29 protein-coding genes (1 of these 29 running past the window's edge) are annotated in these 41,686 nt (G+C 46.3%); 19 read left to right on the top strand and 10 right to left on the bottom strand.

The genetic code is table 11. The annotated features are described in order from the left end of the window. Window positions 1-256: 256 nt before the first annotated feature. Entirely contained in the window at window positions 257-1,279 is a 1,023-nt protein-coding gene (locus tag ABDW33_RS25845) for a quinone-dependent dihydroorotate dehydrogenase (protein WP_343693000.1), read from the bottom strand. Between the two features lie 134 nt (window positions 1,280-1,413). On the opposite strand from ABDW33_RS25845, the gene ABDW33_RS25840 reads away from it, so the two are divergent. From ABDW33_RS25840 to ABDW33_RS25825, 4 genes are all read left to right on the top strand, one after another. Then, entirely contained in the window at window positions 1,414-1,923 is a 510-nt protein-coding gene (locus tag ABDW33_RS25840) for an RNA polymerase sigma-70 factor (protein ID WP_343692999.1), read from the top strand. Window positions 1,924-2,148: 225 nt separating this feature from the next. Continuing rightward, window positions 2,149-3,105, top strand: coding sequence for a FecR domain-containing protein (locus ABDW33_RS25835; RefSeq protein ID WP_343692998.1), 957 nt, complete (start codon window positions 2,149-2,151; stop codon window positions 3,103-3,105). A 45-nt stretch (window positions 3,106-3,150) separates the two neighbouring features. Further along, complete coding sequence (locus tag ABDW33_RS25830; protein WP_343692997.1) at window positions 3,151-5,757, top strand: carboxypeptidase-like regulatory domain-containing protein; 2,607 nt, start codon at window positions 3,151-3,153, stop codon at window positions 5,755-5,757. Between the two features lie 4 nt (window positions 5,758-5,761). Then, window positions 5,762-6,622 (top strand): DUF4249 domain-containing protein, encoded by an 861-nt coding sequence (locus ABDW33_RS25825; protein ID WP_343692996.1) that lies wholly within the window; start codon window positions 5,762-5,764, stop codon window positions 6,620-6,622. A 5-nt stretch (window positions 6,623-6,627) separates the two neighbouring features. On the opposite strand, the gene ABDW33_RS25820 is transcribed toward ABDW33_RS25825, so the two are convergent. Beyond that, window positions 6,628-6,879, bottom strand: coding sequence for a hypothetical protein (locus tag ABDW33_RS25820; protein WP_343692995.1), 252 nt, complete (start codon window positions 6,877-6,879; stop codon window positions 6,628-6,630). A 1,209-nt stretch (window positions 6,880-8,088) separates the two neighbouring features. Here ABDW33_RS25820 and ABDW33_RS25815 point away from each other — a divergent pair. From ABDW33_RS25815 to ABDW33_RS25755, 13 genes are all read left to right on the top strand, one after another. Next, window positions 8,089-8,904 carry an ABC transporter substrate-binding protein gene (locus tag ABDW33_RS25815; RefSeq protein WP_343692994.1) on the top strand — a complete coding sequence of 272 codons (816 nt, stop codon included), beginning with the start codon at window positions 8,089-8,091 and terminating at the stop codon, window positions 8,902-8,904. Between the two features lie 100 nt (window positions 8,905-9,004). Continuing rightward, complete coding sequence (locus ABDW33_RS25810) at window positions 9,005-10,060, top strand: iron ABC transporter permease (protein ID WP_343692993.1); 1,056 nt, start codon at window positions 9,005-9,007, stop codon at window positions 10,058-10,060. Beyond that, on the top strand, window positions 10,057-10,905 hold the full coding sequence (locus ABDW33_RS25805; protein ID WP_343692992.1) for an ATP-binding cassette domain-containing protein: 849 nt from the start codon (window positions 10,057-10,059) through the stop codon (window positions 10,903-10,905). The genes ABDW33_RS25810 and ABDW33_RS25805 overlap by 4 nt, the downstream gene beginning before the upstream one ends. 4 nt (window positions 10,906-10,909) lie before the next feature. Then, window positions 10,910-11,944, top strand: a complete 1,035-nt coding sequence (locus ABDW33_RS25800; protein ID WP_343692991.1) for a ChuX/HutX family heme-like substrate-binding protein — start codon at window positions 10,910-10,912, stop codon at window positions 11,942-11,944. Between the two features lie 252 nt (window positions 11,945-12,196). Beyond that, window positions 12,197-12,514, top strand: coding sequence for a DUF6686 family protein (locus ABDW33_RS25795; protein ID WP_343692990.1), 318 nt, complete (start codon window positions 12,197-12,199; stop codon window positions 12,512-12,514). Between the two features lie 245 nt (window positions 12,515-12,759). Further along, window positions 12,760-14,820, top strand: coding sequence for a TonB-dependent receptor (locus tag ABDW33_RS25790; RefSeq protein ID WP_343692989.1), 2,061 nt, complete (start codon window positions 12,760-12,762; stop codon window positions 14,818-14,820). Window positions 14,821-15,000: 180 nt separating this feature from the next. After that, window positions 15,001-16,017: an HmuY family protein gene (locus ABDW33_RS25785; RefSeq protein WP_343692988.1), complete on the top strand. Its 1,017-nt coding sequence runs from the start codon at window positions 15,001-15,003 to the stop codon at window positions 16,015-16,017. 213 nt (window positions 16,018-16,230) lie between these two features. Then, window positions 16,231-17,724 carry a S41 family peptidase gene (locus ABDW33_RS25780; RefSeq protein WP_343692987.1) on the top strand — a complete coding sequence of 498 codons (1,494 nt, stop codon included), beginning with the start codon at window positions 16,231-16,233 and terminating at the stop codon, window positions 17,722-17,724. A gap of 294 nt (window positions 17,725-18,018) precedes the next feature. Next, window positions 18,019-18,468, top strand: coding sequence for a response regulator (locus ABDW33_RS25775; protein ID WP_343692986.1), 450 nt, complete (start codon window positions 18,019-18,021; stop codon window positions 18,466-18,468). 65 nt (window positions 18,469-18,533) lie between these two features. After that, window positions 18,534-19,103 carry a biliverdin-producing heme oxygenase gene (locus ABDW33_RS25770; RefSeq protein WP_343692985.1) on the top strand — a complete coding sequence of 190 codons (570 nt, stop codon included), beginning with the start codon at window positions 18,534-18,536 and terminating at the stop codon, window positions 19,101-19,103. Between the two features lie 44 nt (window positions 19,104-19,147). Next, window positions 19,148-20,659, top strand: a complete 1,512-nt coding sequence (locus ABDW33_RS25765; RefSeq protein ID WP_343692984.1) for a GAF domain-containing protein — start codon at window positions 19,148-19,150, stop codon at window positions 20,657-20,659. 87 nt (window positions 20,660-20,746) lie between these two features. Further along, complete coding sequence (locus ABDW33_RS25760; protein ID WP_343692983.1) at window positions 20,747-25,249, top strand: chemotaxis protein CheB; 4,503 nt, start codon at window positions 20,747-20,749, stop codon at window positions 25,247-25,249. Window positions 25,250-25,295: 46 nt separating this feature from the next. Further along, window positions 25,296-26,105: a hypothetical protein gene (locus ABDW33_RS25755; RefSeq protein ID WP_343692982.1), complete on the top strand. Its 810-nt coding sequence runs from the start codon at window positions 25,296-25,298 to the stop codon at window positions 26,103-26,105. A 126-nt stretch (window positions 26,106-26,231) separates the two neighbouring features. Here ABDW33_RS25755 and ABDW33_RS25750 read toward each other — a convergent pair whose 3' ends face one another. From ABDW33_RS25750 to ABDW33_RS25715, 8 genes are all read right to left on the bottom strand, one after another. After that, window positions 26,232-29,381, bottom strand: a complete 3,150-nt coding sequence (locus ABDW33_RS25750; RefSeq protein ID WP_343692981.1) for a CusA/CzcA family heavy metal efflux RND transporter — start codon at window positions 29,379-29,381, stop codon at window positions 26,232-26,234. 16 nt (window positions 29,382-29,397) lie between these two features. After that, complete coding sequence (locus ABDW33_RS25745; protein ID WP_343692980.1) at window positions 29,398-29,703, bottom strand: DUF190 domain-containing protein; 306 nt, start codon at window positions 29,701-29,703, stop codon at window positions 29,398-29,400. An 18-nt stretch (window positions 29,704-29,721) separates the two neighbouring features. Next, the gene (locus ABDW33_RS25740) at window positions 29,722-30,744 is read right to left on the bottom strand and encodes an efflux RND transporter periplasmic adaptor subunit (protein WP_343692979.1); all 1,023 of its coding nucleotides are present in this window, start codon (window positions 30,742-30,744) and stop codon (window positions 29,722-29,724) included. Window positions 30,745-30,747: 3 nt separating this feature from the next. Then, window positions 30,748-32,004: a TolC family protein gene (locus ABDW33_RS25735; RefSeq protein ID WP_343692978.1), complete on the bottom strand. Its 1,257-nt coding sequence runs from the start codon at window positions 32,002-32,004 to the stop codon at window positions 30,748-30,750. A gap of 309 nt (window positions 32,005-32,313) precedes the next feature. Next, a complete protein-coding gene (gene xseB, locus ABDW33_RS25730; RefSeq protein WP_343692977.1) occupies window positions 32,314-32,517 on the bottom strand; it encodes an exodeoxyribonuclease VII small subunit in 204 nt (67 codons plus the stop codon). After that, entirely contained in the window at window positions 32,495-33,931 is a 1,437-nt protein-coding gene (xseA, locus tag ABDW33_RS25725) for an exodeoxyribonuclease VII large subunit (RefSeq protein ID WP_343692976.1), read from the bottom strand. The genes xseB and xseA overlap by 23 nt, the downstream gene beginning before the upstream one ends. Before the next feature lie 313 nt (window positions 33,932-34,244). Continuing rightward, the gene (locus tag ABDW33_RS25720; RefSeq protein ID WP_343692975.1) at window positions 34,245-36,110 is read right to left on the bottom strand and encodes a LuxR C-terminal-related transcriptional regulator; all 1,866 of its coding nucleotides are present in this window, start codon (window positions 36,108-36,110) and stop codon (window positions 34,245-34,247) included. 34 nt (window positions 36,111-36,144) lie between these two features. Then, the gene (locus ABDW33_RS25715) at window positions 36,145-37,950 is read right to left on the bottom strand and encodes an ABC transporter ATP-binding protein (RefSeq protein WP_343692974.1); all 1,806 of its coding nucleotides are present in this window, start codon (window positions 37,948-37,950) and stop codon (window positions 36,145-36,147) included. Window positions 37,951-38,289: 339 nt separating this feature from the next. On the opposite strand from ABDW33_RS25715, the gene ABDW33_RS25710 reads away from it, so the two are divergent. Together ABDW33_RS25710 and ABDW33_RS25705 are read left to right on the top strand one after the other, a co-directional pair. Further along, window positions 38,290-39,837 (top strand): glycosyl hydrolase, encoded by a 1,548-nt coding sequence (locus ABDW33_RS25710; RefSeq protein WP_343692973.1) that lies wholly within the window; start codon window positions 38,290-38,292, stop codon window positions 39,835-39,837. 121 nt (window positions 39,838-39,958) lie between these two features. Further along, on the top strand, window positions 39,959-41,686 hold the 5' portion of the coding sequence (locus ABDW33_RS25705) for a glycoside hydrolase family 95 protein (RefSeq protein ID WP_343692972.1). Its footprint extends 705 nt past the window's final position; only the first 1,728 of its 2,433 coding nucleotides appear in the window; it begins with the start codon at window positions 39,959-39,961; the stop codon falls past the right edge of the window.

Genomic DNA, 41,686 nt, shown 5'->3' with positions numbered 1-41,686 from the left:
TGGAGTTGATACCTTATTATAGTTGGGCGAATAGGGGAGAGGGGGAGATGAGTGTGTGGTTTTTGGTGAGGGTGAAAGTTTTGAGTTTGAGGTGATAATTTTGGGGATTGGATTAATATGGGTATTCTTCAATTTTTAAAAAATGGGTTAAGAATTGAAGAATATCTTTTTTTTAGTAAAAATACAACTGAAAATAAGGAAGGCTGTTCTGACAAGAACAGCCTTCCTTATTTTAAATAACTTTCAGCAACGCCCACTATTTCAACCCGTCACAAATTTTCTTTGCTATCGCTGGTCCTTCATAGATAAACCCTGTATACACCTGCACCAAACTCGCGCCCGCATCCAATTTCTCCTGTGCATCTGCTGCCGTAAAAATCCCGCCTACCGCAATAATCGGAATACTACCTTTTGTTTTTTGTGAAATATACCTGATCACCGCTGTCGCCTTGTCCTTTACAGGCAACCCACTTAAGCCACCTGCACCAATCGCTTCTACTTCACTTTGTGGTGTTACCAATCCTTCCCTGCTAATGGTTGTATTGGTGGCAACCAGCCCTGCCAGTTTGGTTTCTGTAACGATCTCTATAATGTCGTCCAGCTGACTATCGGTCAGATCTGGTGCTATCTTTAACAAGATTGGTTTGGGCTTTGCTTTTTGCTCATTCAGCATTTGCAAATGATGCAATAATTGTTTCAAGGGCTCCTTTTCCTGCAAAGCACGGAGATTAGGGGTATTCGGTGAGCTTACATTCACTACAAAATAATCCACCACATCAAAAAGCGCCTGGAAACACTTCTCATAATCATTGATCGCTTCCTCATTAGGTGTCATCTTGTTCTTCCCGATGTTGCCCCCGATAATGATATCCGACTTCCGCTTTTGCAGGCGTTTTGCAGCAGGTACGGCCCCGCCATTGTTAAATCCCATCCTGTTGATCAGCGCCTTATCTGCAGGCAAACGGAATAAACGCGGCTGGTCATTACCCGGCTGTGCCACGGGGGTCACGGTACCAATCTCCACAAAGCCAAATCCCAGGCTGGCCAATTCATCGGTATACTTCGCATCCTTGTCAAAACCGGCGGCGAGGCCTACGGGATTTTTGAAGGTCAGGCCCCATAAAGTCCGTTCCAGCCCGGTCTTTTTAGGCATACAAAATGAATGGAGGAGCTGCTTACCCATTGGTACGCCATGCAATATCTGCAGGCCTTTCATTACCTGATAGTGGATTTTTTCCGGCGGAAAACGGAAAAACACCTTTTTGATTAAATTATACATGCGGCACAAAGATAATGTTAAACCAGAAAAGCAAAAGAGAGATCCTCGTCATTTCCATGTTGTCACAGCGAAACTTTTATTATCTATAATTGCATTGATCTTCATTTCGGAATACTATTTTTGTAACCGATATCATGCTAGACCGCCAAACATTTGAAGCCATTTTTAAGGAGTACCATGCCCAGTGCGTGGCTTTTGCCGTGCATTATACCGGTGATGTGCACAACGGGGAAGAGGTGGTACAGCAGGTTTTTCTCAAGCTTTGGGAGAAACGGGCGCAGGTAGATATTACCGGCATGGTGAAATCTTATCTCTTTGCGGCGATCCGGAATACGGCGATCAGCAACTGGCGGAAAGATACTGTCAGGGCTGAAAAAGAGCAGGCTTCAGGGTATGAATTGTCCCCATCTGTGACGGCTTCGCAGGCGTGGGAGCTGGAAAAACTATACCACCAGGCGCTGGAGAAACTGCCTGAAAGGTGCCAGGAAGTGTTTAGACTAAGCAGGCAGCAGCAGTTGAAATATGCGGAAATAGCGGTACTGATGAATATCTCGGTGAAGACTGTCGAAAATCAAATGGGGAAAGCACTGAAACATATGCACAAAGAGTTGAAGGATTATTTGGGGATGTTCCTGGTGATATAGCACGGGGAGATAGCCGTTTGATTTTGTGGATATTTGGGAATGTTCCTGGTGCTATAGCAGGGGGAGATAGCCCTTTCATTTTGTGGATAAATGCCAGTTTTAAGGACCTATATTATAATTTTTTCCTTCCAATAGGGGACTTTTCCTCCCACGGGCGTCTTTTATCCAACCGGCCGTATTTATTTTTGCCCGGCAAATCTGTAAATCTACAAACTGTACATGACTATGCTTACACCAGATGAGGCATTATATGCCCTCCTATGCAAGTATCTGCTGAAAGAAGCAGACAGCAACGAGCAGCAATGGGTGAATACCTGGCTTCAGGCGAGTCCTGAACACCCGGTATTGCTCGCTTCTCTGGATAGATTGTTGCGTACAGCGCCTGAACAGGCCGTTCCAGGGGCGATGGATACGGAAATGGCGTGGAGACTGCTGAGTAGCAGGATAGTGGAAAGGGATGCTACATTTGATGGGCCAGCGGGTGCATCCTTAAAAAGCTACACCCGCTGGTTGGCGGCAGCCTCCATCCTCCTATTGCTTGGTATCGGTACCTGGTACCTTACCCATCAAAACGAAAGGCAAATCAACTATAGCGGCGCCCAGCTGGTTAAACTGGATGATGGCACCAGTATCCAGCTGGATACCGCCGCAACATTGCAGGTACTTCCTGGTTTTGGGCAAAAGAACCGGAAAGTTATCCTGACAGGAAAAGCGGAATTTGATGTAACTACGAACGCTGCCCATCCGTTTATTATAGATCTGGGTGGCCAGGCGATTACCGTATTAGGCACCCGGTTCAGTGTAGATAACAGGCGGCAGTTGCGTGTCTTTATTCATTCCGGGAAAATTAAACTTAGCAGAAAGCATGATAGTGTAATTTTGTCTGCCGGTATGTTGCTGGAAGAAGACACCAGCAGGCAGCATTACCAGGTAGGGGCACATATTACGGATGTGGCCACCCATGCTGTGGTGTTTAAGGATACCCCTTTGCGCGAAGTGCTGCAGACCATCCATGTGCTGTATCATGTAAATGTAACTGCTGATGTGGCATTGCTGGAATTGCCGGTTACAGCGACTTATACAGGGGAACCCCTGGAGCGTGTTTTGGAAGCCATCGCATATTTGTCGAATGCAAACGTCATCAATAAAGGTGCAGATTATGAGTTGAGGAAGCAGGAATAACTATTTCAATCAGAAAGGCGAACGCCATTTTTTTTAATTCATATTATGTCATTGCTCGGAAGAATGCTGCTGGGAATGTTGCTCATTCCCCTGCAGGTGTTAGGCTGGGACTGGCATACCCGGATCACTGTCACAGTAGATAATCAGCCGCTCTCCGTTATTTGCGGACAACTGGAAACCCAGTACGGCATACATTTCTCTTATAGCAGGGAAATCGTAGACCTTTCCCGCCGGGTAACAGTCAACTTGCAGAATAAGCCCCTGAAGAGAGTCCTTGACGAACTCTTTTCTCCGTTTGATATTCGCTTTGCCCGCATCGGCGAACAAATCGTCCTTACTGTAAAAAAAACGTCCACTATCACTATCAGTGGCTATGTGCAGGATGTGCGTAATGGAGAACGACTCATTGGTGCCACCATTTATTCCCCCAGTCAACAGGCTGGTGCTACCACGAACCAGTTCGGTTTTTTCAGTCTCACGATCGCCAAAGATACCGGTTGCCTGTGGGTAAGTTATATCGGTTATCAACCGCAACGACTTCCTGCCACAGCTAAGCCGTTTACGATTGTTGGGTTACAGCCTGCCAACAGTCTGAAGGAATTTACAGTGGCTGATACCGCACAATCACAGCGGCAGATGAGTGCGCTGCATATTTCGCCGGCGGATGTAAAGGCTATGCCGCGGTTACTGGGGGAGTCCGATGTGATGCGGACGATTGCTACGCTGCCCGGTGTTTCAGGGGGCGTAGACGGTGGTACGGTGACCAGCGTAAGAGGTGGCGGCTCTGATCAGAACCTGGTATTGCTGGATGGTTCGCCGGTTTTTAATGCCTCGCATCTCTTTGGATTATTCTCTGTGTTCAATCCGGACATTGTGAAAAGTGCTGACTTTTATAAAGGTGGATTTCCTGCGCGTTATGCGGGCCGGCTTTCTTCGGTGATTGATATTTCTACGAAGGATGGAGATATGAAAAGGTATCATGGAGAGGCTTCTGCGGGTGTGATAGCCATGCGTATGATGGTGGAGGGGCCTATTAAAAAAGATAAGACTTCCTTTGTGGTTTCTGCACGCAGATCGATCCTGGAACCTCTCCTGACCAATATTAATGAAGAAATTCAAAAGCAACAAGGTACAAAAGTCAACCTCGCCTTTTATGATGTAAACCTGAAGATCAATCACATCTTTTCACCGACGGACCGCCTGTACATCAGTAGTTATATGGGCAATGATAAAATCGGCCTCACGCTGCAGAATAATGCTGACAGTACTGCTGCCAATCCTTTCAAGGAGAATACGGTGACTCGGTTGAATTGGGGGAATCATACCAGTGCGGTGAGATGGAACCATGTTTTTAATCCGAAGTTGTTTGTCAATACAACTTTGAATTTTTCACAGTATTATTTCAACATTGATTACAATTATTACTACGAACCTAGCAAGAGCAACGATTCTATTCATTTGTACGGGAAGTACTATTCAATGGTGAAGGACCTGATGTTGCGAACGGATATAGAATTCATCCCGAATCCGAAACATATTTTCAAATTTGGTGCCGGCGGAATTGTTCACAGATTCAATCCAGGTGTATCCGCATTCCAGGATTATTCGCAGTCAAAGACCTTGTTGGACACGTCTTATAACCAGGCGACTTCTACAGGTGGGGAACTGTTGTTGTATGGTGAGGATGATTGGAGAGTGAGTGATGCCTTGCGGGTAAATATCGGTTTGCATGGTTCCGGATTCCTTGTAAAGGGAAAGTTTTTTTCTTCTTTGCAGCCGCGTGTGCAGGCAAGGTACCAGTTGCCGCATCGCTGGACACTGATGTTGGCGTATACACATATGAACCAGTACCTGCATGTGCTGAGTGAGACCAATGCCAGTTTGCCAATGGACCTGTGGGTACCTTCTACCAAAAAGGTAGGGCCGATGTTCTCCAGGCAATTTACGGTAGGTGTTAATAAAATGCTGAAGGAACAACGGTATGCGCTCTCACTGGAAGCTTATTACAAGAGCATGAAAAATGTAATTGAGTACAAAGATAATAGCAAGATCTTCAATTCGGCGAGTAAAGATTGGGATGATTATGTAGAGACGGGAACGGGAACAAGTTATGGTGGTGAGGTAATGCTGGAGAAGCGAAAGGGAAAGCTGAGAGGCTGGATAGGTTATACACTTTCATGGGCGTACAGGCAGTTTCCGAATGTAAATAAGGGGGCATCGTATCCGTATAATTATGACGGACGACATGATATAAAAGTAATGTTGATACAGCAGGTGGGTAAACGGTGGGAACTGGCGGCCAACTGGCACTTCAATTCCGGGCTGCCTTTGACATTGCCGGTAGCGAGTTATGAAGGTGTTTCTGATCCTTCCCCTTATGAAGGAGGAGGCAATTACCCGGTGTTGGACCAGTTGAGTAACAGGAATGAATATAGAACGCGTGTGATCCATAGATTGGATCTGAGTGCTACCCATACAAAGAAGAAGCCCTGGGGTAGCAGGAGCTGGACAATCAGTTTGTTTAATGCATATAACCAGGCGAATCCGTTTTTGTATTCCATCGTGACGGATAAGCAGAATCAGAAAAGGTACCTGCAGGAGATCAGTATTTTACCGATACTACCGAGTGTAACGTTTTCTATTAAATTTTAACGCTATGAAGCAACTCCTGATCTTTCTTACTATACTAACGACCTTCTCCTGTGTAAAGGAATCGCGCATTGAAATACCTTATGCCGGGGATAAAATCGTGTTGAACAGCCTGCTTCAGCCAGACAGCCTGATCTATATTCGTGTAACCAGTAGTAAGCGGGTAACGGAATACGAGTTTGATCCCCTGGATTCCGCTACAGTCGTGCTGGAAGAAGACGGCATAGTACTCCCTGCACCCATTTACAAGCTTATAAATGGGTATGGGTATTATGTATCACAGTCAACAGCAAAAACGGGCAGCCATTATTCCATTCGTGTAGCAAATGGTGGTTTTACATCGGTCAGTGCAGCAGACAGCACGCCAACCCGCCCCCTCATCAGCGATGCGTATGCACAGCATGCGCTCAACAGGGTAAGGTTTACCATGCATGAAAATGGCAACACTACTGATTACTACCGCCTGCGCATCTTTAATGCCAGGGAAGTGAATGGTCGGTGGGTGATTAACAGTGCAGATACTATTCATTTCAGGTTGGATCCCGCCTTAAATAATGATTTGCCTGATATGATCACCAATGATTACAAGCGTGAATACATCATGACTGATGCAAATTTCAATGGCAAAACCATACAGTTTGTACTACAAACCCAGAAGGAAGTCAACAGTTCACATATGATTATAGAATTAAGTGCATTGACTCCTGAAGCCTGGCGGTACCTGCGGTCTACTTCCTCTCAGCGATTGAGTGAAAGTGATTCGCAAAACTTTTCCCTGGATCCGGAAAACGCGTATTCCAATGTAGAAAACGGCTATGGCATTGTTGCTGGCATTAATGCGGCAAGGCTTCTGTTTACAGTAGATTAACTCCGTTACTTTTCAATCTGGTACTTCGAGACGATTTCGTTTAATCGGCACGATAGTTTTACACATTCTGAAATAATGGTACTATCCAGTTCGGTGTACCCGGCTGATTCCAATTCGTACAATTGAGGATAGAGTGAAGCCAGTAGACGTTTAGCAGCAGCAATCAATCCATCCTGTAGATTGACGATTTGTATTTGTTCGCGCATAGTATTCTGGTAGTGCGGCGACAGTGGATTTAATGTTTCTTCCCAATCCATGGGCTTAAGTTTTTCCGGTGACAGGTAATAAAATAGTAAAACACGCGATAGGTGGGTTTGGTTTAACGATTGCATAAATTGAGTAGTTGTTTTTTTATAGTTATTTATTTACGGGATAAATTGGAGTGATGATTATAATTATGTGTGAAAAGTGTAGGGTGTACAAGTTGTTGATATTCTTAAGCTTGTGTACGTGTAAATGCATTCGGAATGTATTGTAGCAGGTGTAAGTACGATAAATATATGATATGAAAAACTGGTACTGATGTGAGAGGTATCAATCCTGGAAAATGTTTCAAAGCAAAGACAGGAATTTCGAGCTGATACATGGAAAAGCAGGTTCAAACAATGATTACGCCGGACGCAAGCATATTGGAAGGGTGCAGCAATTTACTTACGTAATTCAAAAAAGAATAAGAAGACATTCAAAAGCAATAAAAAGACAATTTCAAAACGAATAAAAAGAAGTTTTGGTCGTGAAATGTGCGCTAACACTCATGAAAAATGAGTTGGTGATTCAACGCTAATTTTAGTACGCCTGAAAATAAATGGGTATCAAAATAAAAAGGGCACTGTGAGAAGTGCCCTTTTTATTTAATATTTATGAGGTATGTACTCATTTTCCACTCTTCCATCTGTCTACAAGGGAAGGCGTTACACCCAGGATCGGATAATGTGACATCATCAATACAGGGTATTTTTCGCGAGCCCATTCGATTCTTTTTCTAACCATGTGAATTGTTCCGCCTCAAGTGAGATATTTTCATTATTCCCATCGGGGATAATAAAATGCCATCCGCGTTTTGAAAAACTGCAATAACGTGCAAGGATATTTTATACAGATCATTTCTCATTATCATTTTTCTTTTTGCGTAAAGATTGTCATAAATTTTCCCGATTCGATTAGCCGCTTACATTTCTATGACATAGATTTGCATCACTCTAATACTCCGCCGCACATCATCAACCTATCTGGTATAATCTCCGCATACCATTCAGGCTGGTTGATAACAATAATTTTTGACTCGACTTACCGTCAGGGGGATATAAATATCCTCATGGATTTTCTATGTCCTGACGGTATTAAGCATACTAAAGAAACCTTGCCGGAGCATGGCGGAGTAAAGTGCTCCCGGTGAGCGATGGTTGGCCCGCAACCCGGGTAAGGGTCAACCATTTTTTTTCCTGTCAATTTATTTCAAAGATTTTATGAACCGTTTGATCGTCCTGACGGCTACCTTACTGGTGGCCATGCATACTTTTGCCCAGCAGAGAATAGTTTCTCTGAATGGTGCTGTTACTGAGATTGTTGTTGCATTGGGTTTTGAAAAAAATATAGTGGGTGTGGATGTCACCAGTACTTATCCTGCCAGTATGCAACAGGTTGCTAAGGTGGGCCACAATAGGAATATTTCTGCTGAACCAGTACTGGCACTGAACCCGGATATAATCCTGGGAACTGATAATTTTTTACAGCCGGCTGTGATAACGCAGTTTAAGCAGGTAGGTGTTAAGACACAGCTATTCAAACAGGAATTTTCTGTTGAAGGTACGAAGCGGCTGATCACTGAAGTGGCTGCGGCGCTGCAGGTGCCGGCTAAAGGGGCTGCGCTTGTTCAGCAAATAGAGCGGGAGCAGGCGGCATTGAAGATACCGCGAACGAATAAGAGAGTCCTTTTTATATATGCACGAGGGGCGGGTACGATGTTGGTAGCGGGTACGGGCACGCCTACGGAGAAAATGATCCTGCTGGCGGGTGCGCAGAATGCGGCGGTTGGTTTCAGTGATTTTAAGCCTTTGACACCGGAGGCGTTGGTGACGGCTAATCCGGATATTATTCTACTGTTTGATGATGGGTTGAAGAGTATAGGAGGTGTTGAAGGGTTGTTGAAAGTGCAGGGAGTGCAGCAGACAACTGCAGGTAAGAACAGGAAGGTGGTGGTGATGGATGGTGCATTGTTGACTGGTTTTGGGCCGAGGGTAATAATGGCGGTGAAGGAGTTGGCTGGCAAACTGAATAGTTAGCGTCGTGTTTTTATGGTTGATAAAATAAAGTGGGTGTTGATGAGGTGAAGTAGCTGACAAAGTACAGTCGCTAACAAACATTGGCAAATGATGATAAATAATGAGTAAGATTTTCAGGCGTATTTCTGCCATCGGTGGTTTAAGTATACTGTTGGTGTTGGTCATCCTTATTGCGACGGGTACGGGGGCGATGCATATATCGCCGATGCAGGTATTGGCGATTTTGCTGCATAAAGTGAAGATTGATCTGCCTGTTTTGTATGAAGCGAATATGGAAGGTGTGTTGTGGATGATCCGCTTGCCGCGTGTGATGCTGGGGGTGCTGATTGGTGCCGGATTAGGTGTGGCAGGGGCTTCGCTGCAGGGGCTGTTTCGCAATCCATTGGCTGATCCGGGGTTAATTGGTATTAGTTCCGGTGCGGCTATGGCTGCTGTGGTGATGATCATTCTACAAAGTTCATTGCCCATTTTTCAATCTGTTCCTTTATTGAGTTTTTATGCGCTCAATTTTGCTGCTTTTGCCGGGGCTGTCCTTACAACGTTCTTTATTTTCAGCGTAGCGCGGAGTGGCGGGCAGGCTGTGATATCTACGATGTTGCTGGCAGGTATTGCTGTGAGGGCGTTGTGTGAATCAGTGACGGGGCTGATGACGTATGTAGCGAATAATGAGCAGTTGCGTAGTATCACTTTTTGGTCGTTGGGTAGTTTGGGCGGTGCGAGTTGGACGACGGTGATGGGGGTGACTCCTTTTATATTGCTACCAGTGATCTTATTGCCGCGGTTAGCGCCTGCTATTAATCTGTTAGCATTAGGAGAAAGAGAGGCGATGCATAGTGGTGTGCGCGTTGACCGGTTAAAAGTGCAGCTGGTGACACTGGCTACCATGGCAGTGGCAGCGGGTGTGGCGGTGGCGGGTATCATAGGGTTTATCGGATTGATTGTTCCGCATATTGTGAGGCAGTTTACAGGACCGGATTACAGGGTATTAATCCCGGCAGCGGCATTGTCCGGCGCGGTATTATTGACAATTGCTGATTTGCTGTGCCGTACCATTATTGCGCCTGCGGAATTGCCGGTAGGGATCATCACGGCTGTGATCGGGGCACCATTTTTTATCTGGCTGATTATAAAAGAGAAAAGGGCTATACTGGCATGATGTTGCAGACTGAAAACATATCACTCACGCTCGGAAAGATATCTATCCTCAAAGATGTTAGCTTCCATGCAGCCGCAGGAGAGCTTTGTGTAGTCATGGGCGCCAATGGTGCCGGAAAATCCACGCTGTTAAAAGTAATTGCCGGTGAATACCGGGCTTATAAGGGAGAGGTGAGGATTGCGGGGCAGGAGTTGCGAACAATGCCTGTGGCACGACAAGCGACTACCCGGGCTGTATTGTCACAGCAAGTCGTGTTAAACCAGGCTTTTTCAGTGTATGATGTGGCGGCAATGGGGCGGTATGTATATAACCGGCATTTATCTACAGCTGATAGAGAAATCATACAATGTGCGTTGCAAACCATGCAGGTCTATGATCTTAAAGACAGGCCTTATCCCACGTTGTCCGGAGGGCAAAAGCAAAGAGTGCAGCTGGCGAGAGTATTGGCACAATTGCTGGAGGCACCGGGATTGCAGGAGCTGGATTATACGGGTAAGAAAATGTTACTCCTCGATGAACCGGTAACAGGAATGGATATATTGCATGAGCAGCTGGCGTTACAATTAGCGACAACACTTTCTGCTGTCGGTGTATTGGTGATAGCCGTGTTGCATGATTTTCAGCTGGCCGCTGCTTTTGCACATCGCATTATCATTTTAAAAAACGGTGCATTGTATACACAGGGATCTGTGGACGACGTGTTTACTGCTGCACATATCAAAAATAGTTTTGGGGTAGATGTGGATATCCTATCGCATCCCCAATGTAATTATCCGCTGGTGGTTACCGCCGCTACCGCTGGTTTATTTCGATCACCTGCCGGGAAGGCATTAAATGTTTTTTAAGAAAATGAATGAAATTGTTACACCTACGTTGAAAGACCAATGGGTCGCGTTTAGATCTCAAAATCCTGCTATACGCATCCGTGATGCGGCTAAACAACTGGAAGTAAGTGAAGGCGAAATAGTGGCAGCCTGCACAGGTTCGGCTGTACAGCACCTGAAGGCGGCATTCCAGGCTTTTATAGAAGGGATGCCTGCATTGGGTAAGGTGATGGTGCTGACCCGTAATGAACATTGTGTGATAGAAAAGAAGGGGGTGTTTGAGCAGGTAGATGCTATTGGCAGACAAGTAGGTACGGTGTTAGGAAAAGATATTGACCTGCGTATGTTCTTTGGTCGCTGGCAATTTGGTTTTGCGGTAGCAGATGATGTTGTTACCGGGTTCAAGCGTTCTTTCCAGTTCTTTGACGGGCAGGGGCATGCGATTATGAAGATTTATGCGCTTGATCAGACAGATATCGAAGCATGGGATATACTGGCGGCTGAATTTGTGGCGGAGGAACAGCCGTTGGATATTGTTGTTGCACCTGCTCCGGCAGCAACGGAGTATGCCAATGATAGTGTGGATAAAGCGGCATTCCTGGAAGGATGGGCTGGCTTGCAGGATACGCATGATTTCTTCCCTTTGCTGAAGAAACATAAAGTATCAAGAACGTATGCGTTGGAAATAGGAGCGGGAAAGTTTACCAGGAAGATGAGTAAGGAGTGTGTGAAGACGCTTTTGGAAAAGGCGGCGGCGAGTGGGCTGGAGATCATGGCGTTTGTAGGGAATGCGGGAAATATTGAGATCCATACCGGGAAAGTGGAGAAGATAGTGGAGATCCCGGGATGGATAAATGTGATGGATCCTGACTTTAATCTACATCTGAAGACGGATGGCATTGCACAGACCTGGGCAGTGGAGAAGCCGGGTGTAGATGGTGTGGTGACGTCGGTGGAAGTATTTGATGCAGCAGGGGAGATGATCGTGCAGTTTTTTGGGAAGCGGAAGCCCGGTAGTCCTGAGCTGGAAGCGTGGAGAACGCTTGTTGCAGCATTATAGATAGCAAAATATCCTGTATCATTTTTAGCAATGCCTCCTGACAGTATCTCATCTTTCAGGGGGCATTTCATCTTTTTATACAGGTTGTTTTTATTTCAGCAGTTTTTGCCATTGCCACTTTTTAAAGTCAATGTAGTTTTTCCCGTTTGGGTAAATCCTTTTCCCGAATTGATCCTTGCTCCTTCTTCATCCCCCTTATTTTTGCCAGGTGTTAATATCCTACGCTACCCTATTTTTAAAACAAGATAATATATGTGTGACATCAGGACTTTATGTATAAAGAATGCGGCGCAGATCAGCCATTGTACCCATTGTCAAACCGTATTCGTGTGGCACAATAATTTGTTACTCAATTTTTCCCCCCGGGATTTCCAGTTCTTCCGCGAAACGATGCACCGGCAGGAATTTGTTGATTGTTGTATGGTCTTCCCGGATGGTGAAGAAAGGGTGATCATTCACGCCCCATGCAATGATATTAGTTTTACGTTCACCCAGGAAGAATTCAATGATCTCAGGGATGCTATTGATGAGGCATTGCTGCTACAGCAGGTGTATGAATTGATACGTTAAAGTTTCCCTATTGCGTAAATCAATTTCCTGATCAGATTACCTGAAGCGAAGATTGTTGATGATCTTTGCTCCACAATTTTACTCCGCCAATGTACTGTATTGTGTAACTGTTTTTTCTCCGCAACAGCTTACATAATATTTATTGTTTTCCGGTTTACGGACTGATGTCTTTTTTCTCCTGTCTGCACTTGTTCGCGCCGAATGCAGACCAGGGAAAGTGTCTCTATTGCAATCAAAAAATACTTATGAAGTATAGGATAATTCTATTAGCCCTGCTATTCGCATGTTCGTACGAATGTGAGGCACAGATGAAGCAGGGAATTGATTCCGTGCAGTTGAATGATGTGGTAGTGACCGGGCAGTACACTCCGCAATCATTGAAGCATTCTGTGTACCAGGTAAGGACCATCACGGCAGATTATATTAAGATGCGGGGTGCTACCAATATATTGGGTGTGCTTGATAATCAGCTGGGCATCCGTTTTTCCAATGATAATACATTGGGTGAGACGGATGTGGAGCTCATGGGAATGGCGGGTGCTGAAGTAAAGATCTTACTGGACGGGGTACCCTTAGCAGATCGTGGCAGTAATCGTCAGAGTCTTACACAGGTTGATGTGCATAGTATTGAGCGGATTGAGATTGTCGAAGGGCCAATGTCTGTAGTGTATGGCACTGATGCTTTGGCTGGTGTGATCAATATCATTACCAAAAAGTATAATGGAGATAAGCAGTTGTCGGTGACAGCAAGTGTGCAGGAGGAAACGGTTGGTAAAGAGTATGCTGCATTGAATGGCAAGGGGCAACACAATGGATCATTAGGATGGCGATGGAGTGATCATGGGTATTTTGCAAGTGCTGGTATTACACGTAATGCGTTCGGAGGATGGAGTGATACGCTGACTGGCAGGGCGAAAGCATGGCATCCGAAGGATCAGCTCATGACATATGGTACGATCGGCATTGATCGCAAACATGTGAAGGCCTGGTATCGGCTCGATTATCTTGATGAAGACCTTGCGGCTAAAGGTGATATTAATTATGACAATGGTAAGGCGACAGATGCACATTATCTCACGAAGAGATATACGCACCAGTTAAAGGCCATGTGGCAGGTGAATGATGAGCTGAGTGTTAATGGTGCTTTGTCTTACCAGGATTATGACAGGCATACGCGTACAACAATTAAGGATTTTACTACTGGTACCGAGACTTTATCTACGGCTTCCGGTGCACAGGATGTGACAAAATATAATGCTGTGTTTTTCAGGAGTACGGCACAGTATCACTTATCTTCTCTTTTGTCTTTTCAGCCGGGTATTGAGTATAGCCGCGATGCCTCTTCCGGGCAGCGCATAGCAGGTACGCCCGACATTACTAACTATTCCCTTTTTGCTTCCGCTGAATTAAAACCTGTACAGGGGATCAATATCCGACCTGGCGTTCGTTTTAGTAAGAATTCTATTTACGATGCGCCTCCGGTGATCCCCTCTTTGAATTTAAAATTTGCATTGTCAAAGACACTGGATCTGCGTTTGTCGTATGCACGGGGTTTCAGGGCGCCGGCATTACGTGAGTTGTATTTCAACTTCTTTGATGCGAGTCATGCTATTAAAGGGAATACGAACCTGAAGGCGGAGTACTCAAATAGTTTTACCGGATCGCTGAGCTGGCAGGTAATTCAGTCAGGTGCTGTGCAATTGAATGTGACGGTGACGGGGTTTTATAATGATTTTGATAACATGATTGACAATGCGTATGTAGCGAATAGTGATACGATGACTTATGTGAATATCAGCAAGTTCAAGACAAGAGGTGGCACCTGGATGGGTAAGATCACATGGAGCAACCTGGAGGTGAGTGCCGGGATGTCTTATATAGGGCGATATAATAAATTCTCTGATGATGATACTTATAAGGCCGCGGATCCTACGCCGGCTTTTATGTGGACGCCGGAGGTGAACGGGAATATTACATATCAACTGCGGAAGATTGGAACGACATTGAATGTGTCGTATAAGTATAATGGGGTGCGGCCGACGTATGAGTCAGCGACTGCTACGGATGGTACGGCTTACCTGCACCAGGTGAAAGCGTCGGGTTATCATATGGCTGATTTTACGGTGATGAAATCGCTGACTAAGCAATTCAATATGAATGGGGGTGTGCGGAATATATTCGATGTGACGAATATTCATAATAGTACGGTGAATAGTGGTGTGGCGCATAGTGCCGGCTCACAGTTGCCGATGTGGTATGGGCGGAGTTATTTCCTGGGAGTGAATTTTACGTGGAGCAGGAAATAGGATGGGAAAGAATGTGCGCAGGTTTTGACTGGATAAACAGCGGAGCATCCATGTAAATAGACAACTGAAACTGTAATAACATAATGTTCTAATAGCAATAAGATGATTCGTTTTGATATATCAATAGAAGAGGAAATAATTCAATTGCACAAAAAATACAATTCAAAAATTAAAAACTCTATGAAATTTAGCAGACTTTTACTCATGCTTGCGGTTGTTACTACTGGTTTATTCAATGCATGTAGTAAAGATGATGATGCCAAGGTTGTGATTCCTCCTTCAGAGGGATCCAGGTTAACTTTAAATGGTGGTGGTGGTACCGGCTCACCTAATACAGTGTATGTAGATATGAGTACTGATTCGGCTACTGCTGTAAAGCGTCTGAGCTGGTCACTGGGTTTTTATAACGGAAGTGCTTACAGGGTTATTTTGAATGGGTTTAGTGGTATGAGTGCGAAAGTGACTGCGAAGACAGATATTACTGCGGTTACCACTGCGGATGCCAGTGGTGTAAGTATGGCTATAGGCCAGGGGCAGGGTACACTGAGTATGATTGACGATGTGTATGGTGATCTGAATGCAACTGTTATCGCGGAAGTATCTGCAACAGCGGATGCCAACTATGTATACCTGGTGAAGGCAGAAGATGGTACTACAGATCCGGCCACCTGGTATAAGGTGAAAGTGACACGTAATGGTACGACAGGGTATACCCTGCAATATGCTTTGTTGGGTGCTGCTACCGTGAATACGGTTACTATCAACAGGAATAGCAGCTATAACTTTACCTTCTTTTCATTTGCTACCAATGCGGTTGTGAGTGTAGAGCCAAAGAAAGTGGAATGGGATTTTGCATGGTCATATGCGGCGTATTATACGGCTACAATTCCTTATTTTTTCTCTGATTTTGTGGTGATTAACCAGTATGCCGGTGTAGCGGCTGCAAAAGTGGATTCTACAGTAGTGGGATATGCGAGCTTTACGAAGAAGGATACGGCTTCGCTGACTTTTTCAGCTAAGAGGGATGCGATCGGCAGTAGCTGGCGATCTACCAGTACGGGTATCTATAAGCAGTATTATTACATCGTGAGGGATCCGGCCGGGAATTATTATAAGCTGAAGTTTGTGAGTATGGGAATTAATGATGGTGGGGAAAGAGGGTATCCTGTTGTTGAGTATGCGTTGATTCAACAGTAGGGATAGCGTTTGGTAAGGGGAATGCCTGCCGGGTAAATACCAATATGTCGAAATCAGGATTTAATAATTTAATCATTTAAAAAGATAGCACGACAACGAAGCTGCTGCCCCATAGGGCAGCAGCTTCGCTGTTTTTAAGTAATGTCTGTACCCTTCGGGTAAAAAGATCAAAACTGTTGTTTTTTTTGTAAATTCCCTATAAAATCCATACTGGTGAAACAAACCCTTTTTATTGCACTCCTATCCTGTGCCACTGTTTTCGTCGCCTGTCGCAAGGACCACGACACTGATACCGATACGCCTGTATCTCCAACAGAAGGCACCCGGGAGCAATTCACACTTGACTCTATATACCTTTATGCGAAGCAAATCTACCTCTGGTACGATGCTTTGCCTGATTACAATACTTTCAATCCCCGCCAGTATGCGACCGGTAGCAGTGTATTGACCAATTATGAAAGGGAGTTATACGCCATTACCCAGTTAAAGACCAATCCAGGTACGGGGTATTCATACGAGTACTCTGGTTATGCAGGTACCCCAAAATATTCATTTATAGATGATGGCTCCCTGACAGGGGCACGTCTTGGTACCGTATCACTCGCTGATAAGGGGGATGATCTGGGTCTTAGCATCAGTATTGGTGCAGATGTGCGGATCCGGTATGTGAACCCGGGCTCTTCAGCTGCGCTGGCAGGTTTGCAAAGGGGTTTCCGGGTTACACAGGTCAATGGTATTGCGGTATCTACATCCAGCAGTTCTTATATTCAATCTGCTCTAAACGGTAGTAACATGTCTATGACGGTGGTAGACAACAATGGCATTACCAGCACAGTCAATCTAACCAAGACGAAATATACGACTAACCCTGTATGGAAAGATGCTGTTCTGACAGCGGGTTCGCAAAAAGTAGGTTATTTGGCTTATAGCCGCTTCTCTATGCTGTCCAGCTCGCAGGCACCGCTGGAGGCTGCTTTCAATATTTTTGCTTCGCAGGGTGTGACCGCACTCATCATTGATCTGCGCTATAATGGAGGGGGTTATACACAAACGGCAGAAGAGCTGATCAACCTCATTGCCCCTTCGACACTGAAGGATAAAACGATGTATATCGAATACTTCAATGACCTGATGCAGAACGGGAAAGCGCCTATCTTAAAACAACAGCTTTACCTGGATGCAAACGGGCATACGGTGGATTATAACGGGCATAAGGCGACTTATGCAGACCTGGATTACTCTATAGGTGGTAATACCTATAAGTTCAGTAAAGTAGGGACTCTGAACACCGTCAAACAGGTGGTTTTCATTGTCAGCGGCAATACAGCATCTGCGAGTGAACTGGTGATTAACAGCCTGAAACCGCATCTGGCCGTGAAATTAGTAGGCAGTCAAACTTACGGAAAACCCGTTGGTTTCTTTGGGGTTAAAATTGATGCTTATACAGTGTATATGTCTAATTTTTATATGCAGAATGCGAATGGGGACGGCAATTACTTCCAGGGCATGACGCCGGATATTGCTGCGAGTGACGATGTAACGCATGACTTCGGGGATGCGAATGAGAATTGTATTGCAGCTGCATTGAATTATATCTCTGGTCATCCATCGGGTAAAGTGGGGGGTGCAAAAGTTGAAACACCGCTCATACACCTGGGGCCGCCATCTTTCTCCGGTATGATTGAGGATAGAATGCACACAAAGTAGCAGGACCGCCTACTTAATTTTTCCTGATCGCGTAGTATCTTTTCCCGATCCGATCAGTCTACAATTGAGAGCAGGCGTACTTTTGTGAAGCTTCCTTATCAAATTGCGTTTGTTAATACCCCAAAAAACTACACAAGTATAGATCTCTTTAAAAAGTACCAAGTCCTACCATCCTGATAATCCGGGGTGGTAGGCACTATTATAAGAATTTTATCAATAAAAGTGCTTATTCTGTGTATTCTTGGTAATATGCGACAATTATTAAGTAATTTTATCCGTCAAATTTAAATCTGGATGATCAAGAAGGCGCAACGTACCAGAAAATGTATACTGGTTGCTGATGATGACGCAGACGACCGGGAGCTGATAAAAGTGGCGTTTGAAGAGAGTGGCACGGAAACGGAATTGCGTTTTGTTGAGAACGGAGAGGAGTTAATGTATTACCTGAACAGGCAGGGAAAATATGCGGACGAAGAGAAATACCCCTTCCCAAGTATTATTTTGCTTGACCTGAACATGCCCCGTAAAGACGGTAGGGAAGCATTACGTGAAATTAAAGAACATGCGAATCTTAAGTGGCTGCCCATTATTATTCTGACTACTTCTACCGAAACGAAGGATATTTCCAAATGTTACGAATTGGGGGTGAATAGTTATACCATCAAGCCTTCCAATTTTTCGGACCTGGTCTCATTCACCCGCATGCTGCATACCTATTGGTTTACAGTGGTGCAGCTGCCGTAGAATTAATTCCACATGCGGCAAATCAATATTCATAGTACTTTTAATCATTGTCACATACATAGATAATGATTGAACAGTTAAGAGAAAGTACAGCAGCCCTACATCAGGACCTGGAAAGGACCCTGATCCCGATGATCAAGCACGCAAATTCCCCTGAAGCATATATCAGGCTCCTGCAATTGTTTTATGGATATTACTATCCGCTGGAACAGTATATTGCAGCCCATATTGATACTTCCTTCCCTGGAGGGTTTGAGCACCGCCGCAAGGCTGCCCTGTTATTGCAGGATATCAATGTGATCAATGGTGCGCCATTGGAGCCTCCGGTTACCTGTACTGATATTCCTGTGATTAATGATAACGCACAGGCATTGGGTGCGATGTATGTATTGGAAGGTTCAACCCTTGGCGGACAAGTTATCTGTCAGATTATACAACGGAATCTGCCTACGCCTGAGATAGCTCAGGCTTTATCTTTTTTTAACGGGTATGGTGAGGACACCCGTGCCCAATGGGACAGTTTTGTTCACTACCTGGAAGGCTACCATGGTACAGATGAACAGAAAAAACGTATCGTAGAAGCTGCCGCCGATACTTTCAGGCAATTTAAAGTGTGGGCCGAAGCCAACGCCTGATCCATTTCATTTTACAAATAAACAATACCGGATAACCTGTCTTTATGCAAAAAAAGAACTATGACTCCACCTTTTGTGGCAGTGTTCCTTTACACCAGATTAACCTGATACAACCTTATGGTATACTGATCGTGTTGCAAAGGAGCGATTATAAGATTGTGCAGGTGAGTGAAAACATTGGTGAAGCATTGAATTTGCAGCCTGCGCAGGTAGTGAATACGCTATTGAGTATTTATGTGCCTGATAATCAGTTGGAACAATTGCAAAAGCGGGTTAATGAGGGGATGACAGAAACAGTACCTTTTACCTTGTCTTTTTCATCGAAAGATTACCTGGTACTCATGCAGGTAAACGGAGATGCTGTGATCCTGGAAATGGAAGCACAGAGTACACCTACTGCAGAAAACTCATTTATTACTATTTACCAGCAGCTCAGGTATGCCATGGCTGCTATCAATGCGGCGCCTACTATTGTAGCAGCCTGCCAGATAGCTGCTTCGCAACTGAGGGAATTATCTGGTTACGATAAAGTGATGGTTTACCAGTTTGACAAAGACTGGAATGGTACGGTGATTGCCGAGGATGCAGTACCAGCCATGGAGCAATACCTGGGTCTTACATTCCCGGCATCTGATATTCCCCGGCAGGCAAGGGCTATGTACCTGAAGAATCCTTACCGCCTGATCCCCAACAGGGATTATGTGCCGGTAAGTCTTTACCCCGTTATCAACCCCCTGACGAATGCATTTACAGATCTGTCTGGTTGTAACCTTCGTTCTGTACCGGCTGTGCACCTGGAATATATGAAGAACATGGAAATCATGACATCCATGTCTTGTCGTATATTAAAAGACGGGCAGCTTTGGGGATTATTTTCCTGTCACCATCGCACACCTTATTACCTGCCATATGAGGGAAGGGCACTTTTCGAATTGCTCTCCGGCATCATTGCAGCCAGGATTGTGTCTCTTCAGTATAAAGAAGAGAGTGATGAATATGCCGATCTGCATGATATGCATGCTAAGCTGGTAGAGCAGGTGTACACCAACAATGATCTGCCACATGGCCTGTTGGGACATGCAACGAGTGTGCTTAATCTTTTTAATGCCAGCGGTGCTGCCATGGTATTCAATAAGCGGGTGGAAAGCATAGGCAATGTGCCTGACAAACATGCCCTGAAAGATTTGTTGCTCTGGGTACAAAGTACTGCCGAAAAGGGTGTGTACCAGGAATTGAGTTTGCCATCGGTATATGAACCTGCTGTGCATTATGCTAAAAGTGCCAGTGGACTACTGGTCATCAGTATACAGCCACAAAAAGGGGACTTTTTGGTATTGTTCCGCCCAGAGGTGATCCAGGAAGTGAAGTGGGGAGGTAACCCGGATGAAGCGATCCGTTTTGAAAAAGATAACATACAATATCACCCCAGGAACTCGTTTAGTACGTGGCAGCAACAGGTACGAAATACGGCGCTTCCATGGCGCGAAACCGAGTTGACGATGGCAGAACACCTCCGTAATTTTATATTGGAGTACATCGTGAAGGCAATGAATTAAAGTTTTCCGGGTTAACCTTTTAACAATTTAAAACAAGAGATGGTGCTTTTTCCGGCCCATCATTTGTTTATGGTATAAAACCTTTAGATGAAGAAAGCGAATTACATAGTGGCTATTGGGGCATCTGCCGGTGGACTGGAGGCGATTCATGAATTTTTCGATAACATGCCGGAGTACGGCAATCTATCATTCGTGATTATACAGCATCTGTCATCGGACTATAAGAGCCTGTTGGTGGAGCTGGTCTCCAAACATACCCATATGCAGGTACGTGAGGTGGAAGAAGATATGGCTGTGGAGAATGATTGCGTGTATGTAATTCCTAATAACAGAGACATTATTATAGAGAAAGGCAGGTTGAAGCTGATGCAGAAACCTGTTGAAAAAGCGCCGAATACGGCAATCGATACCTTCTTATTTTCATTAGCAAAAGATCAGGGTCGGCAGGCGATCGCGATTATTCTTTCTGGTACCGGTACTGATGGTACGAGGGGGGCTGGTGCGATTAAGAAAGCCGGTGGCATGGTGATGGTGCAGGACCCGGAAACAGCCAAATTTGATGGCATGCCACGTAGTGCCATCAGTTCTGACAACATCGATTATATACTTGCGCCGGAGTTTATGCCGGGCGAGATTTTCAATTATGTACAGGACCTGCCGCTGCATGTTTTCAATGGTAAAATTGACGAACGTTTGTTGCCGGAAGTCTTCAAACTGGTACAGGAAAGCAGCGGACAGGATTTTCATCATTATAAGTCTCCCACTATCACGCGCCGTATTGCCAAGCGCATGGCGCAATTCAACTTCAAGACCTTAGAAGAATACCTGGAACTACTCCGGCAGAATGCTGAAGAAAGTAAATTGTTAGCGAAAGATTTCCTGATAGGCGTGACCCGTTTTTTCAGGGATGGTACTGCTTTCCAGGTACTGAAGGACCAGGTGTTGGATAAAGTGATTGATGGGAAGGAGGAGGGGGCTATCCTGAAAGTATGGGTCACAGCCTGTAGTACAGGTGAGGAAGCCTACTCAATGGCCATCCTGATAGATCAGATCCTGCAGAAGAAAGGCAAATGGCTGGATGTAAAAATCTTTGCGACAGATATAGACAGTAATGCGATCGAATATGCCGCGAAAGGTACGTATCCCGCAGCTGTGTTGAGAGATGTAGATGCTGGTATTGTGCGGAAATATTTCCTGAAAGAGGATAAGCATTACCAGATTGTGCCCCGCTTACGCAAGCAGATCGTGTTTGCCAGGCATAATATCCTGAAAGATCCACCTTTCATCAAAAATGACCTGGTGAGTTGCAGGAACATGCTCATTTATATGGACAATGTGTTGCAAAGACAGGTGCTGGCATCTTTACATTTTGCCCTGAACACAGGTGGATATCTCTTCCTGGGTACCAGTGAATCAGCTGCGCTGATCAGGGGGGGGCTGGAAGAAGTCAATGCAAAGTGGAAGCTCTATCGTAAAACGGATGCTACCCGTTCCGCACCGCCTGATAACCTGTATAGCCCATTGGAGTATATCCGGCAATCGAGGGAGATGCGACCCAATGCCGGCGGTATGCTGGGGCAGGAGAAGCGTATTGCGATGGACCTGCAGGATGAGTTCAGGGAGGTACTGTCCGACGAATTTGGGTATGCGGCCGTGTACATTGATAAGAACTACGAGATCAGGGAAGCGACCGGTAATTTTAAAAAGTACCTGTCCCTGCCAGATAAAAGATTGAACCTGAACCTGCTGAAAATGGTGCCTTCGGACTTGTCGATGGTGTTGAATATGGCATTGCGGCAGGCCTGGAAAACTACGCAGAAAGCAGCACTGAAAGGTATCAAACTCAATACAAAAGAGGGTATCAGGGTAGTCAATATCCTGATCAAGCCTGATACTGGTAATGGTCAGTATACACTGATTGTTTTGGGAGAAGAGCCAGAAAGAGCGGCCTTATTGTCAGAGCACAAGGAGGAGATGAGTTATCCTGCTGGTGTGAATGACCACATCATGTCGCTGGAGGCTGAGTTGGGCGAAACGCGCACCAATTTGCAGATGGCTATAGAGGGGTTAGAGACTTCCAATGAGGAACTGCAAAGTAGCAATGAAGAGTTGCTGTCTGCCAATGAGGAACTACAATCAAGTAACGAAGAGTTGCAATCGCTGAATGAAGAGTTGCATACTTTGAATACAGAACACCAGCTCAAAATTAAAGAGCTGATGGAACTGAATGACGATATGGACAACTATTTCCGCAGTACTGACATCGGTCAGGTGTTTGTGGATAGCCGGATGCATATCCGTAAGTTCAATCCTGCTGCGGTGAAGATGATCAACCTGATCGCAGCAGATATCGGGCGTCCTATCAGTCATATTTCTACGAATATCCAGCAGGACAGCCTGATTGATGATATCCAGGCAGTAATCCGTCAGAAACATACATTAGAGAAAGAACTGGTCTTGAGCAATGGCAGTATGTGCCTGATGAAGATCATGCCATACATCCGGCAGGATAAACAGATAGATGGTGTAGTGATCACTTTTGTAGATATTACTGCTATCAAGGAACTGGATATGTTGCTGAAAGGTGTGTTCAATGCCAGTACCAGCCTGATTATGGCCTTTAGAGCTATAACCAATCAAAGTGGTAAGGTGACAGATTTCCGTTTATTGACTTCCAATAGTGCAGCTGAAAAGCTGATAGGGAAAGAGGTGCTCATGCACAAGTCACCGTCTATGAAGCAGTCGATACCGCAGCTCATGCAACAGGGATTGTTTGATAAGTATGTACAGGTGGTGGAGGATGGTACGGTATTGCATACGGAAGTGTTAGTAGCGTATAATAAAGACGAGGTATGGTATGAAATGTCGGCGGTGAAAACTTCGGATGGTATTGTGATCACCTGTTCAGATGTGACAGAGAAGAAAGACGCAGAAGAACGTTTACGGCGTAACTACAATGAGCTGGTACAGGCGCGTGAGAGTTTGCGTAACCTGAATGCGGCGCTTGAAGATAAAGTACTGGAACGTACCCGTGAGCTGACGCAGAGTGAAGAGCGTTTCAGGTTAGTATCAAAAGCAACGAATGACTCTATCTGGGATTGGAACCTGACCAATAATACCGTGTGGTGGAGTGATAACTTCTATAATATTTACGGGTATAGCCCGGACCGGGAGTCTTCCAGCCGTACCTTCTGGCTGGAAAAGGTACATCCTGATGACAGGGCCAGGGTGCAGGAAAGCATCAGCCGGGCAGTGAATACGAAGCAGAGTCAGTGGTCAGAAGGTTATCGCCTGCTGAGGGCTGATGGTAGTTATGCACATATCCTGGACAGGGGATACCTGTTGCAGGATGAATATGCTACGCCTTATCGTATGCTGGGGTCGATGCTGGATGTAACGAGCCTGAAAGCGGCGGAGGAACAGGCGGTGATGAGCCTGGAAGAGAAACGTTTCCTGGCGGAATCGATGCCATTGATCCTGTGGACGGCATGGCCGGACGGAGAGATCAATTTTGTGAACCAGCAGTTTATTACTTACACCGGGCTGGCCCTGGAGAAGATCCGGGATGCTGGTTGGGAAAGTATATTACATCCGGATGATGTGCCGGTATGGAGCCGTACCTGGAATAATGCGCTCCGGAAGAAGGAGGACTTTTCGCTGGAGGTGCGGATCCGTCGTAGTGATAATCAATACCATTGGTTTCTGTTACGTACGCGGGTACAAAAGGATCCGGGTGGTACCGCTATCCTGTGGGTGGGTACAAACACAGATATCCATGAGCAGAAAATGCTGGCAGAGTTGATGGAGCAGCGGGTGCAGGAGCGTACCAATGCCCTGCAAAAGGCAAATTATGAATTGGAATCAAGCAATGCAGAGTTGCAGCAATATGCCTTTGTAGCGTCTCATGACCTGAAAGAGCCGTTGCGCAAGATCCATATGTTTGGCAATATGCTCAGGGAGCGTTACCAGGACCAGATGGAGGAGAAGGCGGTCGATTACCTGAATAGAATTATTAATTCTTCGAGCAGGATGACAAATCTGATCAATGATTTGTTAAGATTTTCCCGCTTGTCCCAGATGAATTTCTTTGAGAAAGTGCCTTTAGAGACGATCATAAAGGAAATTTTGTCTGACCTGGAGGTATTGATACAGGAAAAGAATGCAATCGTGACAGTGGGGCAGTTGCCTACTATAGAGGCGGTGCCTTCGCAGATACGGCAGGTATTCCAGAACCTGCTGAGCAATGCCTTTAAGTTTTCCCGCAAGGATGTGCAGCCGATGATCAGTATAATGGCGACCCGGGTGAAGGAGAAAAAGTTTGATAGTGTGTCAGATCCGGATGGGCCATATGCGTGTGTGACGATTGCAGATAACGGGATAGGATTTGATGAGAAGTACCTGGATAAAATTTTTGTACTCTTCCAACGTTTACATACTAAGGATAAATATGAGGGAACTGGCATAGGACTTGCGGTTACGCGTAAGATCATTGAAAAGCACCACGGTATCATTACAGCACATAGCCGTGAAAAAGAAGGAGCTACCTTCACTATTATCCTGCCTGTGAAGCAGGATCAGGAAATAGGGTGATCTTTTTTAATGCCAACATATTAATAGAAGTCCTTATTTTTGAACCATGACAAAGAAGAGTGTAATTTTCACATTTGCCAGCTTTATTTTTGGAGCTTCGGCGTTTGCTCAGAGTAAAACTACGGTTGGAATCCTCCGTTTTCAGTCCAATGCTTCTCAGAATACGAACAATGTGACCGCCATCCAGGATGCGGTGTCAGATGTATTCCTGAAAAACAAGCGTTTAACGGTCGTTGCTCAAACTGATACTTCTTTTGAACAATCCAAAGCGGCTGGTGCTCAATTTATTATCTCCGGCAATATTGCGAAAGCGACGATGGAGATGCGGCAGACCAATGTACCGATTGTAGGTACGACCAATACAAATGTGGCAGAGATTTCCTTTACTTTAAATGTAACAGATGCGGGTCGTGGGGATGTAATTGCCACCACGACAGTGAATGCTACGGGGAAGGGAAAGAATGCGTATGATGGTGCGATCAGTGATGCAAAATCGCAGGTGGAGAAGTTTATGAAAGAGAACTTTAAGCTGACAGTATCTATAGCGGAAATTGAAGATAAGAACAGCCTGGGTGCCGCTACGTCGGTATTGATAGCTGGAGGAACGTTGTTAGGGCTGAAGGTGAATGATGAGTTCAGGGTGTACGAAGTGACAGAGCTTACGGTAGATGGAAAGGTGATGCAGCGTAAGAAGACTTTGGGTAAGATAACGGTGACGAAGGTAGAAGATGAGCACTTTTCAGTAGCGAATGTAGTAGAGGGCGGTGTGGATATCACCAAGAAAGTGGGAGAGAAAGCGAACCTGAAATGTGAGTTAGAGAGTGAGCCTTCAGGGTTGTTTTGGAAAAAGAACTAAATGAATGAAATGATAAAAAAGCCCTTCGCAATTTGCGAAGGGCTTTTTTAGTTTAAAAAGGAAAGCCGCTCCTTTCGAGGCGGCTATTTCCTGTACTGCTCATTTTAACACTTATACTGTTCTATACTATTCAATTTCTTCATCGTCTTTATTCACAGTCTTTGCTTTCCTGTTTCTTTCCACCCATGCATACAGTGGTGGGATTAACAGTGGTGCAAAGATCAGTGTACTGGTCAGACCACCGATGATCACGGTTGCCAATGGGCGTTGTACATCCGAACCAATGCCTGAAGATGTCGCTGCGGGAATCAGACCAGCGATCGCCACAATCAGGATGGACAACAATGCACTCAGCTGTTCCTTAGCGCCCAGGAAGACGCTGTCCTGCAAGGTATGATCGGGTTTCTCCCGGAGCCGGTTGATAGCGGACACCAGGAGTACTCCTGCCATTACCGAGATACCAAAGATGCTCACAAAGCCCACACCTGCCGATACGTTAAAGTGATAACCACGGATGAGGAGTGCGACGATACCGCCTGCCAGTGCGAAGAGGATACAACTTACCGTGACGATGGTTTGAGGCATATTCCTGAAGAGGATAAACAGTACCAGGAACACCATGATGATGGTGAGCGGAATGGTGAAGGATAATTGCTTACCGGCACGCTCCAGGTTTTCGTACTGACCACCATAGATGATGGAGTAGCCTTTTGGAATATGCAGTTTTGCATTGATCTTTTCACCTACTTCACTTACGAATCCGCCCTGGTCGCGGCCACGGATGTTTGTTCTTACCGTTACCATGCGTTTACTATTGTACCGATAGATGTTCGTCTGCCCCTGTACATAACTGATATCAGCCAGCTGGTTCATTGGAATCAATGCACCGGTAGCGGAAGGAACCTGTAAGTTTTTCACAGACTCAATGGTGCTACGTTCACCAGGCGTATAGCGGATGACGAGATCGTAACGTTTGGTACCATCATATAAAGTAGAGATGGTTCTACCACCGATCGCGGCTTCGATCATCCCCTGGATATCTGCGACATTGATACCGAAGCGTGCGGCATTTTCACGGTTAATATTGATAGCGATCTGTTCCTGCGGACCTTCCTGTTCGATATTCACAGATTCAGAACCCTGCATATGTTTTACGATATCGGCAATGGTATCTGCTTTTGCGCGCATCATGGTGAGGTCATCACCCACGATAGAGATGGCAAGGTCTGCGGCACTACCTGTTACGATCTCCATTACCTGGTCAATGATTGGCTGACCGGATGAGAATTTCACAGATGGCATCGCTTTTTCCAGGTCATGCCGGATATCTGTGACCAGTTGTTTTTTAGAGATTGTATCACTCCACAGTTTATATTCTTTCAGGCCTACGAGGATCTCGTTACGGTTGGTAGGGAATGGGTCTGTACCATCGTCATTACGTCCTGCCTGTGTGATGACAAATGCAATCTGCGGGTATTTGGCGATGACTTCCCTGATCTTAGGGGAGTATTTTGCATTCTCCTGGATGGTGATACCTGCGGGGAAGTTACCACGGAGGAAGATGGAGCCTTCGTCCAGTTCGGGTAGGAACTCAGAACCGAGGTTCGCACCAAATAGTACCAGGATCACGACTACTGCAAACCCTGCCAGTACTGTCGTTTTCGGGCGTTTCAGGGTTTTACCCAGCAATTTTCCATACTGTTTGCTCAGGAAGTCCAGCACAATGTTCTTGTGCTCCTTCATTGGTTTGTCAGTATTATTAAATGCTTTTTTGAATGCGAAGGAGATCAATACGGGAATGAGGGTGAGTGCTGCCAGCATGGAACCGATCACCGCAAAAGCCAGTGTCAGTGCCATTGGAGAGAACAGTTTACCTTCTACGCGTGTCATCAGCAGGATGGGCATATAAGCCAGGATGATGATGGTCACGGAGAAGAAGATCTCACGGCCTACTTCCTGTGAAGAGCGGAGGGTGAGGGCGATGATACCCCGTTTCTTTTCTTCCGCCGGTGCCGTTCGGTAGGTACGTATGAGGTGCTCAGCCATGACGCAGGCGCCGTCTACGATGATACCGAAGTCGATCGCACCGAGTGATAAGAGGTTGGCAGGAATACCTGTTAACCGCATGAGGATAAAGGCGAAGAGGAGTGAGAAGGGGATGGTGAGTGCTACGACCAGTGCGCTTCTCAGGCTACCCAGGAAGAAGATCAGGATGATCACTACGATAGACACCCCTTCTAACAGGGTATGGCCTACGGTTTCCAGGGAGTGGTCGATGAGGAAGCTGCGGTCATACAGGGTACGGAGGTGTACGCCTTTGGGCAGTTCATCTCTTTCCAGGTCTTTGATCCTTTCTTTCAGGATTTTCAGTACTTCACTTGGGTTTTCATACCTGCGCAGCAGAATGATACCTTCCACGCCGTTGCTTACATTGGTCTTAGTGGAGTTGAAAGTATAGCCCATTACACCGCTTGGAGGAGGAGGTGCAACTTCTACGGTTGCCACATCGCGGAGGTAAACGGGGTTACCGTTGGCCGCTTTGAGTACGATATTGCGAATGTCTGCTTCCGTTTTTACGGCACCGAGACCACGTACAGCAAATCCCTGTTCACCACGGCTGATCACGTTACCACCTGTATTCTGGTTATTCTTTTGCACGGCGTCGATCACATCCTGCAGGGTCAGGTCGTATTTACGTAGTTTGTCGGGAGCGGTGAGGATATGGAACTGTTTGAGGGGGCCGCCGAAGGTGGTAATATCTGCGATACCTGGTACTTGCAGGAGATAGGGTTTGATCACCCAATCCTGCAGGTCGCGGATTTCGGTAGGGGTATAGCCGGGAGGAGCTTCTACAACATAACGGAGGATTTCACCTACGGCAGTTGTGAGAGGGGCAAGTTCCGGAGTGACGCCATCGGGAAGTTCGGCGGCGGCCAGTCTTTCATTCACCTGCTGGCGGGCGAAGTAGTCGTCCGTACCATCGGTGAAGGTGAGCTGAACAACGCTCAGGCCGAAGATTGTACGGCTACGGCGGTCAAGCACATTTGGCGTGTTTTGCAGCGCCCTTTCGATGGGTATGGTCACTTGTTGTTCAACCTCTTCAGCAGCGCGGCCAGGATACTGAGCCACGATGATGACGTTGGTGTCGGCGATATCCGGGTAGGCTTCAATTTTCAGCTGGGTAAAACACCAGTAGCCGATACCCATCAGGCCAAGTCCCATCAGGATGACAACCCACCTGTTTTTTAAAGAGAATATTAAAAGGTTACGAATCATTGTCGGAGAATTTCGGTCAAATCTGGAATCGTTCTACTTTGCTGGTAATAATGAACCCGCTGGAGACCCGCTTGCGCAGTTCCTTCAGGGTATGCAGCACTTTTTCTTCTTCATCGATGAAGGTGATCATGATGGGTGGTTCATCGAAGCTGAAGATGCTGTCGGGGCGTTTCAGCTGATGGTGTTCTCCAAATCCGATCACTCCACGGAAGGCGGTGGCGCCGGCTACTTTTTGCTTGAGCAGGAACTGTACAATGAATTCGTACAGTGGTTGGGAGCCATGAACTTCATCTTTATCTATATAGATCTGTGCTTGTAACATTGTGGTTAAGTTTTTTTATTAGTATCCGAAACTTAAGCCTTTCAGCTGCATCACACCTTTGATCACTACGTTGTCGCCATTCTGAAGGCCATTATAGACAGCTACGCGGTCGCCGATCTGCTGTCCTGTGCTCACTTGTTTTCTGACGAATGTGGTAGGTGTTGTTTTTACAAACACGTAGTTCACACCTTCAGCCGTGATGAGCGCATCTCTTGTTACATTGATCGAGTTGGTTCCTGCTTTGTTCGTTGCGGTGACGGTAAAGTTCACCATCGCAAACATACCCGCACGGATCTCTGAATCCGGGGCTGAGAGCCGGATACGTAGTTTCACCATACGGGTAACGTTGTCGATCACATCGGCGATGGCTTCTACTTTTCCTGCCAGTGGTTTATCGGGAAAAGAGGAAAGTATAACAGTGCAGGCGGTTCCTTTACTTACGTTAGTCAATTGTGTTTCCGGGATATCACAGATCACGAACGCGTTGCCTGGAGCAGCGGCACGGAGAATTTCGGGATCGAAACCACCTGCTTTCAGTCCGGATTCGTGTTCTATGAGCTGTGCTTTTTCGTTGGCCAGGTTGGTTTGTTCCATGGCCAGGTTGGATTTAGCTTCGAGCAGGTCTTTGCCGGAGGCAGCGCCGTGGTCGAAGAGATCCTGGGTGCGGTCCAGTTCTATTTTACGTTGCTTGATATTGATCTCAGCGATATGATTCACATTGATTTTATGTTGTACCAGCTGGGTGTAATCGCTTTCCAGGTCTGGATTATCGAACAGTACCACATTTTGCCCACCTTCCTGGGAGCGGACTACAGTCGCCGCTACCTTGCCTGGCGCGTGCAGGGTACCGCTCAGGGCGGAGTCACCTACAGGTTCAGTGGTGAAGAAGTTGGCAGAAGCGGTATCGGGGAAGGTGATCTGCTGCCCGTTGTTAGTGATGGCAGGACCGGGATCGTCCGTCACTTCTTTTTTATGTTCTTTCTGACCACATCCTGCCAGCAGGAGGGAGGCCACTAAAAAATATCCGGTAATGCGTTGCATAAATTATAATTGGTTTATAAGGCCCGTAGCGAATAAAAGTTGAATATAGCTTTGATAGTAAGATTGTAATCCGTCGTAGTACAGCAGCCGGGTGTCGTACCAGTTACGCTGTGCATCGAGGAAGTCGATGATGGTGGTACCACCGCGGAGGTAGGCATACTTTACGTTGTCCAGGATCTGCTGGGATTGATTCAGGATACCGCTGAACTTAGCCAGGTTTTGTTTTTGCAGCTGGTAAGTATTGTAAGCAGTTGTTACTTCCGTCTGGATCGTGCGTTGGGTGGTATTCAGTTCCTGGTTAGCCTGTTGAGCCATTACATATGCTTTTTTGATCTCTCCCTGGTTCCTGTTAAAGAAGGGCAGGTCGATGGCAGCATAGAAGCCGATGTAAGGCACTGCATTCTGTGGGTTGTAGATGATCCCTACTGTTGGTTGTGGAACGGCCAGTGTTTTCTGGTAGTTTACATAGCTGTTGCGCTCGTCGATAGTGCTCCTGGCCAGGGTGATATCTGAGCGGTTGTTCAGCGTCTGGGCGATGAGGCTATCCAGCGTGGCGCTGGGTGCAATTGTCTGTACGTCGCTCAGGGTATCGATATCCACATTGCTGGGGATACCGGTGAGGAGGCGCAGGTTTTGCAGTTCGTTCATGTAATCCTGCTGGAATACGCTTAGCTGCAGGTTGTACTGATCCAGCAATACTTTGGTACGGGCCAGGTCTGTCTGTGTGATCACCTGGTTCTTGTAGCGCAGTTCATTGATCTGAACGAGGGTATCGAGGTTGCTTTTACTGTCCTGCAGGAGGGCGAGTCTTTTTTTGAGCACCCAGCAGGTGATCCAGCTGTTACCGACGTTAAGGGAAAGGTTGCGTACATTTTCCTGGTATTCATTGTCCGCTACTGTCACATCCTTAGAAGCTGTTTCAATTTTGTACTTACGCTGGTTTGGCCACTGAACGGGTTTAGTGAGCTGATACCATACCTGTCTGTTGGAATTGGAAGACCAACGGGTATTGGGGGCGAAGCGGGCAGAATTGGCCAGTTGTAAGGTCTGGTTGTTCAGGTTGGGATTAGGCCGGAGTTTGGCGGTCACTACATCGGCCTGTGCGGCGGCGATGTTCATGTACTGGGCCTTAAGTACCGGGCTGTTGGTTCTGGCGGTATCGATAGCCGCTGCCAGGGTGAAGTTGGTTTGGGCGACAGCAACATAGTGGATACATGTGAGTATACTGGTTACTACAGCCAATAGGAAGAGCTTCTTCATGAGATGCTGTTTGTTCGCATTTAATTAGTCAATAATTGCAAATTTCAATAATGGGCTGAATGCTTTAAAGAGGGGTGGTTGATTTTAACCCCATTTTAATGATATTATTAAAAAGGGAATAACAGATTTTGCGAAGGAAATGTTTGATGGGCAAAGGATTGGTAATAATGGAGGGCTTAAAGGGAGATTAAAAATAGGGGGTAGGCGGGTTACCTTTTAGGGCTGTTTTGGGGCGGGGCGGGTCCGGTAGGTTATCAAAAACTGCGGGTTTGTATACCACGGCATTGGGCCGGGGCATACAAACAGGATTTATTGGGTGATGGTCATTTGCTGGATAATGTTTTCAACTTCCGCTTCTGTGGCCCTTAACCTGGCCTGGCAAAAGGTGATGAGTTCTGACGCGCGTTTCACCCTGGCTGCGAGCACATCTACAGAAACGGATTCCGTTTCTATTTCCCGGGCTATCTGTTGCAGTTCTTTATAAGCTGCTTCATATGTGAGATTCGTTTCCATCTGAGTTGATTGTGTGAATAGTGGCCTGTACGGAGGCATCTGCCATTTGTACGGTGATGTCTTCTCCTATTTGTAAGGCGGTGGCATTTGTAATTAGTTTACCCTGGTGATACACCAGTGCAAACCCTTTCTGTAATAAGGCCGTTGGGCTCATGAGGCGTACAACGGTTTCGTGATGTTGCAGCTTTTGCTGCTGATGTTGCAGCAGTTTACGGCTAAAGGCATCTATGTTTTGCCGGAGATGGGACAGGTCCTGTAGTCTCGAGGCAGTTAATTGTTTGGGTTTGGATAACACCTGTCCTGACAACTGCATCATCCCGTTCCTTTGCTTCAGCAGCAGGTGGCGGGCTTGCTGTGGTAAGAGCTGGTGATAGCGGATCAGGCTTTCTTTCTGCCGGTTCACGGCATCCCTGCTCCTGTTGATGATGGCATTGTTGAGGGCTGCCAGCTGTTGTTGTTTGCCGGAGACGGATTGTTGTAAGCGAATGATCAGTTGTTGCTGTGTGTGGATCAGGGTATCTTCGAACAGCCTGTTATGCGCAATGATCAGTTCAGCGGCACGGGTAGGGGTTTTGGTGGCGGTATGGGCCATCAGGTCGGTGATGGTTTCATTTTTATGATGGCCGATGCCGGTGATGACAGGGATTGGAAATCCTGCCACGGCCTTGCCCAGCTGGAATTGATCAAAAAGTAGGAGATCGGTCTGTGCGCCACCTCCCCTGATAATCACTACGGCATCATAGGATTTGCCCGAATCTTCCACTGCCTGGAGTTGAGCGCAAACCTGTGCTGCATTTGCTTCCCCCTGCACGGTAGTAAAATAATTGTCGGTATGAAAAATATAACCATGGGCGTTGGCCTGCAGGGTATGCATAAAATCCTGGTAGCCGGCGGAGGAAGGGGAGGAGATGACAGCAATCTTTTGGAGGACAGATTTGAGCCGGAGTTTTTTATTGTGGGTAAGGTAGCCTTCTGCGACTTGCAGTACAATATCGCCACACTCATTTACAAGGCGTTGTAAAGTGGCTTGTTTCTGTTGTTCCAGCTGTCCGATGGTATAGCTGGGGTCTATGTCCAGCAGGGACAATTTGAGTCCGTATACGGCATGGTATTCAACCTGCACCTGGATCAGTACATGCATATCGTTGCCAAAACGCTGCCCGGTAGTGGTTTCGAAATCCCTGATGCGCTGGCTGCCGTTTCCCCATGCGGTAGCGGCGATCTTTGCAGTCAGCTGATGGGTACGGGGATCTTTCTCCACCAGGTCAAAGTAGTGATAGCCTTTGGCAGGATAAAAGGAGTGGCTGGTAATATCGGCCACCACCCAGCTGCTTTGACGGGAGAAGGCATTTTTGATGGTGCCCTGGATGTGGGCAGCGAGTTGTGATAACGTTATGTATGGTTGTGTGCTCAAAGTGAGTACAAAGGTAGTAACAAAAACGACTGCCTGGAAAGGCAGTCGTTTATAATAATTCCACGTTATGAAAACAAATCCATAAAAAGCTTCAGGCTGCTTTTTATTCTAAAACAATATTAGGAAGATGGGCACTTAAATCAGTTAATGACTGGTTAAAGTATTCATCATTAACATTTTATTAGCGAGTAGCAGGCGGGGCGGCAGGGAGTAATATTAGTCGATCGACTATTTTTTGCACCGGTAAACGGCAAAAAAAAATCGCTTTTACCTGGGGCAAAGCGATTCTTTATGGGCTTGTAACGTGTTTACTTTAAACTAAAGTGGCCAGGAAGACATCGAGGCTTTCTTCTTTCTGGAGGTTTAGTTTTTGTTTGAGGCGATACCGTGCCATGCGTATACTTTTAGCTTCTACAGCGAGGCGGGAGGCAATTTCTTTGTTAGTAAGCCCCATTCGTATGTAGGAACAATATTTCAGGTCTAGCCTGGTGAGGTTTTCTTTTGCCCGCTGTTGTAAGCGATTGAAAAACTCGGGATCGATCTCTTTGAAATCGGCTTTGGCGGCTTCAAATTCTTCGTCCATTTTCCGGCTATCAGAGATGATCCGGTCCATTTGTCGTAATAGCGGATCAGTGCCGGATATAGTGGTTATTTTCTTTTGTAAGGTTTGCAATAACTCATTCTTTTCTTCCACCTGCAGGGCACCTGCGAGCAATTCTTTCTGTAATCTTTCCTGTCGCTCGTGCAATAATAGTTGTTCTGCTTCCAGTCTTGCTCTTTCTTCTGCTTCCAGTTTTAATTGCAGTTGTGCGTCATGTTTTTCGAGTTCTAACAGTTGTTGATTTTGCAAACTGGCTTTCAACCTGAAATGATAGGATCTGAAGAAGAAGATGAGTGCAAAGATGGCGGCTATGGCGAGGGAAATATAGAAGAAATTCAGTTCTTTGCTAAAGGCGGCTTTCTGTTGTAGTAACTGTAATTCTTTCTCTCTTTTTTCTGCTTCATATTGTGCGCTCAAACGTTTGGCGGTAGACAGTCTTTCCTTGTCAAATGCCTGTGCGAAATAGTCGACGTACTGTTTGTAATACTTCAAAGCTTTGGCTGTATTTCCCTGTTTTTCTGCCACGGCGGCTAGTGCCTGCATGAGGTGTGATTTGACCTGTGCACCACCGGCGGGATAACTTTCAAGTGTATAAAAGGCGGTGAGTAGCAGGTTTTCTGCTTCATTCAGGTTGCCTGCAGCAACAGCGATGTCGCTTAACATGCCGTAGCAGTTTGCCAGGATTTCCTGTTGATCGGTGGCTTTTGCATAATCTGTGGCCATATACAGGTAATGCATGATGCTGTCTTTTTGATCAGGCCAGTATTCTGCAAACATATTGGCGGTATTCAGCGACAGGATGGCTGGAGCGCTGCGCGTAACTAATCGTCCGTTCTGTGTGCTGATGATCTGCAAAGCCATCCTGTTATAATACAATGCGGAGTCGAGCAGGTATTTGTGAGCGGAATCTTTCTTTTCCCTGTACCTGTATTCCAGGTAGGTGGCCAGTGCCTGGTATCCATTTACCAGGTCATCCGGTTTCTGTGTCTGCATTGCGGTAGAAAGCGCCAGTCTTGCATATTTCGCTTGTCCATCCAGGTCATTCCAGTCACCATATGTTGCAGCTGTGAAGTAGTAGATGGTGGGTTCGCAGGTCAGGGTTTTTTGTCCGTCCAGTACGCGCAGGGCTTCGAAGAAATAATGTACTGCGCTGTCTTCCTGTTGTTCTATAATATGTAGCCAGCCTTTGCGGTAATATGCCAAACCGAGCGCCTGTTTGTCGCCTGATTTACGTGCGAGGTATAGTGCGCTATCCATGGCTTTGTTGGCCAGTGAAAAGCTATCGTTGAGTGCATAATGCTGTGTGAGGTTGCTGAAAATATTAGCCCTGTACTTCAGATCTTTGAGGCCTGCGCTTAGTGCCAGTGCCTGTTGATTGAGCATGATGGCTGCCTTCATATCTTTATTGGCAGTGATGCGTGCCATCATGGAGGTACCGGTGACGCGGTCTTCCAGCGGTAAGTCCTTGCGGGATAATAAGCTTTGTAGTGAATCAATGAGGATTGTCTGTGCATAAAGTGGCATTTGCAGGCACAGTAATACAATCAACAGGATATGGTATTTTCTTTTTTGGGTCATATGACAAAAATAATGAGTATTCACGAGTATTCACTCAACTGACCACTCTTCGCTCCCCGATCTGTTGTCTCCACATGGCATAGTATAATCCTTTGATGGTCAGCAATTGTTCATGCGTACCAGTTTCCACGATCTTTCCCTTTTCAAGTACATAAATGGTATCGGCATGCATAATTGTGGATAACCTATGTGCGATGAGTATATTCAACTGCTCCCGGGAGGCCGAAATAGACCTGACAGTTTCAGTGATGGCTTCTTCCGTGAGCGAGTCGAGTGCGGATGTTGCTTCGTCAAAGATCAGTAGCCTGGGGTGCCGGATTAAAGCCCTGGCAATGGATATGCGTTGCTTTTCGCCGCCGGAGAGTTTAAGTCCTCCTTCACCCAGCAGGGTATTCAAACCCTGTGCAGAGCGTTGCAGCAAGGGTGTTGCTGCTGCCTTCTGCAAGGCTTCGATCATTTCTTCTTCGGTAGCATCTGGTTTTACAAACAATAAATTGTCCCTGAAGGTGCCTGCAAACAGTTGTGTTTCCTGCGATACAAATCCTATCTGCCTGCGCAGCTGGTTGTAATGAATTTCGTCGGATGCGACATTGTTGAAATAGATATGGCCTGATACAGGCTGATAGAGGCCCAGCAATAATTTCACTAAAGTTGATTTGCCGGAGCCTGAGGGGCCTACAAAGGCGATGGTTTCTCCTAGTTGGGCCTCGAAACTGATATCATCCAGTGCATTTTGTGCTGCGGTCTGGTGGCGGAATACAATGTGATCGAAGCGTATTTTCTCCAGGTCGCCCAGTGCTACGGGTATCTCTGGTTTTTCTTCGACGGGCTTTTGCATGAGCTGGTCGAAGAGTTGCAGGGAGCTTTCAGCTTCCCTGTAGAAGAGAATGATGTTTCCCAGTTCCTGCAGCGGGCCGAAGATGGTGGTAGAGAGGAACTGCATGGCGATCAGTTCACCGGTGCTCAGCACTTTATGAAAGATCAGCCAGAGCAGGATGAAGAGAATGGATTGGCGGAGCAGGTTGAGGGTGGTGCCTTGTAAGAAAGAAAGCGTTCTCACCTGTTTCACCTTTTTCATTTCCAGGTCGAAGATGTTCCGGGTGAAGGTGCGTAATCGCCTGATCTCAGGAAACGTCAATCCCAGGCTTTTTACGAGTTCTATATTGCGCAGTGACTCTGTGATAGAGCCGGATAGTTTGAGTGTCTCTTTGTTGATGCTACGCTGTATTCTTTTCATTTTTCTACTCAGGGCACTGGTCAGTGTACCTAACACACCTACCCCTACGAAAAATACAGGTACCAGCATCCAGTTTTTGTGGAAGGCATACCAGGTGAGTACACCGACGCCTACGAGGGAGGAAAACAGGATGTTGATAAAAGCGTTGAAAAAACGTTCAGTATCGTTTCTTACTTTTTGTAACAGTACGACTGTTTCACCACTTCGTTGTTCTTCGAATTCCTGGAAGGAAAGCCGCAATGTTTGTTTTAAACCGTCGTTGAAGATCTGCATACCGAATCGCTGTACGATCAGGCGCATGACGTAGTCCTGCAGGGAGCGGGCCAGCCTGGCTACCATGGCTATTGAAACGGCGATGGCTAGCCAGAAGAGCACACCTTTCACCAGTACGGTTTCAGTTCTGTTGCCGGGGTGCAAAGCATAATTGTCGATGATTTTACCAAAGATGATGGGGTCATACATGGTGGCCACCTGGGCGATGCCTGCCAGCACTAGTGAGAGCACGATCATCCAGCGATGAGGGCGCATGTATTGCCAGAAAATTTTCATGCGAATAGAGGGGGCAAAAACTACACCATGATGTTCCTGCTGGCAATATGCCATATTTCCGGCAGGAGGTGGCAGTTATCTATTTTGCCAGTCCGGACGTGGTGGACGGTTAATGAGCGGTACATCCTCCTGTTTTTGAGTAATATTATTTTAACCATTCCCTGCCTAAATCTGTCATAACTTAATAATATAATTTATCATATTACAGTAGTAACCAATATTTTGTGTGTTCCCTTGCGGGGTAAATAAAAAGCTGTATATTTAATATCATATTGGCTTTGGTATGGTTATACATTAAGCAATATAGAACTGGGACCCCTGCCCCCAACAGCATTCCTATGAAAAACTATGGGCACAACCAGGGGGACCAAAGCACTAAAGAACCCTATTCGTATGGAAAGAAGAAATTTTTTGAAGCAGGCATTGATCACTGTAGCAGGCAGTGCAATAATGCCAGGTACAGTGAAAAGCATGGCCTTATGGGAAGAACAACCGCCATTTATTATCGATGCTAAAAATCCCGGAAAATTCTTTGATCCCCATTGGAACAAGGGGGTGGGTGCTGGCAGGGCCAATGACGCATCCAGAGCTGTATGGGGTGATCAGCTGGCAGTAGCTGCCAAAAACTGCGGTTTCAAATATGCCCGTTTCACGGGTATTTTTCATGACGACATGGGGGTATATAATGCCGGTAGTTATAACTGGACGCTGATTGACGACCTGCTGGATAAAACGCTTAAAGCAGGTGTAAAGCCTTTCATCGCCTATAGTTTCTTTCCAAAAGACATTGCTGGCAGTGATGCGACGCAGTTTAGCTGGAAGGCGAGAGTGGTACCGCCAACTGACTTTACAAAATGGACGGACCTGATAACAGAGTTTACCAAACACATTGTGGGGAAGTATGGTGAAGAGGAAGTGAATAAGTGGTATTTCGAGGCCTGGAATGAGCCGGACCAGCGTACATACTGGGATGGTACTAAAGCACAATATTTTACTTTATATAAATCGACCGTAACGGCAATGAAGGCAGTGGCGCCTAAGTGTAAAGTAGGCGGACCTGCTACCAGCGGTCTTTCCGGCGATACCCAGGGGGCATGGCTGGACGAGTTCCTGGGTTATTGCAAACAGGAGCAGCTGGCAGTTGATTTTGTAACGGCACATCCTTATCCTGCTGACAGTGCGGGTAAGCCCCGTGAACTGGGTGCTACTGCCCGGGATCTGGCGGCCTTGCGTGGTACTGTGAGCAGAAACTTTCCACAGGCAGAGGTTTTTGTAAGCAAGTGGAGTACGAGTCCGATCGCATCTGATGCGGTGCGTGACGAATTGCCTGCTGCTGCTTTCATTATAAAAGAGAATGTGGATGCTATTGGTTTAGTGACTGGTATGTTCTACGGTTCGTTCATAGACGGCCCTGAGGAACTGAAAGATACTTTCCATGGAGGGCAGGGATTGATGAATGCAAATGGTATTGCCAAACCATCCTTCCATGCATATCGTATGTTAAATGCATTGGGTGAAGAATTGTTGTATAATAAGGATGGCATTGTCGTGACGCGTCATAAAGATTCTAAGCGGATCACAGCCCTTCTTTATAATATGCCAGCTTCCGTTACTACCGGTGTATCCGGAAGGGACAGAGCTGGTGTAGCCTCACTGATGTCTCAGGGAGAAACGAAATTATTTTCATTCAAGGTTCAAAATATACATCCCGATGCCCGCTTCAATATGGATATCCTGACAAAAGAAGACGGTAATGCCATCTTCCAGTGGGCCAAGGCCGGAAGTCCTGAGCCGCTGAACAAAGACCAGGTAGAAATCATGAAGAAGGTGGGTATGGGGGTGAATGAAGAGCAGGTTTTATCCAGTGCAACCGGTGTGTTGTATATAGAGAAGAACCTCGCACCCTGGGATGTAATATTAGTGGATGAACTGTCTAAGTAGATAAAAGCCGGCCTTTGTTTCGTGCGAAAAACGAAGGTAGTTTTTGGATACCCTGACGTTCATACATTTTATATTGTCATTTTGACAATATAGGTTATTTTTATACGCATATCCATGCGTTATGAAAAAACTATTTCTGCTACTCAGCAGTCTGTTTGCCTTACAAACCTTTGCCCAGCAACCTGGTCTCAAGCTCTGGTATCGTCAACCAGCCGGTGATGTATGGACAGCTGCGTTACCTGTCGGCAATGGTCGTTTGGGTGGAATGGTCTATGGCAATCCTGCCCATGAGATCATTCAGCTCAATGAATCCACTGTATGGACAGGCAGTCCTAACAACAATGATAATCCTGATGCGCTGGCAGCATTGCCGGAGATCAGGAGATTGATCTTTGCCGGCAAACAGCGGGAAGCACAGGAGCTGGCTGGTGAGAAAATGCAAAGCAGGACCAGCAACGGGCAAATGTTTCAGCCGGTAGGTAACCTGAATTTATTATTCCCTGGTCATGATTCCTGTACGAATTATTACAGGGAACTGGACCTCAACCGTGCTGTTGCCACTACACGTTATACTGTAAATGGTGTAACCTATACCCGGGAGGTTTTTGCCAGTGTGCCAGCGCAGGCCATTGTGGTACAACTGAGTAGCAGTAAAGCAGGTAGCCTGTCATTCAGTGCCTACCTTTCTACACCACAGCCAAATGCACCTGTGAAAGCGGGGGGTGATACTTTGTCAGTGCATGGTATTACCAATAGTCATGAGGGGGTGGAAGGGAAGGTGGTATTCCATGGGATCTCGAAGATTGTGACCAATGGAAAACTCACTGCGGGTGATACGGCTATCACGGTGAGCGGTGCAACAACGGCGCTCATTTATATTTCTATTGCGACCAACTATATCAGTTACCAGGATATCAGCGGGGATGCGGTAGCAAAGGCACGTGCTTATCTAAAGCAGGCCAGCACTAAAGGATTTCCGGCATTATTGCAGGAGCATGTAGCAGCTTATCAACATTATTTTAACAGGGTCTCTATTGATCTGGGTACATCGCCGGCTGCCAAAGAGTCCACGGATGTGCGGTTGAAGAACTTTGCGCATACTTACGATCCACAGTTCGTGGTATTGTATTTCCAGTTCGGCCGTTACCTGCTTATTTCCTGTTCACAACCGGGGGGACAACCAGCCAACCTGCAGGGCATCTGGAATGCAGAAATGCGACCACCCTGGGATAGTAAGTATACGATCAATATCAATACTGAAATGAATTACTGGCCGGCGGAGAAAGATAATCTGCCGGAGATGCATACGCCATTGATTCAAATGGTGAAGGAACTGTCCGTAACAGGGCAGCATACGGCGCGCACCATGTATGGGGCGCGTGGATGGGTGGCTCATCATAATACAGACCTGTGGCGGATTACAGGGCCTGTTGACCGGATCTTCTGGGGAGTATGGAGTATGGGAGGTGCCTGGCTGAGTCAGCACCTCTGGGAGCGGTATTTATACAATGGTGATACTGCTTATCTGCGGGATGTATATGCTGCTATAAAGGGAGCAGCCTTGTTCTTTGTAGATGATCTGGTAGAAGATCCTGTACATCACTGGCTGGTCATCAACCCGGGCACTTCTCCCGAAAATGCGCCGAAGATCAGGCCGGGTGTTTCATTTGATGCAGGTACTACGATGGATAACCAGATTGTATTTGATGCATTGAGTACTGCTATCTGTGCTGCTGATATTTTGAAAACCGACGCTGCTTTTGCTGATACGCTGAAGGCTATCAGGAGTAAGTTGCCACCTATGCAGGTAGGGCAATACGGGCAGTTACAGGAATGGATGGAAGACCTG

The organism is Chitinophaga sp. (assembly GCF_039596155.1).
GTDB lineage: Bacteria > Bacteroidota > Bacteroidia > Chitinophagales > Chitinophagaceae > Chitinophaga.
Note: the sequence above shows the minus strand (reverse complement) of the source record. Positions and strands in the feature narration are given on the sequence as shown.

Excerpts from the sequence above, each read along its gene's own strand:
- ABDW33_RS25820 (WP_343692995.1), bottom strand. The coding sequence starts at position 6,879 with ATGGATTGGGAAGAAACATTAAATCCACTGTCGCCGCACTACCAGAAT.
- ABDW33_RS25715 (WP_343692974.1), bottom strand. The coding sequence starts at position 37,950 with ATGGCATATTGCCAGCAGGAACATCATGGTGTAGTTTTTGCCCCCTCT.
- ABDW33_RS25720 (WP_343692975.1), bottom strand. The coding sequence starts at position 36,110 with ATGACCCAAAAAAGAAAATACCATATCCTGTTGATTGTATTACTGTGC.
- ABDW33_RS25845 (WP_343693000.1), bottom strand. The coding sequence starts at position 1,279 with ATGTATAATTTAATCAAAAAGGTGTTTTTCCGTTTTCCGCCGGAAAAA.
- ABDW33_RS25760 (WP_343692983.1), top strand. The coding sequence starts at position 20,747 with ATGAAGAAAGCGAATTACATAGTGGCTATTGGGGCATCTGCCGGTGGA.
- ABDW33_RS25765 (WP_343692984.1), top strand. The coding sequence starts at position 19,148 with ATGCAAAAAAAGAACTATGACTCCACCTTTTGTGGCAGTGTTCCTTTA.
- ABDW33_RS25750 (WP_343692981.1), bottom strand. The coding sequence starts at position 29,381 with ATGATTCGTAACCTTTTAATATTCTCTTTAAAAAACAGGTGGGTTGTC.
- ABDW33_RS25810 (WP_343692993.1), top strand. The coding sequence starts at position 9,005 with ATGAGTAAGATTTTCAGGCGTATTTCTGCCATCGGTGGTTTAAGTATA.
- ABDW33_RS25770 (WP_343692985.1), top strand. The coding sequence starts at position 18,534 with ATGATTGAACAGTTAAGAGAAAGTACAGCAGCCCTACATCAGGACCTG.
- ABDW33_RS25735 (WP_343692978.1), bottom strand. The coding sequence starts at position 32,004 with ATGAAGAAGCTCTTCCTATTGGCTGTAGTAACCAGTATACTCACATGT.
- ABDW33_RS25795 (WP_343692990.1), top strand. The coding sequence starts at position 12,197 with ATGTGTGACATCAGGACTTTATGTATAAAGAATGCGGCGCAGATCAGC.
- ABDW33_RS25790 (WP_343692989.1), top strand. The coding sequence starts at position 12,760 with ATGAAGTATAGGATAATTCTATTAGCCCTGCTATTCGCATGTTCGTAC.
- xseB (WP_343692977.1), bottom strand. The coding sequence starts at position 32,517 with ATGGAAACGAATCTCACATATGAAGCAGCTTATAAAGAACTGCAACAG.
- ABDW33_RS25815 (WP_343692994.1), top strand. The coding sequence starts at position 8,089 with ATGAACCGTTTGATCGTCCTGACGGCTACCTTACTGGTGGCCATGCAT.
- ABDW33_RS25830 (WP_343692997.1), top strand. The coding sequence starts at position 3,151 with ATGTCATTGCTCGGAAGAATGCTGCTGGGAATGTTGCTCATTCCCCTG.
- ABDW33_RS25775 (WP_343692986.1), top strand. The coding sequence starts at position 18,019 with ATGATCAAGAAGGCGCAACGTACCAGAAAATGTATACTGGTTGCTGAT.
- ABDW33_RS25755 (WP_343692982.1), top strand. The coding sequence starts at position 25,296 with ATGACAAAGAAGAGTGTAATTTTCACATTTGCCAGCTTTATTTTTGGA.
- ABDW33_RS25785 (WP_343692988.1), top strand. The coding sequence starts at position 15,001 with ATGAAATTTAGCAGACTTTTACTCATGCTTGCGGTTGTTACTACTGGT.
- ABDW33_RS25805 (WP_343692992.1), top strand. The coding sequence starts at position 10,057 with ATGATGTTGCAGACTGAAAACATATCACTCACGCTCGGAAAGATATCT.
- ABDW33_RS25800 (WP_343692991.1), top strand. The coding sequence starts at position 10,910 with ATGAATGAAATTGTTACACCTACGTTGAAAGACCAATGGGTCGCGTTT.
- ABDW33_RS25835 (WP_343692998.1), top strand. The coding sequence starts at position 2,149 with ATGCTTACACCAGATGAGGCATTATATGCCCTCCTATGCAAGTATCTG.
- ABDW33_RS25745 (WP_343692980.1), bottom strand. The coding sequence starts at position 29,703 with ATGTTACAAGCACAGATCTATATAGATAAAGATGAAGTTCATGGCTCC.
- ABDW33_RS25840 (WP_343692999.1), top strand. The coding sequence starts at position 1,414 with ATGCTAGACCGCCAAACATTTGAAGCCATTTTTAAGGAGTACCATGCC.
- ABDW33_RS25740 (WP_343692979.1), bottom strand. The coding sequence starts at position 30,744 with ATGCAACGCATTACCGGATATTTTTTAGTGGCCTCCCTCCTGCTGGCA.
- ABDW33_RS25825 (WP_343692996.1), top strand. The coding sequence starts at position 5,762 with ATGAAGCAACTCCTGATCTTTCTTACTATACTAACGACCTTCTCCTGT.
- ABDW33_RS25710 (WP_343692973.1), top strand. The coding sequence starts at position 38,290 with ATGGAAAGAAGAAATTTTTTGAAGCAGGCATTGATCACTGTAGCAGGC.